Source organism: Micromonospora sp. NPDC048905 (assembly GCF_040649655.1).
Classification (GTDB): Bacteria; Actinomycetota; Actinomycetes; order Mycobacteriales; family Micromonosporaceae; genus Micromonospora.
Map to the genome: position 1 here is coordinate 330250 of NZ_JBEZFV010000006.1, position 56752 is coordinate 387001.

At 71.0% G+C, this 56752-nt stretch carries 52 protein-coding genes, 3 tRNA genes and 1 pseudogene (1 of these 56 cut by a window edge); 26 read left to right on the plus strand and 30 right to left on the minus strand.

Annotated elements, in window-relative coordinates:
- On the minus strand, positions 1-1968 hold a 1968-nt coding region (locus tag AB0C01_RS18485; RefSeq protein ID WP_357571679.1), incomplete at its 3' end, for a hypothetical protein.
- A gap of 161 nt (positions 1969-2129) precedes the next feature.
- Between AB0C01_RS18485 and AB0C01_RS18490 the strand changes: the two genes are divergently transcribed.
- The 5 genes from AB0C01_RS18490 to amcA all read left to right on the plus strand — a co-directional run bounded on the left by AB0C01_RS18490 (position 2130) and on the right by amcA (position 6828).
- Positions 2130-2483 (plus strand): sterol carrier family protein, encoded by a 354-nt coding sequence (locus AB0C01_RS18490; protein WP_357243539.1) that lies wholly within the window; start codon positions 2130-2132, stop codon positions 2481-2483.
- A gap of 166 nt (positions 2484-2649) precedes the next feature.
- Entirely contained in the window at positions 2650-4188 is a 1539-nt protein-coding gene (purF, locus tag AB0C01_RS18495) for an amidophosphoribosyltransferase (RefSeq protein WP_357243542.1), read from the plus strand.
- A 59-nt stretch (positions 4189-4247) separates the two neighbouring features.
- A complete protein-coding gene (gene purM, locus AB0C01_RS18500; RefSeq protein ID WP_357243545.1) occupies positions 4248-5402 on the plus strand; it encodes a phosphoribosylformylglycinamidine cyclo-ligase in 1155 nt (384 codons plus the stop codon).
- Between the two features lie 126 nt (positions 5403-5528).
- Entirely contained in the window at positions 5529-6632 is a 1104-nt protein-coding gene (amcB, locus tag AB0C01_RS18505) for a cyclophane-forming radical SAM peptide maturase AmcB (protein ID WP_357571750.1), read from the plus strand.
- Positions 6601-6828 (plus strand): multiple cyclophane-containing RiPP AmcA, encoded by a 228-nt coding sequence (gene amcA / locus AB0C01_RS18510; protein WP_357243548.1) that lies wholly within the window; start codon positions 6601-6603, stop codon positions 6826-6828. The genes amcB and amcA overlap by 32 nt, the downstream gene beginning before the upstream one ends.
- Positions 6829-6964: 136 nt before the next feature.
- On the opposite strand, the gene AB0C01_RS18515 is transcribed toward amcA, so the two are convergent.
- Positions 6965-7180: a DUF3073 domain-containing protein gene (locus AB0C01_RS18515; RefSeq protein ID WP_357243551.1), complete on the minus strand. Its 216-nt coding sequence runs from the start codon at positions 7178-7180 to the stop codon at positions 6965-6967.
- Positions 7181-7481: 301 nt separating this feature from the next.
- Positions 7482-8564 (minus strand): Glu/Leu/Phe/Val dehydrogenase, encoded by a 1083-nt coding sequence (locus AB0C01_RS18520; protein WP_357243554.1) that lies wholly within the window; start codon positions 8562-8564, stop codon positions 7482-7484.
- Positions 8565-8756: 192 nt separating this feature from the next.
- Between AB0C01_RS18520 and AB0C01_RS18525 the strand changes: the two genes are divergently transcribed.
- Positions 8757-9596 (plus strand): hypothetical protein, encoded by an 840-nt coding sequence (locus AB0C01_RS18525; RefSeq protein WP_357243557.1) that lies wholly within the window; start codon positions 8757-8759, stop codon positions 9594-9596.
- Between the two features lie 250 nt (positions 9597-9846).
- A complete protein-coding gene (locus tag AB0C01_RS18530; protein ID WP_007073996.1) occupies positions 9847-10056 on the plus strand; it encodes a BldC family transcriptional regulator in 210 nt (69 codons plus the stop codon).
- A 103-nt stretch (positions 10057-10159) separates the two neighbouring features.
- On the opposite strand, the gene AB0C01_RS18535 is transcribed toward AB0C01_RS18530, so the two are convergent.
- Positions 10160-10555 (minus strand): PPOX class F420-dependent oxidoreductase, encoded by a 396-nt coding sequence (locus AB0C01_RS18535; protein ID WP_357243560.1) that lies wholly within the window; start codon positions 10553-10555, stop codon positions 10160-10162.
- 54 nt (positions 10556-10609) lie between these two features.
- On the opposite strand from AB0C01_RS18535, the gene AB0C01_RS18540 reads away from it, so the two are divergent.
- Complete coding sequence (locus tag AB0C01_RS18540; protein WP_357571680.1) at positions 10610-11389, plus strand: class I SAM-dependent methyltransferase; 780 nt, start codon at positions 10610-10612, stop codon at positions 11387-11389.
- A gap of 43 nt (positions 11390-11432) precedes the next feature.
- Here AB0C01_RS18540 and AB0C01_RS18545 read toward each other — a convergent pair whose 3' ends face one another.
- Positions 11433-11720, minus strand: a complete 288-nt coding sequence (locus tag AB0C01_RS18545; RefSeq protein WP_357243566.1) for a hypothetical protein — start codon at positions 11718-11720, stop codon at positions 11433-11435.
- Positions 11721-11896: 176 nt separating this feature from the next.
- Here AB0C01_RS18545 and AB0C01_RS18550 point away from each other — a divergent pair, with 176 nt between their 5' ends.
- Positions 11897-12754 (plus strand): 3-hydroxyacyl-CoA dehydrogenase family protein, encoded by an 858-nt coding sequence (locus AB0C01_RS18550; RefSeq protein WP_357243569.1) that lies wholly within the window; start codon positions 11897-11899, stop codon positions 12752-12754.
- Positions 12751-13503 (plus strand): enoyl-CoA hydratase/isomerase family protein, encoded by a 753-nt coding sequence (locus tag AB0C01_RS18555; protein WP_357243573.1) that lies wholly within the window; start codon positions 12751-12753, stop codon positions 13501-13503. Before AB0C01_RS18550 ends, AB0C01_RS18555 begins: the two co-directional genes overlap by 4 nt.
- A gap of 65 nt (positions 13504-13568) precedes the next feature.
- Here AB0C01_RS18555 and AB0C01_RS18560 read toward each other — a convergent pair whose 3' ends face one another.
- Positions 13569-14912, minus strand: a complete 1344-nt coding sequence (locus AB0C01_RS18560; RefSeq protein WP_357243576.1) for an ABC transporter substrate-binding protein — start codon at positions 14910-14912, stop codon at positions 13569-13571.
- A 156-nt stretch (positions 14913-15068) separates the two neighbouring features.
- Here AB0C01_RS18560 and AB0C01_RS18565 point away from each other — a divergent pair, with 156 nt between their 5' ends.
- Positions 15069-15458, plus strand: a complete 390-nt coding sequence (locus tag AB0C01_RS18565) for a hypothetical protein (RefSeq protein WP_357243579.1) — start codon at positions 15069-15071, stop codon at positions 15456-15458.
- Positions 15459-15511: 53 nt separating this feature from the next.
- On the opposite strand, the gene AB0C01_RS18570 is transcribed toward AB0C01_RS18565, so the two are convergent.
- Positions 15512-15952 (minus strand): hypothetical protein, encoded by a 441-nt coding sequence (locus AB0C01_RS18570; RefSeq protein WP_357571681.1) that lies wholly within the window; start codon positions 15950-15952, stop codon positions 15512-15514.
- A gap of 126 nt (positions 15953-16078) precedes the next feature.
- Here AB0C01_RS18570 and AB0C01_RS18575 point away from each other — a divergent pair, with 126 nt between their 5' ends.
- Entirely contained in the window at positions 16079-16786 is a 708-nt protein-coding gene (locus AB0C01_RS18575) for a DUF2786 domain-containing protein (RefSeq protein WP_357243585.1), read from the plus strand.
- 61 nt (positions 16787-16847) lie between these two features.
- Here AB0C01_RS18575 and AB0C01_RS18580 read toward each other — a convergent pair whose 3' ends face one another.
- Positions 16848-17375, minus strand: a complete 528-nt coding sequence (locus AB0C01_RS18580; protein WP_357571682.1) for an SRPBCC family protein — start codon at positions 17373-17375, stop codon at positions 16848-16850.
- A gap of 166 nt (positions 17376-17541) precedes the next feature.
- On the opposite strand from AB0C01_RS18580, the gene AB0C01_RS18585 reads away from it, so the two are divergent.
- Positions 17542-18576 (plus strand): hypothetical protein, encoded by a 1035-nt coding sequence (locus AB0C01_RS18585; protein ID WP_357571683.1) that lies wholly within the window; start codon positions 17542-17544, stop codon positions 18574-18576.
- A 204-nt stretch (positions 18577-18780) separates the two neighbouring features.
- Here AB0C01_RS18585 and AB0C01_RS18590 read toward each other — a convergent pair.
- From AB0C01_RS18590 to AB0C01_RS18625, 8 genes are all read right to left on the minus strand, one after another.
- Positions 18781-18854, minus strand: a tRNA-Phe gene (locus tag AB0C01_RS18590).
- A 99-nt stretch (positions 18855-18953) separates the two neighbouring features.
- A tRNA-Asp gene (locus tag AB0C01_RS18595) sits at positions 18954-19027 on the minus strand.
- A 31-nt stretch (positions 19028-19058) separates the two neighbouring features.
- Positions 19059-19131: transfer RNA gene (locus AB0C01_RS18600), tRNA-Glu, on the minus strand.
- A 154-nt stretch (positions 19132-19285) separates the two neighbouring features.
- The gene (locus AB0C01_RS18605) at positions 19286-20065 is read right to left on the minus strand and encodes a polysaccharide deacetylase family protein (RefSeq protein ID WP_357571684.1); all 780 of its coding nucleotides are present in this window, start codon (positions 20063-20065) and stop codon (positions 19286-19288) included.
- Between the two features lie 73 nt (positions 20066-20138).
- Positions 20139-21083, minus strand: coding sequence for a MerR family transcriptional regulator (locus AB0C01_RS18610; protein WP_357571751.1), 945 nt, complete (start codon positions 21081-21083; stop codon positions 20139-20141).
- A complete protein-coding gene (gene idi, locus AB0C01_RS18615; protein WP_357243597.1) occupies positions 21073-21681 on the minus strand; it encodes an isopentenyl-diphosphate Delta-isomerase in 609 nt (202 codons plus the stop codon). The genes AB0C01_RS18610 and idi overlap by 11 nt, the downstream gene beginning before the upstream one ends.
- Entirely contained in the window at positions 21678-23159 is a 1482-nt protein-coding gene (gene crtI / locus AB0C01_RS18620; protein WP_357571685.1) for a phytoene desaturase family protein, read from the minus strand. The genes idi and crtI overlap by 4 nt, the downstream gene beginning before the upstream one ends.
- Before the next feature lie 28 nt (positions 23160-23187).
- On the minus strand, positions 23188-24330 hold the full coding sequence (locus tag AB0C01_RS18625; RefSeq protein ID WP_357243603.1) for a polyprenyl synthetase family protein: 1143 nt from the start codon (positions 24328-24330) through the stop codon (positions 23188-23190).
- 65 nt (positions 24331-24395) lie between these two features.
- On the opposite strand from AB0C01_RS18625, the gene AB0C01_RS18630 reads away from it, so the two are divergent.
- The gene (locus AB0C01_RS18630; protein WP_357571686.1) at positions 24396-25319 is read left to right on the plus strand and encodes a phytoene/squalene synthase family protein; all 924 of its coding nucleotides are present in this window, start codon (positions 24396-24398) and stop codon (positions 25317-25319) included.
- Positions 25316-26641 (plus strand): deoxyribodipyrimidine photo-lyase, encoded by a 1326-nt coding sequence (locus AB0C01_RS18635; protein ID WP_357571687.1) that lies wholly within the window; start codon positions 25316-25318, stop codon positions 26639-26641. Before AB0C01_RS18630 ends, AB0C01_RS18635 begins: the two co-directional genes overlap by 4 nt.
- Here AB0C01_RS18635 and AB0C01_RS18640 read toward each other — a convergent pair whose 3' ends face one another.
- A complete protein-coding gene (locus AB0C01_RS18640; protein WP_357571688.1) occupies positions 26642-27718 on the minus strand; it encodes a serine hydrolase domain-containing protein in 1077 nt (358 codons plus the stop codon).
- Between the two features lie 91 nt (positions 27719-27809).
- Here AB0C01_RS18640 and AB0C01_RS18645 point away from each other — a divergent pair, with 91 nt between their 5' ends.
- From AB0C01_RS18645 to AB0C01_RS18685, 9 genes are all read left to right on the plus strand, one after another.
- Complete coding sequence (locus AB0C01_RS18645; RefSeq protein WP_357571689.1) at positions 27810-29285, plus strand: FAD-dependent oxidoreductase; 1476 nt, start codon at positions 27810-27812, stop codon at positions 29283-29285.
- A gap of 496 nt (positions 29286-29781) precedes the next feature.
- Positions 29782-30147, plus strand: a complete 366-nt coding sequence (locus tag AB0C01_RS18650) for a hypothetical protein (protein ID WP_357571690.1) — start codon at positions 29782-29784, stop codon at positions 30145-30147.
- A 490-nt stretch (positions 30148-30637) separates the two neighbouring features.
- On the plus strand, positions 30638-31642 hold the full coding sequence (locus AB0C01_RS18655; protein ID WP_357243619.1) for a LacI family DNA-binding transcriptional regulator: 1005 nt from the start codon (positions 30638-30640) through the stop codon (positions 31640-31642).
- 333 nt (positions 31643-31975) lie between these two features.
- A complete protein-coding gene (locus AB0C01_RS18660) occupies positions 31976-33355 on the plus strand; it encodes an extracellular solute-binding protein (RefSeq protein WP_357571691.1) in 1380 nt (459 codons plus the stop codon).
- A gap of 87 nt (positions 33356-33442) precedes the next feature.
- Positions 33443-34399 carry a sugar ABC transporter permease gene (locus AB0C01_RS18665; RefSeq protein ID WP_357243626.1) on the plus strand — a complete coding sequence of 319 codons (957 nt, stop codon included), beginning with the start codon at positions 33443-33445 and terminating at the stop codon, positions 34397-34399.
- A gap of 11 nt (positions 34400-34410) precedes the next feature.
- Complete coding sequence (locus AB0C01_RS18670; protein ID WP_357243629.1) at positions 34411-35298, plus strand: carbohydrate ABC transporter permease; 888 nt, start codon at positions 34411-34413, stop codon at positions 35296-35298.
- Positions 35299-35438: 140 nt separating this feature from the next.
- A complete protein-coding gene (locus AB0C01_RS18675) occupies positions 35439-37061 on the plus strand; it encodes a glycoside hydrolase family 13 protein (RefSeq protein WP_357243632.1) in 1623 nt (540 codons plus the stop codon).
- Positions 37062-37202: 141 nt separating this feature from the next.
- On the plus strand, positions 37203-40181 hold the full coding sequence (locus tag AB0C01_RS18680; RefSeq protein WP_357571692.1) for a discoidin domain-containing protein: 2979 nt from the start codon (positions 37203-37205) through the stop codon (positions 40179-40181).
- Between the two features lie 187 nt (positions 40182-40368).
- A complete protein-coding gene (locus AB0C01_RS18685; RefSeq protein WP_357571693.1) occupies positions 40369-44058 on the plus strand; it encodes a discoidin domain-containing protein in 3690 nt (1229 codons plus the stop codon).
- Here AB0C01_RS18685 and AB0C01_RS18690 read toward each other — a convergent pair.
- A complete protein-coding gene (locus AB0C01_RS18690; RefSeq protein WP_357243641.1) occupies positions 44045-44860 on the minus strand; it encodes a crotonase/enoyl-CoA hydratase family protein in 816 nt (271 codons plus the stop codon). The genes AB0C01_RS18685 and AB0C01_RS18690 overlap by 14 nt on opposite strands.
- Before the next feature lie 185 nt (positions 44861-45045).
- On the opposite strand from AB0C01_RS18690, the gene AB0C01_RS18695 reads away from it, so the two are divergent.
- Positions 45046-45900 (plus strand): DUF2231 domain-containing protein, encoded by an 855-nt coding sequence (locus tag AB0C01_RS18695; RefSeq protein WP_357243644.1) that lies wholly within the window; start codon positions 45046-45048, stop codon positions 45898-45900.
- A gap of 443 nt (positions 45901-46343) precedes the next feature.
- On the opposite strand, the pseudogene AB0C01_RS18700 reads toward AB0C01_RS18695, so the two are convergent.
- The 12 genes and pseudogenes from AB0C01_RS18700 to AB0C01_RS18755 form a co-directional block, all read right to left on the minus strand.
- A pseudogene (locus AB0C01_RS18700) lies at positions 46344-47363 on the minus strand (LysM domain-containing protein); the annotation flags it as partial.
- A 14-nt stretch (positions 47364-47377) separates the two neighbouring features.
- On the minus strand, positions 47378-47824 hold the full coding sequence (locus AB0C01_RS18705; protein ID WP_357571694.1) for a pilus assembly protein TadG-related protein: 447 nt from the start codon (positions 47822-47824) through the stop codon (positions 47378-47380).
- Positions 47821-48288: a TadE/TadG family type IV pilus assembly protein gene (locus AB0C01_RS18710; protein WP_357571695.1), complete on the minus strand. Its 468-nt coding sequence runs from the start codon at positions 48286-48288 to the stop codon at positions 47821-47823. The genes AB0C01_RS18705 and AB0C01_RS18710 overlap by 4 nt, the downstream gene beginning before the upstream one ends.
- Complete coding sequence (locus tag AB0C01_RS18715; protein WP_357571696.1) at positions 48285-48731, minus strand: TadE/TadG family type IV pilus assembly protein; 447 nt, start codon at positions 48729-48731, stop codon at positions 48285-48287. The genes AB0C01_RS18710 and AB0C01_RS18715 overlap by 4 nt, the downstream gene beginning before the upstream one ends.
- A 5-nt stretch (positions 48732-48736) precedes the next feature.
- Positions 48737-48958 carry a hypothetical protein gene (locus tag AB0C01_RS18720; protein ID WP_357243656.1) on the minus strand — a complete coding sequence of 74 codons (222 nt, stop codon included), beginning with the start codon at positions 48956-48958 and terminating at the stop codon, positions 48737-48739.
- Positions 48959-48984: 26 nt separating this feature from the next.
- Positions 48985-49854, minus strand: coding sequence for a type II secretion system F family protein (locus tag AB0C01_RS18725; protein WP_357244098.1), 870 nt, complete (start codon positions 49852-49854; stop codon positions 48985-48987).
- Positions 49854-50756: a type II secretion system F family protein gene (locus tag AB0C01_RS18730; RefSeq protein ID WP_357243659.1), complete on the minus strand. Its 903-nt coding sequence runs from the start codon at positions 50754-50756 to the stop codon at positions 49854-49856. Before AB0C01_RS18730 ends, AB0C01_RS18725 begins: the two co-directional genes overlap by 1 nt.
- A gap of 4 nt (positions 50757-50760) precedes the next feature.
- Complete coding sequence (locus tag AB0C01_RS18735; RefSeq protein ID WP_357243662.1) at positions 50761-52302, minus strand: ATPase, T2SS/T4P/T4SS family; 1542 nt, start codon at positions 52300-52302, stop codon at positions 50761-50763.
- Positions 52292-53092 (minus strand): ParA family protein, encoded by an 801-nt coding sequence (locus tag AB0C01_RS18740; protein ID WP_357243665.1) that lies wholly within the window; start codon positions 53090-53092, stop codon positions 52292-52294. Before AB0C01_RS18740 ends, AB0C01_RS18735 begins: the two co-directional genes overlap by 11 nt.
- Before the next feature lie 2 nt (positions 53093-53094).
- Positions 53095-53754: an SAF domain-containing protein gene (locus AB0C01_RS18745; protein ID WP_357243668.1), complete on the minus strand. Its 660-nt coding sequence runs from the start codon at positions 53752-53754 to the stop codon at positions 53095-53097.
- Entirely contained in the window at positions 53751-54716 is a 966-nt protein-coding gene (locus AB0C01_RS18750; protein ID WP_357571697.1) for a hypothetical protein, read from the minus strand. Before AB0C01_RS18750 ends, AB0C01_RS18745 begins: the two co-directional genes overlap by 4 nt.
- Positions 54710-55276, minus strand: a complete 567-nt coding sequence (locus AB0C01_RS18755) for a hypothetical protein (RefSeq protein ID WP_357243674.1) — start codon at positions 55274-55276, stop codon at positions 54710-54712. Before AB0C01_RS18755 ends, AB0C01_RS18750 begins: the two co-directional genes overlap by 7 nt.
- 850 nt (positions 55277-56126) lie before the next feature.
- Between AB0C01_RS18755 and AB0C01_RS18760 the strand changes: the two genes are divergently transcribed.
- Positions 56127-56752 carry the 5' portion of an A24 family peptidase gene (locus AB0C01_RS18760; protein WP_357244101.1) on the plus strand. Its footprint extends 55 nt past the window's final position, so the window shows 626 of its 681 coding nt (coding positions 1-626); the start codon lies at positions 56127-56129; its stop codon lies off the right edge, out of view.

Here is a 56752-nt window from a genome sequence, read left to right on the forward strand (position 1 = left end):
CGTACAGCCTCGGTCGTCGTAGCCGCCGCGCTGCTGCGGGGGCTCCTGGCCGTAGCTGCCGCCCTGGTCGTAGCCGCCGGCCGGTTGGCCGTAGCCGCCCTGCTCGTAGCCTCGGTCGTCGTAGCCGCCGCGCTGCTGCGGGGGCTCCTGGCCGTAGCTGCCGCCCTGGTCGTAGCCGCCGGCCGGTTGGCCGTAGCCGCCCGGCTCGTACCCGCCGGCCTGCTGGCCGCCGTACCTTCCGGTCGGCTCGGCGGCCCGACCGCCGCCGTACGGAGCCGGATCGGGCTGGCCGTACCCCTGCCCCTGCTCCGGCTGGTAGACGCCCGTGGCATACGGGTCGGCCGGTGCCGGGTACTGGGTGCTGTCGCCGGTGTACCGGCCGGTCGGCTCGTCGTACCGCTCGCCGTAGGCCGCTCCGCCTGCGGGAGCGGGCGGGTAGGCGGCGGTCCCCCCGGGCTGGGCCGGGTAGTCGCGACTGCCGTAGCCACCGCCGGAAGCCGGCGCGTTGCCGTAGCCGCCACCGGACGCGGGAGCATTGCCGTAGCCGCCACCGGAGGCGGGTGCGTTGCCGTAGCCGCCACCGGAGGCGGGTGCGTTGCCGTAACCAGCACCAGAACCCGGTGCCGCACCGTAGCCGTCAGCGGCACCATAGCCGCCCTCGGCACCTGCCGGGGAGCCGTAGCCGCCACCGGACGCGGGTGCGTTGCCGTAGCCGCCGGCCCCGTACCCGCCGGGCGCGGCCTCGTCGCCGTATCCGGCGCCGCCCCACCCCTGCTGCCCCGCGCCGCCGTACGCCTGCGCCGGAGCGCCGTACGGGTCCGGTGGAACGTCGTCGACCACCGGGCGGTGCATCATCGTCGGTGCCTCGCTCAGCGCCGCACCGCCGACCATGGTCGGGTCCGCGCCGCCGACGGGCCGGCCGCCGGCCATCCGGGCCTGGTCGTCGGGGCCGGGGTAACCGCCCCGTGCCGGCGGCACCACAGCGCCGCCACCAGCCGCAGCCGGGGCGTCGTCGTCGCCGCCGTTCTCCTTGCGCTTCATCCAGAGCAGGACGATCGTTCCCACGCCGGCGGCCACCAACAGACCACCGAGCAGAATGATCAGGTACGAGCCCGCGCCGTTGCCGCCTTCCTCGGTCTTCGAGGCGTTCGCCGGCGGGCCCGCGCTGGCGTCGTCGGCGGCCTGGTCGCCCGCGCCCTCATCGGCCGGCTCCTCGGAGGGAGTGACCTCGGCGGTGGTGGACGGCGTGGGGGTGGGTGTCCCCTCGACCTTGATGGCGAGGCTGATCCGTTGCCCGGTGATGGCCTGTCCGGCAGAGGCGGTCAGTGTCTTGCGGGCCTGCACGTTGTCGAAGGTGGCACCCAGGTCGATCCGACCCGGCGCGATCGGCTTCTCCGTGGTGCCGGTGAAGCGGAAGTTGCCGCTACCGTCGCTCGTGGTGTCGAAGCGCTTGCCGGTGCTGTCCAGCAGCATGACCACCGCGTTCGGCACTGCCTTGCTGTCGGCCTGGACGACCACCTTGCCGGAGACCGACTGCACGGTCGGCGTCTGCGGCGGCGGCGGCGCGGCGGCCGCCTTGACGGTGACCCGGAGCGTGCGGGAACCACCGTCTCCCGACACCGTGATCTTCGCCGAGGCGCCGTTGGCCGCAGGCGCGTCGCCCGCTGCCGTCAGGGTCAGCGTCACTGGTTTCGGGTCGGCCGAGTCGAAGTTGATCGGCCCGCAGCCCCCGCAGGTGACGCCATCGGGCAGGTCGGTGATGTCGATGTCCGCGGACTTCTCGTCCGGGTCCGGTCGGACGAGCACGTTGACGGTGCTGCTCTTGCCCGCGTCGATCGTGGCCGAGTTGTCAGCTGTGCTGATCTTGGCGGCCATTGCTGGTGTGGCGGGGACGGCGAGCAGAGCGCCGGCAACCAGCGCTACGACCACACCGGCCCGCTGCTTCCAGGCACGTCGGTGTGTTGACACGTCCACCGCCTTCCGGGCTGACTTCCCTCTGACCGGCGGGGCGCCGGGCCGGGGATCATCACGGTTCGAATACGCCGTCGGCAACTATGCCTTGTCCAACTGGATTGGCGCGACCCAGGGCCAACGTCAGGTGGCTGGCCTTCGGGTCGTATCGTCCCTTCGTGTCCTCTCCGCACAGTAAGTCCGCTGCCGTTGCGGCCGCGTTGTCGGCGCTCGATGAGGGGCGTACACCCGAACGGCCGGTGTTCCGGGAGGCGGTCCGGTCGTTGTTGGCCATCCTCGCGGAGCGCGCCCCCGGCCGATCGGTGGAGGTGCGCGTACCACCATACGGTGCGATCCAGTGCGTACCCGGCCCTCGACACACCAGGGGAAACCCGTCAAACGTGGTCGAGATGGCTGCGGACACGTGGTTGGAGTTGGCCACCGGGCGGATCGGATGGGCGGAGGCGGTCACCGAGGGTCGCGTCCAGATGAGCGGCGTCCGGGCGGACCTCTCGGCCTATCTTCCCCTCTGATCGTCTGATGTCCTACTCACCGTGACGCTCAGCATGGGAAACGTGACTATCTGTGCCGATGGCGATTCGCGTACACTGTCAGGCGATGAGAGTGGTCCCGGCAGACGAGTGTGGATCCGCCCGTGATCCCGCCCAGCCGGTCCAGACCAGCATGAGGGAGCGGTAGGTGCCCCGAGGCGACGGCCGGCTGAGCCACGACCTTGACCCCCAACGACCTGGCCCCCAAGACGCCTGTGGTGTCTTCGGCGTCTGGGCGCCCGGCGAAGAGGTCGCCAACCTGACCTATTTCGGCCTCTACGCCCTGCAACACCGCGGCCAGGAGGCGGCGGGCATCGCGGTGAGCGATGGCTCCGGCGTGGTGGTCTACAAGGACCTCGGCCTGGTGGCCCAGGTCTTCGACGAGCCCACCCTGGCGAGCCTGCGCGGCCACCTGGCCATCGGGCACGCCCGATACTCCACGACCGGCGCGTCCAACTGGGAGAACGCCCAGCCGACGATCCGGTCCACCACCTCCGGTACGACCATCGCGCTGGCCCACAACGGCAACCTGGTCAACACCGCCGAGTTGGAGAAGGAGGTCGCCGAGCGCGGCCTCGTCGCGGACGGTTCGACGAACGACACCTCCCTGGTGACGATGCTGCTCGCCGGCCGACCGGATCTGTCGGTCGAGGCGGCCGCCCTGGAGGTGCTGCCGCAGCTGCGCGGCGCGTTCAGCTTCGTCTTCATGGACGAGTCGACCCTCTACGCGGCCCGCGATCCGCACGGCGTCCGCCCGCTGGTGCTCGGCCGCCTGGAGCGCGGGTGGGTGGTGGCCAGCGAGACGGCCGCCCTGGACATCGTCGGTGCGAGTGTGGTCCGTGAGGTTGAGCCGGGCGAGCTGATCGCGATCGACGAGAACGGGCTGCGCTCCACCCGGTTCGCCGCGCCCGAGCCGAAGGGCTGCCTCTTCGAGTACGTCTACATCGCCCGTCCGGACGCCACGATCGCCGGGCGCAACGTCCACGCGGCCCGGGTGCAGATCGGTCGACAGTTGGCCAAGGAGCACCCGGTCGAGGCCGACCTGGTGATCCCGGTGCCGGAGTCCGGCACCCCGGCCGCGATCGGCTACGCGGAGGCGTCCGGCATCACCTACGGCGCCGGCCTCATGAAGAACCCGTACGTGGGTCGCACCTTCATCCAGCCGTCGCAGACCCTGCGTCAGCTCGGCATCCGCCTCAAGCTCAACCCGCTGCGGGAGAACGTCCGGGGCAAGCGCTTGGTGGTCGTGGACGACTCGATCGTCCGGGGTAACACCCAGCGCGCCATCGTCCGGATGCTGCGTGAGGCGGGGGCGCTGGAGGTGCACGTCCGGATCTCCTCCCCGCCCGTCAGTTGGCCGTGCTTCTACGGCATCGACTTCGCCACCCGGGCGGAGCTGCTGGCCAACGGGTTGGACAACGACGGCATCCGGCGCTCCATCGGCGCCGACACGCTGGGTTACGTTTCCCTTCCCGGCCTGATCGCCGCAACCGAGCAGCCGAAGACCCGGCTGTGTCGGGCATGTTTCGATGGGGAGTACCCGATCGAGTTGCCGGCCGGCAACCTGATCGGCAAGCACGTGCTCGAAGGGGTGGGTCGACGGGTCACGAACTCGGCGCCGGAAGCCCCGCACACAAACGGCTCGTCCGTCGCCACTCCGGGTGGCGTTACCGCAAACCGCCCGTAGCACCAACCGGCGCGGCCCGGCCACCGTCGGCGCGGCACCGAGAACCAAAGGGGAGAACCGTGACGCACGTGTCCGAGCGCAACGGCGCAGGAAGCAGCCCGACCGGCGCCGGCGGCGACCGACAGCCCTGGACTGCCGGCACCAGCCGGCAGGCCCGCAAACGCTCGGTTTCGTACGCCGACGCCGGAGTTTCCATCGACGCGGGCGACCGCGCGGTGGAACTGCTCAAGTCGAAGGTGCGCCAGACCCGCCGCCCTGAGGTGATGGGTGACCTCGGTGGGTTCGCCGGCCTGTTCCGGCTGGACACGAAGAAGTACAAGAGCCCGATCCTGGCGTCCTCCACCGACGGGGTGGGCACCAAGCTGGTTATCGCCCAGCAGATGGACATCCACGACACCGTCGGCATCGACCTGGTCGCGATGGTCGTCGACGACCTGGTGGCCTGTGGTGCCGAGCCGCTGTTCCTGCTCGACTACATCGCCACCGGCGAGGTCGTGCCGGACAAGGTCGCCGAGATCGGCGCGGGCATCGCCGACGGTTGCCGCTACGCCGGCTGCGCGCTGCTGGGCGGGGAGACCGCCGAGCACCCCGGCGTGCTCCGCCCGGACGAGTACGACATCTCCGCGACCGGTGTCGGCGTGGTCGAGGAAGCCGACATCCTCAGCCCGGAGCGGGTCGAGGTGGGCGACGCGGTGATCGCCATGCGCTCCTCCGGCCTGCACTCCAACGGCTACTCGCTGGTCCGGCACGTGCTGCTCGGTGCGGCCCGGATGCGACTCGACATCGTGATCGACGACTTCGGTCGGCAGCGGACCCTCGGCGAGGAGCTGCTCACCCCGACCAAGATCTACGCCAAGGACTGCCTCAAGCTGATCGCCGAGGCGGAGGTGCGGGCGCTGTCCCACATCACCGGCGGCGGCATCCCCGGCAACCTGGTCCGGGTGCTGCCGGAGCACGTCGACGCGGTGGTCAACCGGTCCACGTGGAAGCCGCAGCCGATCTTCGACCTGATCCAGTCGAAGGGTCGCATCGACGACCACGACATGGAGTCGACCTTCAACATGGGTGTCGGCATGTTCGCGATCGTGTCGGCGGAGGATGCTGACCGCGCGTTGGCCACGCTCACCGGCCGTGGGGTCGAGGCGTGGCAGGCCGGCGAGATCATCGAGGGCACCGGCAACGTGCAGATGGTCGGTCAGCACACCCGCGGCTGATCACGCGCTGGTGATCGTACGGGCACCTGATCAGGGCTTCACCCGAGTGGCCAATGCCGCCTAGCCTGAAGGGCTCAGGCTTGGCGGAGGAGGGCGATGGCTGCTCGGGGACAGTCGTTCAGCGGGATGCGCGGTCTGGCGGCCGTCCCGTCGTACGTCGTCATGCAGCCGACCACCCTCTGCAACCTCGACTGCACGTACTGCTACCTGCCGTTTCGGGCCGCCGACCGGCGGATGCCGGTGACGGTGGCCGCAGCGGTCGCGGCGGCGGTCAACCCCTGGGCGGCGGCGGGCCGGTTCTCGGTGGTCTGGCACGGCGGTGAGCCGCTGGCGGCCGGCCGGGAGCACCTGGCCGACCTGATGGCACCGTTCGGGCCCGACGTCGAACATCACGTGCAGACCAACGCCACCCTGATCGACGACGACTGGTGTGACTTCTTCACCAGGCACGAGATGCGGGTGAGCGTGAGCGTCGACGGTCCCCGGTCGCGCAACGGTGACCGGGTCAACCGGGGCGGCCAGCCGGCGTACGACCGGATCCTGCGGGGCGTCGACGCGCTGCGTCGGCACGGCCTGCCGTTCTCCGCGCTGGCGGTGGTGTCCCGGCCGGAGCCGGGGCTCGCCACCGAGCTGTACGACTACTTCCTCGACCTGGGTTGCGACGTGTTGGGCGTCAACATCGAGGAGACCGAGGGGGTCAACACCCGCGACAACAGCCACGACCCGGCTGCGGTGACCGGCTTCTGGGCCGAGTTGGTCGCGGCCTGGCGTCGGGATCCCCGGATCCACCTGCGCGAGATCGAGTGGTCGCTGCGCTACGCCGCGGCCGTGCTCGACAACTCGGCGGACGGGGTGCTGCCCCGCCACCTGGACCCGATCCCGACGATCGGTCACGACGGCTCGGTGATCGTGCTGTCCCCGGAGTTGGCCGGCTTCAGCGACCCTCGCTACGGCGACTTCAGCAGCGGCAACGTGCTGCGGACCCCGCTGGCGGAGATCATCGCCGGTGCCGCGGCGACGCCGTGGGTCGGCGAGTTCCTGGCCGGGGTGGAGGCCTGCCGGGTGTCCTGCCCGTACTTCGGTTTCTGCGGGGGTGGCCACGCCGCCAACCGTTACTTCGAGCTGGGGCGTTTTGACGGTACGGAGACCGAGCACTGCCGCAACAGCAAGATCCGCCTATTGGAGGGAGTGTTGGAGCATGCCCGAGACCACCAGTCACCGGCGCCCTGAGCGCGAAGCGGACGACGGCGTCACCGAACGGGTGCGGGAGGCGGGTCCCGCGCTCGTCGCGCTGTTGCAGGAGGCCGAAGACGCGCGGAGGCTGCGCTCGGAGGTTTCGGGAAGCGACGGCGCCAGCGCGGTCTGCGCCTGGAACCACTTCGAGAACATCCCGACGTTCTACAACTGGAACAATCGCCCACGCTGAGGTGAGCCACGATCGGGGGCCTGTCGGGCGACCGGAGTCACTCCGGTCGGGTCAGGCCCCTGATCGTCGGCTACTACACCTGCACGGAACGTGCGTGAGCACGCGGACTTACCGCGTGCTCAGTTGCGTCGAGAGGTCAGCGGGTCGGACGGACCCAGGGATCCGGGTCGTCGTCCGCGTGATCCTCATCATCGTCGTCGACGGACTCTTTCGAGTTGTCGTCGAAGTGGTGCTCAGACTTACCAGCACCCGCCAGTTCGCGCTGCAAGGCGGTGAGGTCGGTGTTCGGGGAGTGGTACTTCAACTCCCGGGCCACCTTCGTCTGCTTGGCCTTAGCACGGCCGCGCCCCATGGCTCGACCCCCTCGCACAGAATGCGGGGCAGCCCGAAGGCGGGCCCCGATGACGTCAGGCATCTCTCGTGGCTCTTACGGTACATGGGGATGCCACCGTTCGGCACCTCGGGTTACCGTCAGCCGGCTCTGCGCGTCGCGTCGATCCGGCCGTCACCCAGTGTACCGGGTAAGGAGCGGATCGGTTAGCACCCGTGACACCGGACAAACCGCATCAAAGTTGACCCGACGTCAGCTTACCCAGGCGAGCCGGCCCGGGAGGCCCGGAGGCGGATCCCGTCGATCCGGCCTCCGGGAACGCTCAGCGCAGGTGGATCCCGCGCAGCCGGCCGATGTCCGCCATCCGCCGCTCCGCCAGCCGGTCCGCGGCCACCGCCGGCGGCACGCCCTCGGCGTCAGCCAGGCGCAGGATCTCGCGCGTGGTGTCGTAGATCCGGGTCGCCCGCAGCTTCGCCCGCTCGAAGTTGAAGCCCTCGATCTCGTCGGCCACCTGGATGACGCCGCCCGCGTTGACGACGTAGTCCGGGGTGTAGAGGATGCCCCGGTCGGCGAGCAGCTTCTCGATGCCCGGGTGGGCGAGCTGGTTGTTCGCCGCGCCGGCCACCACCTTGGCGCGCAGCGCCGGCACGCTCTCGTCGTTCAGGGCGCCGCCCAGCGCACAGGGCGCGTACACGTCGATGTCCGCGGCGGCCAGCGCGCTGACGTCGTCCAGAAGGGTGACCTGCGGGTGGTTGGTACGCACCCACGCCAGCGCCTTCGGGTTGACGTCGGTGGCGACCACCTCGGCGCCGTCTTCGAGCAGGTGCCCGGTGAGGTACTTGCCGACCTTGCCCAACCCGGCCACCCCGACCCGCCGGCCCCGCAGGCTCGGAGTGCCCCAGACGTGCTCGGCGGCCGCCCGCATGCCCTGGAAGACACCCCAGGCAGTGAGGATCGACGAGTCGCCGGCACCACCGTGCTCCACGCTGCGCCCGGTCACGTAGCGGGTCTCCCGGGCCACGACGTCCATGTCCGCCACGTACGTGCCGACGTCACAGGCGGTGTAGTAGCGACCGCCCAGCGACTCCACGAAGCGTCCGTACGCGCGCAGCAGCGCCTCGCTCTTGATCTGCTCCGGGTCACCCCAGATGACGGCCTTGCCGCCGCCCAGGTCCAGCCCGGCGAGCGCGTTCTTGTACGCCATCCCGCGCGACAGGTCGAGCACGTCGGCGAGGGCGTCGTCCTCGCTGTCGTACGGGTAGAAGCGGGTGCCGCCGAGCGCCGGCCCCAGCGCGGTGGAGTAGATCCCGATGATCGCCTTCAGGCCGCTCTGCTTGTCCTGGCAGAACACGACCTGTTCGTGACCTGTCGATACCGGGTCGTCGGTGCTCGCGAATACACCCATTGTTGGCTCCTGGAGTGGTGTGCGCCCTTGTGGGACGCGGACCGGGTGGACGCCGGCGGGATGCTGCCGGTGTGATCGAGCCTAGTATCGGCCGCCCTGCGAGCGCTCGACGCGCCGCCGCCGTCCCACGTTGCGGCGCGCGTGGTCCGGCTGCTGACCGCGTACGGGTGCGGTTCGTGGGAGGATCGCGCCGTGCCGTCGCTCTTCGCTTCTTACCTGCGCGTGTACGAACCGCTGACCGCCTTCGACCGAGACCGGCAGAGCTACTGGCGTCGCTATGTCTCCGAGGGGCGGGCGGTGGCTCCGGTCGAGGGTCCCGGCCGGCAGCGGACGGCGGTGATCGAGGCGCTGGGCGCTGGCTGGACCCGACTGCCGGACCTGCCGGAGGAGGCGTACGTCCTGGAGACGGACGACAGTCTGCTGGTCTGCCCCTGGAACCTGCGGATCCGGGTCGCTGAGGCGGCGCTCAGCGCCCGGGACGGGGTGCCCCCGGTGCTCGCCGACGCCTTCGTGCCGCCGGTGCTGGCCGGGCAGGCCAGGGCGGTGATCGACGACTGGCGCAGTGGTGCCCGGGTGCTGGAGCACGGGGTGCCCCGGGTGCACGAGCAGATCGCCACGTGGGGCGTGCCGCTGCGCTGGTTCGTGCTCTTCGAGCCGGCCGAGCGGGACCTGGTCACCCAGCCCGGTCGCCGGGCGCTGCGCTACCGCACGGAGATCTCCAAGGCCCGCCGTCGGTCGTCCCGGGCGCTGTCCGTCCTGCGCAAGTCGGTGGGCGAGGCGCCGATCACCGAGGCGGTGGAGGAGGCGGCTCGTTGGCTGGAGGAGTTCCATCCTCGGTCGGTGGTCGAACTGGACTACGGCGGCCTGGTCGACCTGCTTCCCGACGAGACTCTCGCGGCGGACGACTCGCCCGAGCTGGTCGCCGAGGGCCTGGCGGGGCTGTCGCGGGGTGAGGCGGAGGAGGCGTCCGCCGCGTACGACAAACTGGTGGCCCGGTGGCGTGCGGTGCAGCTGCTGGAGCGGTGCAACTAGGGCAAATGCCCGTAGGAGCGCTCCCAAGGTGAAGTGTGCTCGTAGTCGACGCATCACGAACCGTGATCATGAGTCCCATTAAGATAGATTCTGCCGTGTAAAAGTCGTAAAAATCGGGCATGGTTCATCCGTCCGTCTAGGGACCTTCATCCGTTCGGCCCATGTCGGACATCGGGGACTAGCCGGACCATGGGAGACGCGTCGGCCGGCGGGACCCCGGCCGATGTCTATACATGTGGAGGAGTGACCGATGGCATCGCGAACGCACGAACCAGAGCCGCTACTCACGCCGGCCGAGGTGGCGTCGATGTTCCGTGTCGACCCGAAGACGGTGACCCGGTGGGCCAAGGCGGGCAAGCTCAGCGCCATCCGCACTCTGGGTGGCCACCGTCGATACCGCGAGTCGGAGGTCAGGGCGTTGCTGCAGGGTCAGATCCCGCAGCAACGGCAGGGCGACTGAGCGGCTCCAGTTTTTCCGGTCAGGGGCGGTGGATCTCGATCCACCGCCCCTTTCCATGGCCGGGGCCAGGTATGACCGACCTCAGCGCCGCCCGAGGCCGGCGTCACCCTCGGCGCGGGTCCTCGGTCAGCGTCAGGCGGATGCCGACCGTGCCGCCCTCGCCGCGGCGCAAGCGGCTGCCCAGCAGGCTCAGCCGGCCGATCAGCCGGTACTTGTGCTTGAGCAGATCACGAACCCGACCGGTGTCACCGCCGCCGTAGATCGTGGCGTGAGCTGACACCTCCGCCCCGTGTGGACGCCCCCGCACGTCACAGGGCGCCACGGTCACCTTGCCGTTGTTGCGGATCCGTTTGACCTTGCCCGAGTCGGCCCCGGTCCAGACCGCCAGCGCCTCACCGTCGCGGACCGCCCAGACCGGGGTCGGCACCGCCCGACCATCCTTGCGGAAGGTCGTGAGCAGCAGATACTTCTCGGCGGACAGCCGGTCCAGCGTCGTCACGCCGCCAGGATACGGCCGCCACCGGCCGCCGAGTGGACAGATAGCGTGAACGCCGTGACGGGCGAGCCTCAAATCGGTGACGTGATCGGCGAACTGCTGCGGGACACGCTTGCCGTGGCCACCGGGGTGGGTCCGCGACCGCTTGTCGGCGGCCGACTACCCCGGCCGGTCATCGAGATCATCGAGCGGGACGACGGTCTGATCAACGGCGCCCCGGCCGCGCACTACCTGGACGGGCCGCAGGAGTGGCAGCCGTACGACCACCGGGCCGTGGACCGGGTACGCGGCGAGACGCTCGACATCGGCACCGGCGCCGGCCGGATCGCGCTACTGCTCCAGGAGCGCGGGGTACCGGTCACCGGGCTGGACACCTCCGCGGGTGCGCTGGCGGTCAGCCGGCGTCGTGGCGTCCGACGGCTGGTGCACGGCACCGTCGACACCCACGTCGCCGACGGACGGCGGTACGACACGTTCCTGCTGCTCGGCAACAACCTCGGGCTGTTCGAGGGGCGGGAGCACGCTCCCAAGTTCCTGGCCGCGCTCGCCGCGCTGGCCCGACCGGGTGCGCAGATCATCGCGCACGGCACCGACCCGTACGGCACCCGCGACCCGCTGCACACCAGCTACCACGAGCGCAACCGCCGGCGGGGCCGGCTCGGCGGTCAACTCCGGCTCCGGCTGCGCTACCGCGAGCTGAGCACCGAATGGTTCGACTACCTGGTTTGTTCGGCCGACGAGTTCGCCGCGCTGGTGCACGGCACCGGCTGGCGGCTGACCGACGTGGATGATCGGGACGCCCCCTACTACCTGGCCACCCTGCGCCTCGCCGAATGAGCGACGGCCCCTGCGCCGGCGGGCGCAGGGGCCGTCGTACCGCTCAGACCTGGACGGTCGGGGGGAGCTGCTCGGGCGGGAGGCCGCCGTCGCCGTCGACCACCTCGTCCGGTTGGCCGTCCTCGTCGATGTCGACCATGGTGATGTCCACCTTGCCGTCACCGTCGGTGTCGAACTGGAACAGGTCGGCCTTGCCGTCGCCGTCGGTGTCCACCACCCACACATCGGTCTTGCCGTCGTTGTTGGTGTCCGCGCGCAGCAGCTCGACCCGCTCGTCGCCCCGGGTCTCCACGATCGCGGAGTCGGTGACGCTCTCCGGTGCCTGGCTCATGTCGACTGGTCCTTCCCTCGATTGACGGGCCGTCATTACCCGATCCCGCGCTCCCCCAAGCATGGGCCGGATCGTCGAGCTGTCTAGGGTCGCAACATGAGCGAGCGGAGCAGGCGAAACACCCAGCTCGGTGTGGCGGGGACCCCGCGCGCCGGCCGGCGGGACAGGGAGGCGTGATGAGCGGACGTTTCGTGGTCGTCGGTGCCGGCACGATGGGGCTCGGCATCGCGTACGTGGCGGCCGGGGCCGGGCACACGGTCGAACTGGTCGAGGTGGACCCGGAGCGGGGCAGGGCCGCGCAGAACCGGCTCGCCGAGCTGTGGGAACGGGCCGTGCAACGCGGAAAGCTGAGCGCCGACGAGGCCGCCACGCACCGGCAGCGGGTCACGCTGCGGCCGGCGCTCGCCGAGGTCGCCCCGGCCCCCGAGGTGATCGTGGAGGCGGTGCCGGAGCGGCTGGACCTGAAGCGGGCGGTGCTGCGCGACGCCGCGGCGCTGCGCCCGGCGCTGCTGGCCAGCAACACCTCAAGCATCGCCATCGGTGACCTGGCCGCCGGGTTGGACGCGCCCGAGCGCTTCCTCGGCCTGCACTTCTTCAACCCGGTCTGGGCCATGGCCCTCCTGGAGATCGTGGTCGGCCCGGCCACCGCCGAGGAGACCACCGCCGCGGCCGTCGCGCTCGCCGGCCGGTTGGGCAAGGACCCCGTCGTCGTACGCGACCTGCCCGGCTTCGCCACCTCCCGACTCGGGGTCACCCTCGGGCTGGAGGCGATCCGGATGGTCGCCGACGGGGTGGCCAGCCCCGCCGACATCGACAAGGCGATGGTGCTCGGCTACCGGCACCCGATCGGCCCGTTGGAGCTCACCGACCTGGTCGGCCTCGACGTACGGCTGGACATCGCCCGCACCCTCCAGGCCGCGTACGGGGACCGCTTCGCGCCGCCGCCACTGCTCGTGGAGATGGTGGACGAGGGGCGGCTGGGCAAGAAGTCGGGGCACGGCTTCTACGAGTGGAACGGCGGGGTCAAGCAGTGAGCGCGACGAGCGGGCTGCGAATCGAGGAGCGGCCGGACCGGCTGGTGGTGACCCTGGATCGGCCGGAGAAGCGCAACGCCATCGACGCTGACCTGATCGCCGAGCTGCACCAGGTCTGCGCCGAGTTGGAAGCGCGGCCCCGGCTGCTGCTGCTCACCGGTGGGACGGCGGGCATCTTCGCCGGTGGCGCCGACATCGCCCAGCTCCGGGAGCGGGGTCGCACGGACGCCCTGGCCGCGATCAATTCCGCCGCCTTCGCGCGGATCCGGGCGTTGCCGATGCCCACGGTGGCCGCCGTCGACGGCCCGGCGCTGGGCGGTGGCGCCGAACTGGCGTACGCCTGCGATCTGCGGGTGTGCACGGCGCGCGCGGTCTTCGGTCAGCCGGAGGTGCGGTTGGGGATCCTGGCCGGCGCGGGCGCGACTCACCGGCTGCCGGCGTTGATCGGTGAGGGCCGGGCCAAGGAGCTGCTCTTCACCGGCCGGCGGGTGGACGCCGCGGAGGCGCTGCGCATCGGCCTGGTGAACCAGGTGGTGGACGAGCCCGACGAGCTGCTCACGGTGGCGCACGCGGTGCTGGACGAGATCGCCCTGGGCTCCCCGCTGGCGCTGCGGCTGACCAAGCTGGCGGTGGACGCGCCGGCCGCCGCGCACCCTCACCTCGACCTGGTCAGTCAGGCGGTGCTCTTCGAGGACGAGGAGAAGCACCGGCGGATGACCGAGTTCCTGGAGCGCCGTCGGCCGCGGTGATTCCCGCAAACGAAACGGCCGCACCGACGCTCGCATCGGTGCGGCCGTTCTCGCCTGTGGTGGTGTTACTGCCGGATCTGCACTCCGCTGTCGGCCAGCGAACGGATCACCGAGGCCGACTCACCGAAGCCGATGATCAGTACGGCGTCCGCGCCGAAGTCCTTGATCTCCTTGGCGCCGCCGGAGAAGTCCACCGGGGGAGCCTTGGCGTCGGCGGGCGGCTCGTAGGTGAGCAGCTTGAGGCGGTCGCTGGTGATGCCGGCCTTGTCCAGCTCGTCACGCACGGTGCCCTGCAGGCCCTCACCGTAGGAGTCCTTGCGGGCGACGATGACGATCTTCTGCGATCCGTCGCGGAGGATGACGTCGGCCAGCGCCCGACCCTGGAGGCTGTCCGGCGGCGCCGTGCGGAAGTAGAGGCCCCCGTCGTCCACGTCGGTCAGGCTGCTGTCGGTGTTGGAGGGGGAGAAGAGGATCTTCCCGGCCTGCACCACGTCCGGCAGCACCGCCCGGGAGATGCCCGAACCGCCCGCGCCGATGATCACGCTGACGCCCTCGGTCACGTGCCTGGCCACAGTCGCCTTGGCCACCGCCGGGTTGGTGCCGTCGTCGCCGTCCACCCACGTCACCGGCTTGCCCAGTGCGCCACCTGCGGCGTTGATCTCGCGGATCGCCAGCGCGGCGCCGGCCGCCATCGGCGGGTAGGCGATCGACAGGTCACCGGTCTTCGGCAGCAGGCCGCCCAGGATCAGCGGCTGCTGGTCGGGGTCCACGGTCGGCCGCTGCTTCTTCGGCTTCGGCGGCGTCTTGGTGCTCGCCGCCGATTCGATACCCGCGCCGACGAACTCGGTCTTGCCGTCGTTGATCTGCTGCCCGTCGAAGGTCAGGGTCGCGTAGCTCGCGGTGGCCGGCTCACCCTTGTCGGTGAAGCCCGCCCGCGTCAGCGAGACACCGCGGTACTCGACGTCCTGCCCGTTACGGGCCATGGCGAGGCACGTCGCCGGGTCCTCGCAGCGCTGCCCGTCGTTGGTCACGGCGACGATCTGCTTCGCGATGGCAGCCGGGTCGGTGCTTCCGGCCAGCTGAGCGGCGAGTACGGCGACGACCACCGCGTCGTACGTCTCGGCGGAGTACACATAGTCCGTCAGCGCCGGATTGACGGTCTTCAGCCGACTCTTGAAGTCCTCGGGCAGCGGTACGAGTGGCGTGGTGCCCTTCATTCCGTCGACCAGACTCGCTCGTTCCTTCAACTCCGCTGGGTAGGAGTTGAGCATGTTGCCGTCCGTGCCGTAGAGGCGCACCTGTTGGGCGCTTGACTCCTTGGCCTTGTCATCCCCGCAAGCGCTTGTGGCGAGCAGGATCGTCGCGCAGGCAGCCAGTGAGGCTACCCGCGAGCGGCGTGATACGAACATGGTCGTCCTTCCTCCGGCGAAGGTCCGCTGCGCACATTAGCGTGCCGAGGCCATCGGCGGGACCGTGGAGGTGGCGTAAAGCGCAGGTAGCTCGCGTTGAACACGGACAGTGACGGTCGTCGGGATCACTTGACCGCCAGTCCTACTGTGCGCTGCGTGACGGACCTACCACAGCAGACGTTCGACGACGCGACCGCCGTGCTCCGCTCGGCGCTGACCGGAGATGGAGACGCGGTGGTGGGAGCATTCGACGCGGTCGTCGACCGGGCCGGCCTGAGCGGCGCGTACGGGGTGGCCTGGTGCCTGGCCGCGACGATGGTCGGCGACGCGCCAGCCGCCAGCGGGGCGGCGCTCGACTTCCCGGGAATCGATCAGGCTGACTACGACACCCGCTGGGTGGCCCGCTTCGTCAGCGCGTACGCCAATCGGGACGAACCGACCGGAGAGGCGCTGTTCGGTGCGGCGGCGGCCGACGGGCTGCTCCCGGACTGCCTGCTCACCCTGGCCGGCTCGACGATCGCCACCCTGCGCAGCCGCGCCGGGTGACCGCCGTGGGGTCGCGACGTCCGGCGGAACGGACGCCGCGCCCGCACGGTCGCTCAGAACGCGTGGTAGGCGATCAGCGGCTCGTACTCGTACCGCAGGTTCTCGAAGCGGACCTGGAAGTTGACCCCGTCCCGGACGTTCGTCGCCACCGTGGTCCAGTCCGAGTTGGCCGGGAGGTAGGTCCAGTAGTTGCAGCCACTGGTCTTGTCGACGAAGATCACGCACGCCTCGGTGGCGTACACGCTCGCGTTGCGGACGTTGATGTCGCGACAGCGGGTCGTGGTGCGGAACTGGCCGGCCTGGCCGCCGTAGCGGCCGGTCTGGAAGAAGGACCGGACCGCCCCGCCGTAACAGGTGGCGAGCGGGGCGAAGGCGTTCGGCCCGGCGGTGACAGGTGCGACCGATCCGGTCGGTTCGGCCTGTGCGGGCGCGCTGGCGAAGAGCAGTGCGGTGGCCGTGGCGACGGCGAACAGTCGAGCGGTTGGGGATGGCATGCGTTCCTCCGGAAACGGTTGACTGACCGTCCGTATTGGACTGATCATCGATCAGTGACGATGATAACGATCGATTGATCGTGGCGCGGCCCCGGTGGCATCCGACTCGTGTGATAGCTCTTAGTCATGTCCGAGGCCATGCTGAGCAAGGTGCGTAAGCTGCTCGCCCAGGCCGAGGACCCGGCCTGCACACCCGCCGAGGCGGAGGCGTTCACCGCCAAGGCGACCGAGCTGATCGCCCGCTACGGCGTGGACCGAGCGCTGCTCGCCGCCCGTGACCCGACCACCGACCCGGTCGGCGACCGGGTCCTGGACATCGTCGCCCCCTACGCCCGCGACAAGGTCGGCCTGCTCGCCGCGGTCGCCGAACCACTGCGCTGCCGCTGCGTACGACGCCGGCAGGGCAACGGCTTCGCGCTGCACCTGTTCGGCTTCGCCAGTGATCTGGAACGGGTGGACCTGCTCTTCACCTCACTGCTCGTGCAGGCGGCGCACGGCCTGGCCGCCACCGCGGTGCCGGCCGACGATCATCCCGCCGCCTTCCGCCGATCCTGGCTGGCCGGTTTCGCGGAGGTGATCGGAGGCCGGCTCTGGGCGGCGGAAACGGCGGCGGCCAGCGAGTCGGGGGTCCCGTCGGTGGCGCTGGTGCTGGCCGACCGCTCCGACCGGGTGCAGCGGCGGCTCGCCGAGCAGTACCCGCGACTGCGCACCGCACCGCCACGCAGGTTGGGCGGCACCGGCTTCGGGTCGGGGGCGGAGGCCGGTCGCCACGCGGACCTGGGTGGTCGGGACCTCGGCGGCGCCACCACGCCGGCCCGGCAACTCGGCCACTGAAGGCCGTGTGAAGGCTCGGTCCCCGATGGCCGTGGGGGTGGTGGGCTGGTGGCGCGGACGGTCAGGCGGGGGTGGTGGGCTGGTGGCGTGACACCGTCGCGACGTAGCGGGTGAGCAACTCGTGCCAGCCGGCCGTGAGCGCCTCGCGATATCCCTCGGCAGCCTCGCCATGCCGGTCGAAGTGTCGGTGCTCCAGCTCGACCCGGGTGCGCTCCGGCCCCTCGCTGTGGAACAGCACCTCGACCTCGCTCGCGCGGGCCGGGTCCGGCACCGGCGCCCGGTCGGGGCCGATCTGCCAGACGAAGACCAACCGGCGCGGCGGGTCCCAGGTGAGCACCCGACCCCAGTCGGAGCGGAAGCCGTACGGGCCGATCTCGTAGAGCATGCCGCCAGCCCGCGGCTCCATGCCCAGCTCGGCCAGCGCGTCCGGGCCGGACCAGGTGTATTCGGTGACCCACCAGTCGGTCAGCTCGTCGGCGAAGACCGCGAACGCGCGCTCGGCGGAACTCGGGACATGCAGGCGGCACCGTAAGGAGAACTGGTCGACGTCATGCCGGATGTCGGCCGGATCAGTCATTTCCTGTCCCATAGGCCCGGACCATACCGGCTGATGCCCGCGTGTGCAGCTTCGTGCGATGCCCGGTTCCGGACATGTCGTCGGTCGATGCCCCACGGACGGGATGCCCGGCCGGAAAGCGGGTAACCGCGCCGAACGGCCCGGACGACCGGGCCGGTGTGCAGGCGGGCGGGAGAGCATGGGCGAGAGCGCGCAGCAGCGGGAGCCGGACCGGGTCGACCCGGACGTCCTGCTCGACATTCCGAAGGTCTCCGTCGACTCGATCCGGGTGGCGGTCGACGGCCTGGACGCCGACCTGTCGCTGCGGGCCCGGGTGGCCAACCTGATCCAGGTCGACGCCGGCGTACGTGTGCGCCTGAACAGCGGTGAACTGGACATCAACGGGGTGCACGCCGAGGCGCAGCTGCGGGTGCGGTTGGAGCAGTTGACCACGATTCTCGGACGAGCACTCGACACCCTCGATCACAACCCGCAGATCATCGAGGCGCTCGCTCGGACGGCTGGCACCACCCTCGACGGCGTGGACCGCGCCGCACAGCAGGCAGCGCACGGGGCCGGGGCGGTCGAGACGTCGGTGCGCCGCTCCGACGGCGTACTCGGCGGGCCGGGCCAGCAGGGGGGCACTGCCGGCACCGTCGTCGGCCCGGTCCGGGAGGGCGCCGGTCGGGTGGACGCCGATCAGTCGGGCGGCGACCGAGTGCACGGCGACCGGCCGGACGCGGGTCGGCCGGGCTCGGGAGCACCTGCGGGGAACCCTGAGCCGCACGCTGGTGGTCCGGGACCCCGCGCTGGGGGACCCGGGTCCCCAACCGGTGGCCCTCGGCCCGGGGATCACGTACGACCGGAGTCCGGCGGAATGCCGGGCCACTACCCGATCGGCCGGCGACACGGGGAGCGGCACCACCCGGAAGGGCAGCGGCCGGCAGGTTCGGATGACGGGAAGCGACCGTCCGGGGCGGGTCGGGGCACCGAGGCGGAGTCGTCGACCGGGCAGGCGCGCAACCGACCCGGTCAGTCGCACGCCGCCGGCCCGAGACCGTCCGGAGCCGGTGACGGCGGTGGTGGTCCTCTGGGTGGGGCGCAGGCCGCGGCGCAGAGCGCTGCGCAGCTCGCCGAGCAGGCGGGGGAGACGCTGCGACAGGCCGGGCGCAGCGTGTGGGAGGCGATCCAGACCGGTGTGGCGCAGCACCGCCAGCAGGGCCGAGACGGCTGACGGCGGTGTGCTCCGCCCCCGCCACCGAGCCGTGATCGACTCGATTTTGGCAATCTCGCGGTTTTCTGCGGACTCGGATGCCCCGATTTCCCGGAAGTCGAGTGGATCACATCCGGCGGGCCGCCGAGAAAAGGTGCCGGAACAGCAAGATCCCCACCTGCGTTTCCGCTGGTGGGGACCTCTGTAGCCCGGCGAAAGGCTATGTGGCCAGGGGCGGGGTCGAACCGCCGACCTTCCGATTTTCAGTCGGACGCTCGTACCAACTGAGCTACCTGGCCGTGTCGCTCGGACCATGTTACCCAACAACCGGACGAACCGGCGGTAGGGAGACATGCTCCGATACGCAGAACGCCGCGCGAGGCGCGGCGTCAGCGCTGCGGTCCTGACGGGACTTGAACCCGCGACCTCCGCCTTGACAGGGCGGCGAGCACTCCAACTGCTCCACAGGACCTAGCTTGTGTTGCTCCGGCTTGCGCCGGTCGTGCCCCCAACGGGATTCGAACCCGTGCTACCGCCTTGAAAGGGCGGCGTCCTGGGCCGCTAGACGATGAGGGCGGCCCCGCCATCATTGCACATTTGCAACTTCAAGCGGACTTGCTCCCATCCGGCCCCGCCGGAGGCTTGGAAAGCATACGTGATGCCTGGTCGGTGAACAAAATCGGTATCGGCAGGGGTTCGGATCGGGCCATAACAGCAGGTCAAAGGTGGTCTAGCGGAGTCGGGCGATGCCGAAGCGCTGCTTCAGGTCCGCGATCAGGTGGGGGCAGGCGGCGAGCGTCGCAGCCCGATTGCCGCCCCCGTCGTGCAGCAGCACGATGGCGCCGGGGCGGGCGGCGGCGTGGACGCGCTTGCCGATCGTGGCGGCGTTCGGCTTGTCCCAGTCCTGGGGGTCGACCGACCAGTGCAGGGGGCGCATGCCGAGATCCTTCGCCGCCCCGAGCACCTCCGCCGTCCACCTGCCGCCCGGTTGCCGGTAGAAGGGCACCTTCGCCCCGGGAACCGCGGCACGGATGGCGTTGTTCGTGCGTTCCAGGTCGGCCTTCATCTCGGCGACCGGTCGCCGAGCCAGGTCGAGGTCGTGCCGCCAACTGTGGTTGCAGAGTTGGTGTCCCTCGCGGACGATCCGACGGACCAACTCCGGGTGACGCTGCACCTCACGACCGACGACGCAGAAGGTGGCCGTCACGCCGGAGGCCTTCAGTTGGTCGAGCACCTTGGGTGTCCAGGCCGGGCTGGGTCCGTCATCGAAGGTCAGGACCACCGGGCGCGCGCCGGTGTTGCGCCGCAGGCCGGCGGGGAGCTTGGCCGGCAACGGTCGCAACGGGGGCTTGGGCGGCTTGGCGACGGTCGGGTGCGGCGACGCCGGGGGCGTGGGCGATGTCACCGGCTGCGGTGCGCCGGCGGCTGCGATGGTGCGGTCCGGCTGGGCGCATCCGGACAAGACCAGCGCCATGGCGAGGACGGACGCCAGAACGGCGCGGGCTTGCATCTGCTCGCTCCCGGGGGTCGGGGTGGGCGGACCCCCGACGGTAGTTCACGCCGCGATATGGGCGACAGTGCGGTCAGTCACGCCTTGACTGGTCCAGCGAGTCCCGAACCGCGACGGCGAGCGAGACGGCCTCGGCCAGGTCGATGGGCCGCACCACCCCCGCCGGCACCGTGTCGGCTCGCCAACCGGGCCCGGCGGCGAGCACCAGCAACGGGCGGCGCGGTGCCGCCAGCAGCGCGCTGAGCTGACCCGGGTCGGCGGTGGCCCGGGTGTGCGACCAGAGCACCACAGCGGCCGGCCCGGTCCGGTTGACCGCCTCCAGGAGGGCGGCGACCGGCACCCGGGCGCCCAGCGTCCGGTAGCTGGCCCCGGCCTCGGCGAGAGCGGCGGCCAACGCCTCCAGCGGCAGGGTGTGCTGCTCCTCGTCCGCGCAGGAGAGCAGGATGCGGGCCGGTCCGGTGGGAACCTTGGCCCGACTGGCCGCCGCGAACGACTCCGAGATGCAGCGGGACAGCAGGTGTTCCACCTCGATGAGGCCGGCGTTGGCGGCGTGGCGTTCGCCGATGCCGGCGAGGACCGGGCGCAGCAGGCCGTCCCAGGTGGCGACGACACCGCCAGCCGCCAGGGCGTGCGCGATCGTCTCGCTGATCGCCGCCGCGTCCAGCCGCATGGCGGCGCGGGCCAACCCACGGGCTGCCGGGCCGGCGCGGCCCACCGGGATGGTTCCGCCGCCGTCCCGGCCCGCTCGATGGATCCGGCTTGGGGCGACGGTGTCGGTGGGCACCGGTTCCGGTGCCTGGCGAGCCCAGCGGGCCGCCTCGGCGGGGCTCACCCCCTCGGCGGTGAGCCGTCGCATGATCTCGAGGCGGGCCAGGTCGGTGGGCGTGTACCGGCGGTGGTGGCCGGGGATGTGCTCGCTGGGCCCGAGCCCGTAGCGCTGATGCCAGGTGCGCAGGGTGGTCACCGCCACCCCCAGCCGGCGTGCGACCGCGCCCGCGCTCAGCGCCTCATCGACCACCCGACCGCTCCGCCGTGTCATCCGCCGACGATCCGGGCGGGGGCACGACCGGAGCGGGTGCGCCCGAGGGGCGCAGTAGCCGGCTCACCACCCCGCCCAGCCAGGGCGCGTACGACCGGGGGTCGCGATCCAGGTCGGCTTCGAGGGCGGCGGGGTCGGCCCACCGCAGCTCGGCAACCTCGTCCGGGTCCGGCAGTAGGGGGGCCGCGGGCAGGAAATCGCCCCGCAGCACGTGGTCGTACTCGAATTCGACCCGACCGGTGGCGGGGTCCTCGGCGTAGTAGACGTAGACGCCGACCTCGGTCAACTCGACCGGGCCCGCGCCCAACTCCTCGCGCAGGCGCCGATTGGCCGCCTCGGCGAGTGACTCGCCCGGCTGGGGGTGGCCGCAGCAGGAGTTGGCCCAGCGCAGCGGGAAACGGGTCTTGACGGCAGCCCGGCGTTGGAGCAGCACCTGACCGTCCGGGTCCACCAACAGCACCGAGAAGGCCCGGTGTAGTTGCCCCGGGGGCTGGTGTGCGGCTGCGACGGTCAACTCGCCGTGGGCCTTGCCGGTCTCGTCGACGAGCTCGACCAGGTGTTCCTCTCGACTCTTCATCGAATCTCCCCACTGATTCGGCCGGCGGCGAGCTTGCCGGAGATGAGCACCATCGGTACGCCCACCCCGGGCTGGGTGCCGGAGCCGACGAAGACCACGTTCGGCAGGTCGCGGTGCAGGTTCGACGGGCGGAACGGGCCGGTCTGGAAGAGGGTGTGCGCGGCGGCGAACGGGGTGCCCGCGGCCATCCCCTGCTCCTCCCACTCGGCGGGGGTGATGGCCCGCAGCACCTCGACGCCGGCACCGAAACCGACGTAACCGCGTTCCTCCAGGGTGCCGATCAGTTGGTCGCTGTAGCGCTGGGTCAGGTCGCCGCGCCAGTCGAACGGGGCCCGGTGCAGGTTGGGCACCGGGGCGAGCACGTAGTAGGTGTGCCGGTCCGGTGGGGCCACCGACGGGTCGGTCCGACTCGGGTTGGTCACCAACAGCGACGGGTCGGTCATCAGCTCGCCCCGCCGGATGACCTCATCGAAGGTGCCCTTCCACGCGCGTCCAAAATGGATGTTGTGATGGGCGATCTTCGCATAGCCCTGCCGGGAGCCGACGTGCAGAACCACGCAGGACGGCGAGTAGGTGAGCCGGCGCCGTGGCGCGGCGGGGAGCAGGTCCCGGTAGGCGACCGGCAGGTCGGGGTTGAGCACCACCACGTCCGCCCGCACCAGCTCGCCGTCGGCGGTGAGCACACCCGTGGCACGGCCGTTCGCGGTCTCCACCCGGGTCACCGTGGTGTCGTACCGGATCTGCACGCCGTGCTTCTCGGCGGCGCCCGCCATGGCTTTGGAGACCGCGTGGATGCCGCCGCGTGGGAAGTAGACCCCCGCCACCGAGTCGAGGTACGCGATGACCGCGTAGATGGCGAGCGCGTCGTGCGGTGCGAGGCCGGCGTACATGGCCTGGAAGGAGAAGATCCGCTGGGTACGCGGGTCCCGGAAGAACTGGTTGATCTTCGTCTGAAGTCGCCGGAAGGCCCCGCCGCCGAGCAGTTTGAGCAGGTTGCCGGTGATCAGGTCGGTCGGCGCGTCCAGGTTGCGCTCGATGAAGTCGGTCCGCTCCAGCCGCCACAGCTCGCGGGCGTACTCGACGAAGCGCAGATAACCGTCGGCCTCGCGCGGCCCGCAGACCCGGGAGATCTCGGCGGCCATCCGGGTGGTGTCGGTGAGTACGTCCAGGGTCGAGCCGTCCGGGTAGTACGCCCGGTAGGCAGGGTCGAGCGGGGTCAGGTCGAGCCAGTCGTGCAACTCCTCGCCGACCGCGCCGAGCGCCTCGGCGATCAGGTCGGGCATGGTGAGCACGGTCGGGCCGGTGTCGAACTCGTAGCCGTCCACGCCGAGGCGTCCGGCCCGCCCGCCGGGCACCGGCTCACGCTCCAGCACGGTCACCTGTCGACCGCTGCCGGCCAGGTGCAGCGCGCAGGCGAGCCCGCCCAGCCCGGCGCCGACGACCACCACCCGGTCCGTCCGTCCTGTCACCGTCCGCACGTGACCACCTCCTTGCTCAAGTCGCTCATCAGGCCCGCCGGTTGGCGGCGGCGGTGGCCAGACCGGTCAGCGCGGTCCGCGCCGTCCGGTCCACGGGTGCGGCGTCGAGCGTGGCCAGCGCGTCGCTCACCCGCTCGGCGATCATCCGCTCCACCCGCGCCACCGCGCCGGTCTCGGCCACCAGTTCGGCGAGCCGGTCGACCGGTTCGTCGCCAGCCCGCTCCAACGCGCTCAGCTGGGCCGGCGTGGCCAACTCCCGAGCCAGCATGAGCAGCGCGGTCGGCTTACCGGTGCGCAGGTCGTCACCGGCCGGCTTACCGGTGGCGGCCGGATCGCCGTAGACGCCGAGCAGGTCGTCGCGGAGCTGGAACGCCTCGCCGACGGCGAGGCCGTAGCGGGTGTACGCGGAGACCAGTGGGTCGTTCGCGGGCACCCCGGCCAGGCAGGCACCGAAGAGCAGTGGGCGCTGGACGGTGTAGCTGGCGGTCTTGTAACGAGCCACCCGCAGCGCCCGATCGACCGACCAGCTGGCCGGATCGTTCTCGCCGAGCACGTCGAGGTATTGCCCGGCGACCGTCTCCACCCGCATCTGGTCGTAGCAGCGGCGCACCTCGAACAGTCGGGCCGGTGGCACGGTGGCGTGGGCCAGCAACTGGTCGGCCCAGACCATGCAGAGGTCGCCGATGAGCACGGCGACGGCCTCGCCGAACCGCCCGGGATCACCGCGGTGGCCGGCCTGGACGTGCTGGTCGGCGAGGGCGACGTGTGCGGTGGGCCGGCCGCGACGGGTGGTGGAGGCGTCCATCACGTCGTCGTGCACCAGGGCGAAGGTGTGCAGCAACTCCAGCGCGGCCAGCGCGGGCAGCACGGGTGACAGGGCCTCGTCGCCGCCGACCGCCCCGCGCCAGCCCCAGTAGGCGAACGTGGGCCGGATCCGCTTGCCGCCCACCAGGACGGCCTCTCGCGCGGAGGCGGCGAAGGCGCCCATCGAGGCGTCGATCTCGCTCAGGGAGTCGACCTCGGTGGCGAGGAAGGCCGTCAGGGTCTCCTCGACGGCCGTGACCAGCTCATGGGTGTACGCGGCCAGAACGGCCTGGACCGGGTCGTCCCGGTCGACCGGCTCTGCCGCCGCCACACGAGTCGCATTGCCCGCAACTGCGTCGTTGGCCATGCGGCTGAGCGTACCCTAGGCTACGAGTTGCGTCGATTGGTGCGTCGATAAATGAGGGAGGGCCGGTGGAAACAGATCTCACCGCTGCCTATGACCGGTGTCGTGAGCTGCACAGACGTCACGGCCGCACCTACTATCTCGCCACCCGACTGCTGCCCGCATGGAAACGGCGACATGTGCACGCCCTCTACGGGTTCACCCGCTACGCCGACGAGATCGTCGATCGCACCGAGGACCTGCCGCCGGCCGAGCGGGCCGCCCGCCTGGACGACTGGGCCAGCCAGTTCATGGCTGGCCTGCGTGGCGCCGCCGTCGACGACCCGCTGTTGCCGGCCGTGCTGCACACGATCGCCGTCTTCGATCTCGACCGGGACGACTTTGCGTCGTTTCTGAAGAGCATGGCGATGGATCTGACCGTCACCGCGTACCCGACCTACGACCACCTGCTCGACTACATGGAGGGCTCGGCGGCGGTGATCGGCACCATGATGCTGCCGATCCTGGGCACCTCCGACCCGGTGGCGGCACGGGAGCCGGCGCGACAGCTCGGCTTCGCCTTCCAACTCACCAACTTCATCCGGGACGTCGCGGAGGACCTCGACCGGGGGCGCACCTACCTGCCGGACGAGGACCTGGCGAAGTTCGGCGTCACCCGCGACGAGCTGGCCGAGGCCCGGGCCCGGGGCCGCGGCACGCCCCGGACCCGTGAGCTGATCGAGTACGAGGTGACCCGCGCCCAGGCGCACTACGCGGCCGCCGCGCCGGGCATCACCATGCTGGAGCCGGCCTCGCAGGCCTGCATGCGCACCGCGTACGCCCTGTACGGCGGCATCCTCGACGAGGTCGCCGCGCTGGACTACGACGTCTTCGCCGGGCGCGCCCTGGTGCCGCAACGGCGACGGATGGCGGTGGCCGCGCGCGCACTGCTCACCGCGACCGGTACGCCGGTCACCATCCCCGGGCCGACGGTCCACCCGGAGGCCCGGTGACCGTCGGCACCGCGATCGTGCTCCTCACCCGCGACCTGCGGGTGCACGACCACCCGGCGCTGGCCACCACCTGCGCGGCCTTCGACCGGGTGGTGCCGCTGTACGTGCTCGACCCGGAGTTGGCCGACCTGTCGGCCAACCGCACCCGGTTCCTGCACCAGGCCCTCGCCGACCTGCGCGCCGAGCTGCGCGAGCGCGGCGGCGACCTGGTGGTACGCCACGGTGACCCGGTCGCCGAGACGATCCGGCTGGCCCGTGAGGTCGATGCCTCGGCCGTCGCGCTCTCCGCCGACGTCAGCCACCACGCCCGACGCCGGGAGCGGCGACTGCGCGCGGAGTGCGAGCGGCACCGGCTGCACCTCCGACTGTTTCCCGGACTGACCGTGGTCGAGCCGGGCGCCCTACGGCCCGGTGGTGGCGGCGACCACTACCGGGTGTTCAGCCCCTACCACCGCGCCTGGGCGGCCAGCCGGTGGCGCGAGGAGTTGGCCGCGCCGCGCCGGATCGCCCTGCCCGACCGAGTGAGCGTGGGCCGACTGCCGGCGCTGCCGGCCGGTGACTCGCCGGACGCGGCGGTCGGCGGCGAGCGGGTCGCCCAGGCACGGCTCACCGACTGGCTGCCGGACCTGGACCGGTACGGCGACCAGCACGACGACATGGCCGGCGACGACACCTCCCGACTCAGCCCGTACCTGCGCTTCGGCTGCGTGTCCCCGCTGGCGGTGGCTAACCGCGCCGGGGACCGGTCCGGGCCGTTCGTTCGGCAGATCTGCTGGCGGGACTTCTACTACCAGGTCACCGCCGCCTTTCCGGAGATCTCGACCGCGGCGTACCGGCGGGGTGCCACCGAGCAGTGGCGCTACGACGACGACGCGTTGGCGGCCTGGACCGAGGGACGGACCGGGATGCCGATCGTCGACGCCGGAATGCGGCAGATGCGCGCGCAGGGCTGGATGCACAACCGGGCCCGGTTGATCACCGCCGGCTACCTGACCAAGCACCTCGGGCAGGACTGGCGTGCGGGGGTGAGGGTGTTCTTCCGCTGGCTGCTGGACGGGGACGTGGCAAACAACTCCGGCAACTGGCAGTGGGTCGCCGGCACCGGCAACGACACCAAGCCCTACCGGGGGTTCAACCCCGTCCGGCAGGCCGAGCGGTACGACCCGGACGGCGACTACGTGCGCCGGTGGGTGCCGGAGCTGGCGACGGTGCAGGGCAAGGCCATCCACCAACCGTGGCGCCTGCCCGAGGCGCTGCGCCAGACGCTCGACTATCCGCCGCCGCTCTCGGTGCCGGGCACCGACCCGGTCTGGCTGCGCTGATCAGAGGCAGGAGTGCAACACCTCGGCCAGTTCGTCGACCCGGTCGTGCTCGGCGAGGTGCGCCGTGGCGTACGCGAGGACGTAACCGCGCTGCGGGTCGGCCCACGCGCTGCTGCCGCCGATGCCGCCCATGCCCCAACTGCCGTCCGGCTCCCACTGCATGCCGAGGGTCCAGTGGGCCTGGCGGTCCAGCACCAGGTCCGGCCCGTCGTACTGCACCCCGGTCGCCTCCGCCACCAGTTCCGGGCTGAACAGGCGGACGCCGTCCAGGACGCCGCCGGCCAGCAGGCCGGCGTAGAGCCGGGCCAGGCCGGCCGCGGTGGCGTGCAGGTTGACCGCGGGCATCTCGGCGCTACGCCACAGCGGGCTGTTCAGCACGGCCACGTCCAGTCCACCGGCCGGGTTGCCCAGCGCCCGCGCCCGTAGCGAGCCCGGCTCGCCGAGCTTCCGACCCGGCCACCCCGGGTCGCCGTAGCGCATCTCGGCGCAGCGCCGCTGGTCCGTCTCGGCCAGCCCGAAACCAAGGTCGAGCCGCCACGCGCCAGCGATCTCCTCGGCCAGGAACCGGCCCACCGACCGCCCGTCGACGCGGCGAACCAGCTCGCCCACCAGGTGCCCGTACGTCCAGGCGTGCTCGCCGGCCACCGAGCCCGGCGGCCACTCGGGGTCGGCGGCGGCCAGGTCGCCGGCGAGCAGCGCCCAGTCGGCGATCGCGGCAGCGGGCCGGGGCACCGGAAAGGTCGGCAGCCCGGCGGTGTGCGACAGCACCTGACGCACGGTGGCGGGGGTACGGAACTCCGGCCAGTACCGCTCGACGGGCGAGTCGAGGTCGACCCGCTCCCGGTCGACGAGCATCAGCAGACAGAGCGCGGCCACCGGCTTGCCAACGGAGTAGACGTTGGCCAGCGTGTCCGTCCGCCACTGTTCACCGTCGGGTCCGGCGCCGGTGCGGAAACCGCCGACCAGGTCGACGACCGGCTGTCCGTCGTACCAGATGGTCAGGCCGGCACCGGTCTCCCGACCGGTGGTGAACAGGTCGTGGAAACAGTCCCGGACCGGAGCGAAGCGTGCGTGCATCCCGACACCGTAGGCGCCCCGGACCGGTGAGTGTGCCGACTTTTCGCCTACCCCGGTGGTCGCGGTGGTGTCGCTGGGGGATGCTGTTCCGGTGGCGGAGCCGGAGCTGGTGGATGTGGTCGTGGTGGGGCTCGGGGTCGGTGGCGAGGAGGTCGCCGGGCGACTCGCCGAGGCCGGCCTGAGTGTCGTCGGCATCGAGCGGGACCTGGTCGGTGGGGAGTGCCCGTACTGGGGCTGCATCCCGAGCAAGATGATGATCAGGGCAGCCAACGCGCTCGCCGAGGCGCGCCGGGTCGACGGGCTCGCCGGAACGGCGCAGGTCCAGCCGGACTGGGCGCCGGTGGCGAAGCGCATCCGGGAGGAGGCCACCGACACCTGGGACGACACGGTCGCGGCCGAGCGGTTCGTCGGCAAGGGCGGCCGGCTCGTACGCGGCAGCGGCCGGTTCGACGGTCCCGGTCGGGTCCGCGTCGGTGACCAGGTGTTCCAGGCCCGGCACGGGATCGTGTTGGGCACCGGCACCCGGCCCTCGGTGCCGCCGATCGACGGCCTCGCCGACACCCCGTACTGGACCAACCACCAGGCGATCGAGGCCGACCAACTGCCGGAGTCGCTGCTGGTGCTCGGCGGCGGCGCGATCGGCTTGGAGCTGGCGCAGGTCTTCGCCCGCTTCGGGGTGCGGGTCACCGTGGTGGAGGCACTCGACCGGGTGCTGGCCGTCGAGGAGCCGGAGGCGTCCGACGTCGCCGCCGCGGCGCTGCGCGCCGACGGCGTGGAGATCCACACCGGGGTACGCGCCGAGCGGGTCGAGCACGACGGCACCCGGTTCACCCTGCGCGGTGGCGGCGGCACGGAGTTCACCGCCGACCGGCTGCTGGTGGTCACCGGGCGCAAGGCGCACCTGGAAGAACTCGGGTTGGACGCGATCGGTGTGGACGCCAGCCAGCGGTACCTGCCGGTCGACGACCGTCTGCACGTCACCGATGAGGTCTGGGCGGTCGGCGACCTGACCGGCGAGGGCGCCTTCACCCACATCGCCATGTACCAGGCGGGGATCGTGATCGCCGACATCCTCGCCCGCGCTCGACAGACAGCGGCGGGGGCGGACGCCAGCGGCACCTCAAGCGTGGTCGGCGGCGCGATGGGGGCGTCCAGCGCGCTGGCCGCCAGCGGGTCGAGCGGGTCGGCCGGCACCGTTCCGCGAGCCGACTACCGTGCGCTGCCCCGGGTGACCTTCACCGATCCCGAGGTGGGCGCGGTCGGGCTCACCGAGCGGCAGGCCCGCGAGCGGGGCATCAACGTGCAGGTCGGTTTCACGAAGCTCGGCAGCTCGACCCGGGGGTGGATCCACCGGGTCGGCGACGACGGTTTCATCAAGCTCGTCGCGGACGCCGACCAGGGGGTGCTGATCGGGGCGACGTCGGTCGGTCCGGCCGGCGGCGAGGTGCTCTCCGCGCTGGTCGTGGCGGTGCACGCGGCGGTGCCGCTGAGTCAGCTCCGCCACATGATCTACGCATACCCGACCTTCCACCGGGCCATCGAGTCCGCGCTACACGACCTGTCCTGACGCCCGCCGTGCGCCGTGCGCCGTGCGCCTCGCGCCGTTCGCCCAAGATCCGAGCAACTTCCCGGATGTTGCTGCCTCCGGCCTGCGTGAGGCAGCAACATCCCTGATGTTGCTGCGAATCTTGGGCGCCGGCCTTGGCAGCCAGATGGGTCAGCCCGGAGTGGCGCAGTTGATGCGGGGGTGTACCCGGGCGCGTGCGGGTCGTGGAGTTGGGAGCCTTACCTGGACGCCGGGGTCGCACATCGACTCTCGGGCTTCCGCTGCGGCGGGGTGGATCTGTTGCTGGCGCCGGATCCGGCCCCGGTGCCAAAGTCGGTGAGTGGGTGGAAGGTCTAGGCCTGTCACGTCCTTGTTGCCTGCCGGGGTCATGCGTCGAACTTTGGCCCATCTTTAGATCTGCATCTGACGATGTGACTGATCACTGGCTGTTAGTAGTCTGCTGCGGACCGTCCGGTCGAATGTCTCTCTTGTTCAGCAATCGATGGGAGAACCAGGCGTGCAGAAGAAGAAGTTGTTCATCAGCAGCGCAGCGGCAATATCGATCAGTGGTCTTCTGCTGGTCGTTCCTCTGAGCGGGGCGAACGCGGCTGACACCAGTCCCGCCTCGAGTAAGAAGCCGTCCGGGATGACTGCACTGTCTCAAACGACAGGGACTTCCGTAACAGTGCTGGCCGGCGCGAACAACATCTCCTTCGCTACCTGCCCCGCTGGCACGATCATCACCGGAGGAGGCGGACAGACATCCGGGTTCGACATCTTCCTCACTGACTCGTTCGCGTCAGGCAACGGCTGGGCGGTACGAGGCTCCAACCGGGGAACGACGGCTCAAAACCTTACGGCCGTCGCCATCTGTCTCGGGTAGACCAGCTCGCAGATGAGCCCGTTACCCCCGGTGCCGGGGGTAACGGGCCCGCGGTCATCCCGGGCGTTGACAAAGCCCTGGGCTGGGATGGCGCAGGCACCCCGACTCACACAGTGGAGCACCATCAGTCGCCTGCCCCGACCCTGCAAAGCCGGTGGAGCGACCACGCCGACTACCTCGACCGATGCCCGGTGAGCGGTCCCCTACCGGGACACCAGCTCAACCCCCGCCGGCCGCCCACGAAGATCAACTAATTGGCCCCTGGTGTCTCGGTTCTTACCAACACCCCAGTAGGGGAGGGCGGCGTCGGGTCTTCACTTGTGGGGCCGCTGCTCGTGGCGCGCTCGGTGGCATCTGGCGTACGACCAGCTTGCGGGCCTCGTCGGCCGATGCCCCCCGTACGACGAACGGAAGATTGCGGCAGCCGGACAGCAAACGTCGGGCATTTTGCTGTTCATTTCTTTCATCGCGGTGACGTACGATTGCGACCGTGACCAAGCGGTTGACTGAAGTTGCCAAGAAGGCGGGCGTCAGCGAGGCCACCGTCAGTCGGGTGCTCAACGGCCGTGACGGGGTTTCCGAGGCGACCCGGACCGCCGTGCTGACAGCGCTCGACGTACTCGGTTACGAGCGGCCGACCAAGCTGCGTGGCGAACGCGCCCGGCTGGTCGGGCTGGTGCTGCCCGAATTGCAGAACCCGATCTTCCCGGCGTTGGCCGAGGTCGTCACCGGGACCCTCGCCCAGCGGGGCTACACCCCGGCTCTCTGCGCCCGGACCATCGGCGGGGTGTCCGAGATGGACTACGTGGAGATGCTCCTCGACCACCAGGTGTCCGGGGTGATCTTCGCCGGTGGCTCGTACGCGCTCGCCGACGCTCGACACGACCACTACCGTCGACTGACCGACCGGGGCCTTCCCGTCGTGCTCGTCAACGCGGGCGTGGACGAGCTGGGGTTCCCCCGGGTCTCCACCGACGACGCGGTCGCGGTCGAGCAGGCGTACGGGCACCTGCGTTCGCTCGGGCACGAACGGATCGGGATGGTCCTCGGCCCGGAGGGGCACGTGCCGTCCCGCCGCAAGCTGGACGCGATGATCCAGGCCGCGGGCTGGGACGAGGCCGACGCCGAGTGTGTCGAGCGGTCCAGCTTCTCGATGGAGGGTGCGCGGGTCGCCGCGACGAAACTGGTCGAGCGCGGCGTGACCGGCATCATCTGCGCCAGCGACGTACTGGCGTTGGGCACGATCCGTGCGGCCCGGCGGTTGGGGCGTTCGGTGCCGGCCGACGTGTCGGTGGTGGGCTTCGACGACTCCGCGTTCATGACGTGCACCGACCCGCCGCTGACCACGGTGCGGCAGCCGATCGAGACGATGGGGCAGGCTGCCGTGGACCTGCTGGTCACCCAGATCGAGGGTGCCGGCGTGCTGCACGACGAGTTGCTGTTCGAGCCCGAGCTGGTGGTCCGCGGCTCGACCGCTCCCGCGCCCGGTCGCTAGCGACCACTCCACCCGACGCTTCGGCCGTCGACCGCTCCCGGCGGTCGGCGGCCGTTTTCGTCGCTGCGAACGTCGCGCAGCATCGACCTGTCCGAATGGCCCTTCATAACGGGTCAAAGGCCGCCATATCCGGCTGCTTTCACGAGTTTGCCAACATCTGCCGTAATCACGTCGTGTCCTTTCGGAACAGGGTCGATACCTTGCCGAAATGAGTCCCCCTCGCTACAGTGACTCCACTCACACCTGGCTCCGACGCAGCTACTGGGCGTCAGGTCGTATCACCGCAGATCAGCGAAGGTCATTGGAGTCACCCGTTCCCGAAGGGATGGACAGATGTCCGTACCGCAATACCGAAAGGCTGCGGCGGTTGCGCTCGTGGCCGGCCTGGGGCTCAGCCTCACGGCGTGCTCCACGAAGAGCGACGACAAGGACACGACCGCCGGCGGCAAGGTCACCATCACGGTCGACTGCCAGCCGGTCGGCGCCCAGAAAGAGCTGTTGAAGAACTGGAACGACGACGTCGCCGAGTTCCAGCGGCAGAACCCGGACATCGTCGTCAAGAGCGTCAGCGTCGGGGAGCAGTGCAACAACCCGCCGGACTTCACCGCCCGCCTCGCCGGCGGCACCGTGACCGACGTGTTCTACGGCTACATGACCGACCTCCAGCAGGTGCTGGACTCGGGTCAGGCGATGGACATCACCCAGTACGCCAACAAGGACAACATCTCCACCTGGGACAGCGTCGACCCGGCGCTCAAGGAGGTCTTCACCGACGGCGGCAAGCTCTACGCCGTGCCGGTCAAGAACTACTCGATGGGTCTGGTCTACAACAAGGCCCTGTTCCAGCAGGCCGGGCTCGACGCCAACAACCCGCCGAAGACCTGGGCCGACGTCCGGGCCGCCGCCAAGAAGATCTCGGCACTCGGCAACGGCATCGCGGGCTACTCGGAGTACAGCGCCGGCAACACCGGCGGCTGGCACTTCACCTCCCTGCTCTACTCGCAGGGCGGCCGCATGCTGACCGAGGACGGCAAGAAGGCCGACTTCAACAACGCCCAGGGCAAGCAGGTCCTGCAGAACATCAAGGACATGCGCTACGGCGACAACAGCATGGGCGCCCGCCAGTTGCTGCAGTGGGGTGACCTGCTGACGAACGCCGGCGCGGGCAAGGTCGGCATGTTCATCGGCGCACCGGACGCCACCCAGGCGATCGTCAGCCAGTTCCAGGGCAAGTTCCAGGACTGGGCGATGAGCCCGCTGCCCGGCCAGGACGGCCCGGCGAAGGGGACGCTCGGTGGCGGCGAGGGCTACTTCTTCAAGAAGGACCTGACCCCCGAGCAGGTCAAGGCCGGCATGAAGTGGATCGCGTACCAGAAGCTCACGCCGGGCAAGGGTCAGTTCGACTACGTCCGGGCCAAGCCGCAGAACTACCCGGTGGGCCTGCCCCAGCCGCTGCTCTTCGCCAACGGCAGTGAGGCGCAGAAGCAGGAGCTGGAACTGCGCAAGGCGAACGCGAACGTCGACACGGCGAACTTCGCGCTCTTCGAGGCCACCCCGGTGCCGATCAAGGGTGAGCCGCGTAACGCACAGGCGGTCTACGCGGTGCTCGACGCTGCGATGTCCGGCGTGCTGACCAACCCGAACGCGAACATCGACGCGCTGCTCAAGACCGCCGAGCAGAAGGTCAACCAGCTCCTCGCCGCAGAGAGCTGACCGATCGTGTGGGGGCCGGGACGCCGACCCGGCCCCCACACCATCCGCCGCACCTCGTCGACGTCACCGACTCAACCAGGAGTTGCCTTGGCGATCACCACCGTCCCGGAGACCCCGAGGAAACCGGGCCGCCCGCCGTCGCCGTACTCGGCGAGGCCGCAGCGCACCAGCCTCGGCCGAAAGGTACGGGACAACCTCACCGGTCACGCGTTCCTGATCGGCGCGGTGCTCTGTTTCGTCGTCTTCTCCTGGTACCCGATGGTCCGCGGCGTCGTGATGAGCTTCCAGCGCACCCGGCGTGGCGAGACGACCTGGGTGGGCTGGGACAACTACACCCGCATCATCGCCGACCCCAGCTTCTGGACGGCCTGGCAGAACACCTTCTACTTCACGGTGCTCGCGCTCGTCGTCGGGTACGCGGTGCCGTTCTTCGTGGCGATCCTGCTCAACGAGTTCCGGCACGCCAAGGGTTACCTGCGGATCCTGGTCTACCTGCCGGTGATGCTGCCGCCCGCCTCGGCGCTGTTCCTGTTCAAGTTCTACGCGTACGACCCCAGCGAGGCCGGGCTCTTCAACGCGATCCTCAAGGCGCTGCACCTGCCCACCTCGCAGTGGATGCAGTCGCCGGAGATGACGATGCCGGCCATGGTGGTCGCGTCGACCTGGATGAACATGGGCGGCGCGGTGCTCATCTACCTGGCGTCGTTGCAGAACATCCCCGGGGAGCTGTACGAGGCAGCCGAACTCGACGGCGCCGGGATCTGGAAGCGCATCGTCCACGTGACGATCCCGCAGACCCGGCTGATCCTCGCGCTCCTGGCGATGTTGCAGATCGTCGCCACGATGCAGCTCTTCATCGAGCCACTGATCCTCGCCAACGGCGCGGGCGCGGAGGACTCCGCGACCTCGGTGGCGTACCTCATCTACCAGCACGGGTTCTTCCAGAACGACCTCAACGGCGCCGCTGCCCTGGGCGTGATCATGCTCGTGGTGCTGGCCGGCTTCTCCGCCGTGTACGTGCGGCTGACTGCGAAACAGGACTAGGACGGCGAGGAATGGCACAGGATTCCGGAACCCGGACCCTCATCTCCCACTCCCAGCTCAGCCGGGGGCGCGGCAAGGTCATCTACTGGACGCTGCTGGTCGTCGTGGTGGCGGGGTTCACGCTCGTCTTCCTCGGACCGCTCTACTGGATGGTCACCGGCGCGCTCAAGTCCGGCCAGGAGATCGCCCAGACCCCACCGACGCTGTTTCCGAAGGATCCGCAGCCGCAGAACTACATCGACGCGTGGAACAACCTGGCCCTCGCCAAGCTGCTGTTCAACACGTTCTACTACGCGATCGGCGCGGTGCTGTTCCAACTCGTCTTCGACGCGGCTGCCGCGTACTCGTTGTCCAAGCTGAGGCCGATCTTCGGCAACGTGATCCTCGCGCTGATGCTGGGGACGCTGATGATCCCGGCGATGGTCCTCATCGTCCCGCAGTACGTGACGGTGCTGGACCTGCCGATCCTGCACATCAACCTGCTCGACTCGCCGTTCGCCATCTGGCTGCCGATGGTCGCGAACGCGTTCAACATCTTCCTGTTGAAGCGCTTCTTCGACTCGATTCCCGAGGAGTTGATGGCGGCGGCCCTGATGGACGGGGCGTCGTCACTGCGCACCCTCTGGTCGATCATCCTGCCGCTGTCGCGTCCCATCCTCGGCGTCGTCTCGATCTTCGCCGTGACGGCGGTGTGGAAGGACTTCCTCTGGCCGAAACTGGTCATGCCGTCGCCGGAGACCCGGACGGTCAGCGTGGGCATCTACACCTTCGCCGGTGGCACGCCGATGAACGTGGTGATCGCCGCGTCGGTCATCGCCGCGATCCCGACTGTCATCATCTTCCTGATCTTCCAACGGAACATCATGTCCGGTCTGACCACGGGCAGCATCAAGGGATAGCCACCACCGCATCCTCCCGCGCGGCGAACAACGACCGTTCGCCCGCCACATATCCAGGTCCGGCTGACCCGCCGACGTACTGACGCAGAAAGCAGGTGCTCGTGTCCACAGCTGACAGAAGTCCGTGGTGGCGTGGAGCCGTGATCTACCAGGTGTATCCCCGGAGCTTCGCCGACGGTAACGGCGACGGCATCGGTGACATCGCCGGCATCCGGTCCCGGCTGAACCACCTGTCCGCGCTCGGCGTCGACGCGATCTGGTTCAGCCCCTGGTATCCCTCCCCGATGGCCGACGCCGGCTACGACGTGTCCGACTACCGCGACATCGACCCGGTCTTCGGCAGCCTGGCCGAGGCGGAGGCGTTGATCGCCGAGGCACACGAGCTGGGCATCCGGACCATCGTCGACGTGGTGCCGAACCACTGCTCCGACGCGCACCCCTGGTTCCAGGCGGCCCTCGCCGGTGGACCCGGCGCGCCGGAGCGCGACCTGTTCTGGTTCCGGCCCGGCCGGGGTCCCAACGGTGACCAGCGGCCCACCGACTGGATCGGCGAGTTCGGCGGCGAGACCTGGACCCGCACCACCAACCCGGACGGCACCCCCGGCGACTGGTACCTGCACCTGTTCGCCCCGCAGCAGCCGGACTTCAACTGGGACCACCCCCGGGTACGGGCGGAGTTCGAGGACATCCTGCGGTTCTGGTTCGACCGGGGCGTGGACGGCATCCGGATCGACTCGGCCGGGCTCCTGGTCAAGGACGGGGAGCTGCCCGAGGTCCGACCCGACCACCCGCACCCGTTCCACGATCTCGACGGGGTGCACGACATCTACCGGGGCTGGCGGCGGGTCGCCGACTCCTACCCGGGTGAGCGGGCGCTGATCGGTGAGGTGTGGCTGCCGGACCGGCAGCGGTTCGCCAACTACCTGCGCCCGGACGAGCTGCACGCCGCGTTCAACTTCGACTTCCTCGGCTGCGCGTGGGACGCCTCGGCGCTTCGCGAGAGCATCGACGGGACGCTGAGCGCACACGCGCCGGTCGGCGCACCGGCCACCTGGGTGCTCTCCAACCACGACGTCACCCGACACGTCACCCGCTACGGTCGGGCCGACACCCGGTTCAGTTTCGCCGCCAAGCGCGAGGGGACCCCCACCGACCTGGAGCTGGGCACCCGTCGGGCGCGCGCCGCCGCACTGCTCTCGCTGTCGCTGCCCGGTGCCGCCTACGTCTACCAGGGCGAGGAACTGGGCCTCTACGAGGTCGAGGACATCCCGTACGCGCTGCGGCAGGACCCGATGTGGGAACGGTCCGGCCGGATCGACCCGGGCCGGGACGGCTGCCGCGTACCGCTGCCGTGGGCCGGTGACCAGCCGCCGTTCGAGTTCAGCCCCGCCGGTGCCGCGACGCCCTGGCTGCCCCAGCCGGCCGACTGGAAGGACCGGACGGCCAGCGCCCAGACCGGCGACTCGACCTCGATGCTGGAGCTGTACCGGGCGGCGATCCAGGCCCGCAGGGCCGAACCGGCGCTCGGTGACGGCGAGCTGACCTGGCTGCCCGCCCCGGACGGGGTGCTCGCCTTCAGCCGCGGCCGTGGCTTCAGCTGTGTGGTCAACCTGTCCGCCGAGGCGGTGTCGATGCCAGTGCAGGGGGAGTTGCTGCTGGCCAGCGGACCGCTCGACGACGGGTTGCTGCCGTCCGACACCGCGGTCTGGCTGCGTACCGCCGAATCCACCGACGGGCCGCGCGGGGCGGACGGCCCGGCCTGACCTGACTCCGCTCGCCGTGGTGCCGGCGGCCCGTCCCGGCCGCCGGCACCACGCCACCAGGAAGGAGGTACGAGGGAGACGCGCGACACCGCACCGACACGGGGGGATCTGGCCTGCCTGACGAAAGGGAGAGCGCAGCTCATGGCCAACCACACCACCGGCACCCCGCACCACCTTCGACACCCGGCCCGGGCAGGGTTGGCCGCCATCGCCGCCACCCTGCTCGCCGCCACAACGGTGACCGCCCTCGCGGTCACCGGCACCGCGACTCCGGCCTCGGCGGCCGGGTTGTCCCCCTTCGACATCTCCGGCCGGGGCGCCACCGTCCCGTTTCTCGAGCAGGAGGCGGAGGAGGCCGCCCACAACGGCTCGAAGATCGGCCCGGACCGGCGCTACGGCACGCTGCCGTCCGAGGCGTCCGGCCGGGAGGCGGTCACCCTCGACGCCGTCGGTGAGTACGTCGAGTTCACCCTCACCGCGCCGGCCAACGCGGTCACCTTCCGGTACAGCCTGCCGGACAGCCCGTCCGGCACCGGCCGGGACGCCGCCATCGATCTGCGGGCCAACGGGTCGCTGCTGAAGTCGGTCCCGGTGACGTCCAGGTACGGCTGGTACTACGGCGGATACCCGTTCAACAACAACCCGGGTGACACCAACCCGCACCACTTCTACGACGAGACCCGGGCGATGTTCGGCAGCACCCAGCCGGCCGGCACGAAGATCCGGTTCCAGGTCTCCTCGACCGCCCAGTCGCCCTCGTTCACCATCGACCTGGCCGACTTCGAGCTGGTCGCCCCGGCGATCACCAAACCCTCCGGTGTGCTCGACGTGGTCACCGACTTCGGCGCGGACCCGAGCGGCGCGACCGACTCGACCGCGAAGTTCCAGGCGGCTGTCGACGCCGGTAAGGCCCAGGGCCGGGCGGTCTGGATTCCGACCGGCACCTTCACCCTCTGGGACCACGTGGTGGTCGACGGGGTGACCCTGCGCGGCGCCGGCCCCTGGTACTCGGTGCTCGGCGGCCGGCATCCCACGGACCGGAACCGGTCCGTCGGCATCTACGGCAAGTACGTCCCCGGTGGCGGCTACACCGGCCCGGTCCGCTCGCACGAGGCGAACGGGCCGAGCCGCAACGTGACGCTGCGGGACTTCGCCATCATCGGCGACATCCGCGAGCGGATCGACGACGACCAGGTCAACGCCCTGGGTGGGGCGATGACCAACTCGGTGGTCGACAACCTGTGGCTGGAGAACACCAAGGTCGGGGCGTGGATGGACGGCCCGATGGACAACTTCACGATCCGCAACAGTCGCATCCTGGACCAGACCGCGGACGGGGTGAACTTCCACACCGGCGTGACCAACTCGACGGTGACCAACACCTTCGTCCGGAACACCGGGGACGACGCGTTGGCGATGTGGGCGCAGAGCGTGCCGAACGTCAACAACTCCTTCACGCACAACACCATCGGCGTGACCCTGCTGGCGAACCACCTGGTCAGCTACGGCGGTCGGGACATCAAGATCACCGACAACGTGACTGCCGACTCGCTCACCAACGGCGGCGGCATCCACGTCGCGAACCGCTATCCGGGTGTGCAGGGCGACACCGCGGTCCGGGGCACCTGGACGGTCGCCCGGAACACGTTGATCCGCAACGGCAACTCGGACTACAACTGGAACTTCGGCGTCGGGGCGATCTGGTTCTCCGCACTGAACGAGTCGTTCCAGCAGGCCACCATCAACATCACCGACACCGACATCCTGGACAGCTCGTACGCGGCGCTGCACTGGATCGAGGGCCAGACCAGCGGCATCAACCTGAGCAACGTGCGGATCGACGGCGCCGGCACGTACGCGCTCCAGGTGCAGGCACCCAGCCAGGTGTCCTTCACGAACGTGCGGGCCACCAACATCGCGCAGAGCAACCCGATGCACAACTGCGTGGGCGGTGGCTTCCAGATCACCCAGGGCAGCGGCAACTCCGGCTGGTACACGTCGACTCCGTACTGCGGCCCGTGGCCGAACCCGCAGTGGGGCGGCGGACCCACCACGCCGCCGCCGACCACCCCGGGGCCCACCACCCCGGCACCCACCACCCCGGCGCCGACCACGCCGCCGCCGACCACCCCGGGGCCCACCACCCCGGCACCCACCACCCCGGCGCCGACCACGCCGCCGCCGCCCACCACGCCGCCGCCCACCAGCGGGGGGAACCTGGCGCTGAACCGGTCGGCGACCGCGACCAGCACCAACCAGAGCTACACGGCGACCAACGTGGTGGACGGCAACGCGGCCAGCTACTGGGAGAGCGCCAACAACGCCTTCCCGCAGTCGGTCACCGTCGACCTGGGCTCGGCCCGATCGGTCGACCGGGTGGTGCTCAAGCTACCCAGCGGTTGGGAGCAACGCACCGAGACGCTGTCGGTGCTCGGCTCCACCGACGGCTCGTCGTACGCCACCCTGGCGTCGTCCGCCGGTCGGGTGTTCGCCCCCGGCTCGGGTAACGCCGTGTCGATCGGTCTGCCCTCCGGTGACCGCCGCTACCTCCGGGTGACGGTCACCGGCAACACCGGCTGGCCGGCCGCGCAACTCTCCGAGGTCGAGGTGTACGGCGGCACCCAGACCACCCCGCCGCCCACCACGGCCCCGCCCACCACGGCCCCACCGACCACGGCCCCACCGACCACGCCGCCGCCCAGCGGCAACCTGGCGGCCGGGAGGTCGGTCACCGAGACCAGCCACTCCGACGTGTACGCCGCCGCCAACACCGTGGACGGCAACCCGAACACCTACTGGGAGAGCGCCAACAACGCCTTCCCGCAGTCGCTGACGGTGGACCTGGGCACCAACCGGACGGTGTCCCGGGTCGTGCTGAAACTCCCACCGTCGTCGGCCTGGCAGACGCGTACGCAGACGCTGTCGGTGCTCGGCTCCACGAACGGCTCGTCCTTCAGCACCCTGAAGGCGTCCGCCGGCTACACCTTCAACCCGGCCAGCGGCAACACGGTCACCGTGACCTTCACGGCGACCAGCCAGCGGTACCTGCGGCTGACCGTCACCGGCAACACCGGCTGGCCAGCGGGTCAGCTCAGTGAGTTCGAGGTCTATTCCAGCTAGCCCGGGTGCCCCCGTCCGATCCGGGCGGGGGCCACCCGATCCGGCGCTCCGGGGCGACGCGGCCCCGGCCCGCCGACCCCGTCCCACCCGCACCGTCCCCCACCTGTCGCGGAACGACGGGCGTACCCCTGCACCCGTCGCCGGGCAACGCACCCGCACCCACCCCCGAAAGAGGTGTAGCGACCCCATGTCCAGTAACGGCACCAGACGAGGCACGCCGCCGAGCGGCGCGCCCAATCCCGTCCCCCGCACCGCCCGCAGCCGGCGGCTCCTCGCCGGCGCACTCGCCGGGATGCTCCTCGCCACCGCCCCGGTCGTCACCCCCGCAGCGACCGCGGCACCGGCGGCCGACCCGTCCGCGGCCGCCGCGCGCATGGCGATGCTCGCCGGGCTCTCGGCCACCATGACCGCCAGCAGCTACAACCAGAACTACGTGGCGGGCAACGCCAACGACGGCAACGCCTCGACCTACTGGGAGAGCAACAACAACGCGTTCCCGCAGTGGATCCAGGCGGACCTGGGCGCCACGGTCAGCGTCGACCGGGTGGTGCTCAAGCTGCCGCCCGCGTCGGACTGGCAGACCCGCACCCAGACGCTGTCGGTGCTCGGCTCCACGAACGGCTCGTCCTTCACCACCCTGAAGGCGTCCGCCGGCTACACCTTCAACCCGAGCAGCGGCAACACCGCGACCGTCAGCTTCACCGCCGCCAGCACCCGCTACATACGGGTGCAGGTCACCGGCAACACCGGCTGGCCGGCCGCGCAGCTCTCCGAGGTCGAGGTGTACGGCGCCACCGGCAGCACCGACACCCAGGCTCCCAGCGCCCCCGGCAACCTGGCGTACACCCAGCCCGCCAGCGGGCAGATCCGGCTCACCTGGTCGGCGTCCTCCGACAACGTCGGGGTGACCGGCTACGACGTGTACGCGGGCGGCGCGCTGCGCGGCAGCGTCAACGGCTCGACGCTCACCTACACCGACAGCCAGTCCGACAGCGCCACCGTCTCGTACTACGTGCGGGCCAAGGACGCCGCCGGCAACCAGTCGTCGAACAGCAACACGGTGACCCGGACCGGCACCGGCAACCCGCCGACCGGGAGCAACCTGGCGATCGGCAAGCCGATCTCCGCCTCCGGGTACGTGCACACGTTCGTGGCCACCAACGCCAACGACAACAACGTGGCGACCTACTGGGAGGGCAACGGCAACCCGAGCACGTTGACCGTGCAGCTCGGCGCGAACGCCAGCCTCAGCCAGGTCGTGGTGAAACTGAACCCGGACTCGGCCTGGGGTGCCCGTACGCAGAACATCGCGGTGCTCGGTCGGGACCAGGGCTCGTCGTCCTTCACCACTCTGGCCGGTGCGGCGAACTACAGCTTCAACCCGGGCAGCGGCAACACGGTGACCATCCCGGTCTCCGGTGCGGCGGCCGACGTCCGGCTCTCGATCGCCTCGAACACCGGCGCCCCGGCCGGACAGGTCGCCGAGTTCCAGGTCTTCGGCACCCCCGCGCCGAACCCCGACCTGACCGTGACCGGCATGTCGTTCAGCCCGTCGGCACCCGTGGAGACCAGCACCATCACGCTCTCCGCGACCGTGCGCAACGCGGGCTCGGCGGCCTCCGGCGCGACAGGAGTCAACTTCTACCTGGGCTCCACCCGGGTCGGCACCGCGTCGGTCGGTAGCCTCGCGGCCGGCGCCTCGACCACGGTCAGCGCCAGCATCGGCACCCGGGACGCGGGCAGCTACCCGCTCAGCGCGAAGGTCGACGAGTCGAACACCGTCGTCGAGTCCGACGACACCAACAACAGTTACTCAAACCCCAGCCCGCTGGTGGTCAGCGCGGTCGCCACGTCGGACCTGGTCGCCTCGTCGGTGGCCTGGTCGCCGGGCAACCCGTCGGCCGGCAACACGGTCACCTTCTCGGTGTCGGTGCGCAACGCCGGCACTGTGGCGTCCGCGTCCGGCTCGCACGGCATCACGCTCACCGTGCTCAACGAGTCCGGCACCGTGGTCCGTACCCTGACCGGCTCGTACTCCGGTGTGATCAACGCCGGCGCCACGGTCGGCCCGGTCAACCTGGGCACCTGGACCGCCGCGAACGGCAAGTACACCGTCCGGGTGGTGCTCGCGGCCGACGGCAACGAGCTGCCGGTCAAGCAGGCCAACAACACCAGCGACCGTCCGCTCTTCGTCGGTCGCGGCGCCAACATGCCGTACGACATGTACGAGGCCGAGGACGGTGCGGTCGGCGGCGGCGCCAGCGTCGTCGGGCCGAACCGGGAGGTCGGCGACCTGGCCGGCGAGGCGTCCGGTCGGCGTGCGGTGACCCTCAACTCGACCGGCAGCTACGTCGAGTTCACCACCCGGGCCAGCACCAACACGCTTGTCACCCGCTTCTCCATCCCGGACGCCCCGGGCGGCGGTGGGATCAACTCCACGCTGAACGTCTACGTCAACGGCACGTTCCACAAGGCCATCGACCTGACGTCCCGGTACGCCTGGCTCTACGGCAACGAGACCAGCCCGGGCAACTCGCCGAGCGCGGGCGGGCCGCGGCACATCTACGACGAAGCCAACGTCATGCTCAACTCGACGGTCCCGGCCGGCAGCAAGATCCGCCTCCAGAAGGACTCGGCCAACACCACCAACTACGCGATCGACTTCATCAACACCGAGCAGGTGTCGCCGATCGCCAACCCGGACCCGACCCGCTACACCACGCCGGGCGGCTTCACCCACCAGGACGTGCAGAACGCCCTGGACCGGGTGCGGATGGACACCACCGGCAACCTGATCGGGGTGTACCTGCCGGCCGGTAACTACTCCACCTCGTCGAAGTTCCAGGTGTACGGCAAGGCGGTCCAGGTGACCGGTGCCGGCCCCTGGTACACCCGGTTCAACGCCCCGTCGGGCCAGGACAACACCGACATCGGCTTCCGGGCCGAGAACTCGGCGGCGAACTCGTCCTTCAAGAACTTCGCCTACTTCGGCAACTACACCTCGCGGATCGACGGTCCGGGCAAGGTGTTCGACTTCTCCAACGTGTCGAACATCGTGATCGACAACATCTGGAACGAGCACATGGTGTGCCTCTACTGGGGCGCGAACACCGACTACATGACGATCAAGAACTCCCGGATCCGCAACATGTTCGCCGACGGCATCAACATGACCAACGGGAGCACCAACAACCTGGTCAGCAACAACGACGCCCGGGCCACCGGTGACGACAGCTTCGCGCTGTTCTCGGCGATCGACGCGGGCGGCGCCGACATGAGGGACAACGTCTACGAGAACCTGACCTCGACCCTCACCTGGCGGGCCGCCGGTGTGGCCGTCTACGGCGGCTACGGCAACACGTTCCGCAACATCTACATCGCGGACACGTTGGTCTACTCCGGCATCACCATCAGCTCGCTCGACTTCGGCTACCCGATGAACGGCTTCGGTGCCAGCCCGCCGACCCGGTTCGAGAACATCTCGATCGTGCGGGCCGGCGGGCACTTCTGGGGCTCGCAGACCTTCCCGGCCATCTGGGTCTTCTCCGCCTCGAAGGTGTTCCAGGGCATCCGGGTCAGCGATGTCGACATCGTCGATCCGACCTACAGCGGCATCATGTTCCAGACCAACTACGTCGGCGGGCAGCCGCAGAACCCGATCACCGACACGGTCTTCACGAACGTCTCGATCAGCGGGGCGCGCAAGAGTGGTGACGCCTACGACGCCAAGTCCGGCTTCGCCATCTGGGCCAACCCGATGCCGGAGGCCGGGCAGGGGCCGGCCGTCGGGTCGGTCACCTTCAACAACCTGCGGCTGAGCAACAACGCGGTGGACATCCAGAACCCCACGACGACCTTCACCATCAACCGCAACTGATCCAGCCGGCACCGGATGCCGCCGGGAGGTTCACCCCTCCCGGCGGCATCGTGCCGTGCCGACCCTCGCCGGCCGCGAACCGGGCCGCGCCGCTGGCCGCGTCCGTGGCCAGCGAATCCATCCCGTACGCCAGCTCGGTCGCCAGCGCCTCCGGCTCGGGCCGTCCGGCACCGGCCAGGACCGCCGCCCGGTCGTTGCGCAGGCAGGTCTGCGGGTGCCGGGCGATCGCCGCCGCCAGCTCCTCGGCCGCGGCCCGCGCCTGGCCGGGTGGCACCAACCGGTTGACCAACCCCATCGAGTACGCCTCATCCGCCGGCACCGGGCGGCCGGTGAGGATCAGATCCATGGCCCGGCTCTCGCCGATCAACCGGGGCAACCGCACGGTGCCACCGTCGATCAACGGCACCCCCCAGCGGCGGCAGAACACCCCGAGCGTCGCGTCGGACTCGGCGACCCGCAGGTCGCACCAGAGCGCCAACTCGAGCCCACCCGCCACCGCGTACCCGGAGATCGCCGCGATCACCGGTTTGCTGAGCGTCATCCGCGTCGGACCCATCGGGCCGTCCCCCTCCGGCTCGACCCGGTTGCCGCTCGGCGTGCCGAGGGCCTTCAGGTCGGCGCCGGCGCAGAACGTGCCACCGGCCCCCCAGAGCACAGCCACCGACGCGTCCGGATCGGCGTCGAAGGCCCGGAACGCGTCGGCGAGCGCCCGAGCCGTAGGACCGTCGACGGCGTTCCGAACGTCCGGGCGATCCAGCACCACAGTGCAAACCGCCCCAACCCGCGTCACCCGCACACCCATCCCGCCAGCATGCCCGCCCCACCCCCACCCCACAATCCCCGTCGATCTTGCACTTTCGGTCGCCGGTTCGCGGCCTGTGTCCCGAGTTGTCGGGGCAGAAAGTGCAAGATCGGCGGCGTGGGCGGGGCGGCAGGTTTGTCGTCGCCGACCGGTTTGCGACGGCGATCGCCGGGAAGTCGGTACTCGTGCGAGCACTTTTGACGAAAGTTGAGCAGGAATCCCGGCTGGACCGCGCGGGTGACCGGTTGCAGAAGGTCGTCCTGGGAACGCTGCGTCCGCGGCGGCTGCGGGACCTGCTGCACGGGGTGACGCTCGGGCATCCACTGCACCCGGCGATGGTGCAGGTGCCGGTCGGCGCGTGGATCAGCGCCGCCGTGCTGGACCTCATGCCCGGACAACGTCGACCCGCCACCGTGCTCGTCGGCCTGGGCACGGTCAGCGCGGTGCCGGCGGCGGTCGCCGGACTGAACGACTGGGCGGCACTCGCCCGGGACCAGCGCCGGGTCGGCCTCGTGCACGCCGCCGCCAACACCGTCGGCCTGACGCTGTACGCCGGCTCGCTGGCCGCGCGGCTGTCCGGTCGGCACGGCATCGGCCGCGCGCTCGGTTTCCTCGGGCTCTCGACCGTGAGCCTCGGGGCGTACATCGGGGGTCACCTCGCGTACAAGCAGGGGGCGCAGGTCAACCAGAGCGTCTCCGAGCTGCATCGGATGACCGACGGCTGGCACTCGCTCGCCGACATGGCGACGTTGCCGCAGCGCACCCTGATCACCCGAGAGGTGGACGACGACATCTCGGTGATCCTCTACCGGCACGGTGACGAGGTGACCGTGATGTTGGAGCGTTGCCCGCACCAGAGCGGGCCGCTCGGCGAGGGCGAGGTGCAGGAGATCGACGGCCACGCCTGCGTGGTCTGCCCGTGGCACGGCAGCGCGTTCCGGCTCAACGGTGGCGAGGTCATGCAGGGTCCCTCCGGCAACGACCAGCAGATCCTGCCCACCCGGATCCAGAACGGCGTGCTCCAGACCCGCCTGCCCTGACCGCGTCTCCAGACCCGCCCGCCGGGACGTCAGCTGCGTCGGTGTCGACCGACCGACGGCCCCTCCGGCATCGAGTCCAGGCCGTGCCCACCGTCGAACAACCCGCCGTCAGCCCCGTCGCCAGCCCAACCGTCGTCGCCACCCCAGGCGGACGCACCGGTGTGCGCCGTTCCGCTGCCCGGAGGTGCGATCCCGCTGCCGTACGGCGCGGTACCGCCGCCGCGAGACGCCATGCCACCACCACCGGTCGGCGCCGTGCCGCCGTCGCGTGTGGCTGGCGCTTCGAGGGCCGCCGCCGCCCGGCTGGCGGCCCAGGCGGCACCACTTCCCGCCGCCCCACCACCGGTCCGTCCCGCGCTGCTGCTCGTGCTCCCGCCGATGCTCCGGGCCGTACCGCCCCGGGGCGTGCGGGCCGCGGCCAGACGGGGGGCCGCTCCGGCGGCGGCCGGGCGGCGGCGCAGCCCCAGGACCGCGCCGATCTGTGCGCCGACAATGCTGGCCACCGCCAGTACGGCCGAGACGGCGAGAGGTCGGTTCACCCGGTCCTCGGTGCCGGCTCGGGCTGCCCCGACAGTCATCGCGGGTGGCTGGCCCGCCGACTCCGTACCGCTGGATGGTGGCGGGGCCGGCTGCTCCGGTGCGGCCCGTTCGGGCGCCGGCCGGGGCGCGGGCGGCTTCGGTGCCGCCGGCCGGTCGACGAGCCGTCCGGTGGCGTGCTTCCGGTTGCCCTGGTCGGCGGCCTCCGCGGGCAGCCGGAGCAGCTGACCAGGGCGGATGCGGTCCGGGTCGTCGAGCTTGTTCAGCTTGGCGAGCTGTCGGTAGTCGCCGAACTCGTCCAGGTAACGGTCAGCCACCTCGCCGAGGTAGTCGCCCCGCGCGACCCGGTACACGGGCGCGGCCTCGTGGTTGACGCTCGTGCCACCGGGAGCGGCGGCCCGGCCCGCCAGCCCGCCCTGCGCCAGCGGGGCCGCCGTGTCGGGCGTCGCGCCCACCCGGGTCGGGGCGGCCAGGGTGGCGGCGGCCGGTGCGTTGGTGCTCGCGTACGCCGGAGCGCCGTAGACCGCCGCGGCGCTGGCGGCGGCCGGACTGGCCGCGAGGATCAGCGCGACCGAGCCGACAAGCGCGGCGGCGGCCTTCTGCTGGCGACTCATCCCGGGCAGCTTCGGCGCCGGGCGGCGCAGGGTCTGCGCCCCCAACTCCACGAGGACGGAGAAGGCGAACGTGGCCCAGCCGAACCAGCCGGCCACCGCCAGTGCCCGCAGGAAGAGTTGGCCGTCGTCCCTGCTGGTCAGCGCGGTGCCGATCTCGGCGACGGTGGGAAGGTGATCAGGCAGGGGATTGCCGGCGAAGGCCAGCAGTGCGATCGGCGCGCCAACCAGCAGCGCACACAGCACGGCCAGTGCGCCGAGGCCGGTGAGGACGCGTCCGGTCCGCCGTGCGACGGACCCAGCCGATACGGGCATGGCTGCCTTCCTTCCTACGGTGCTGCTGCGGTGATGGCGCGCGCGGTCGCATCGCCGGTGACGGTGACCGTCTTGTCCTGGACGAAGGGCCCGATCATCGTGCGGTCGTAGGTGATCGTGACGGTGACCCGGATCAGGGTCTCCCCGGCGACCTCGGGGAAGCTCACGGTGTGGCCGCTGGTGCCCTCGGCGGCCTCCAGGTAGTTGGTGACCGCCACGAGCGCCGCCTCCCTGTCGATCCGCGTCGGCCGGCCGTCGATCGCGGCCCCCCGGTCGATGGCCTGACCGCCGGCGCGGGCGGCCTCGGCGGCCAGGTTCTCGGCACGTTGCAGGCTGCGTAGCTGGCCGGCGCCGTCGAAGGAGAGACCCACGATGGCCAGTACGCCGATCATCGCCACCGCCAGGAAGATGCTCACCCGGCCGTGGTCGCCGGCGAGGGGGCGGCGGACGTCCGCGGTCATTCCCGACTCCGGTAGCGGTCAAGTGGCGAGGTGAACGTCGCGCTGACCTGCTTCTCGCCCGGCATTCCGGGCAGGACATCGAGTGAGATGTCCCGGAGCGACACCAGGCAGACCACCGTCACCGTCACCGTCGCGTCCGTACCGGCCGTGCTGCTGAAGGCATCGTCGAAGTTTCTCGATTGGCCAGCCACCGTGGCGGTGAGTTCCGGGTTCAGTTCGTTGGCGCAGGCCAACCCGCGCCAGTCCAGCTGATCCTGGACGGCCTTCAGCGCCGCTGCTCGGGCCGTGGTCGAGTCCCGGGAGATCGAGGCGGCCCGGGCGGCATCGTGGGCCGCGGCCTCGATCGCCTCCGCCGCCACCGCCGTACGTCCGGCGACGCCGGCCAGCACCATCAGCGCGATGAACGCGGGGGCGAGCACCGCCACCTCGATGGAGACCGAGCCCCGCTCGGCGGTGCGGCTCATGGCTCGGTCAACCTCTCCACCGTTCCGTGGGCGCTCTGCCGCACCGCGAAGTCCACGCCCGGCACCACCGACAGGGACCGGCCGCTCACCGTGCAGGTGACCTCGGCCTCGTCGACGATCACGCAGGTCAGGTCGGTGCTGTCCCAGCCCACCAGCCAGCCGCCGGCGGCCTCGAGGAAGCGGGTCGCGCTGTCCACGCCGGCACCGTTGGGCGCCTGGTACGGCCGTTGCGCGTTGACACCGCTCTGTGCGGCGTGCAAGGCGGTCGAACGGGCGAGGAAGACGGCCGCGATCTGGACCGAGGCGAAGAGCAACACCAGGATCAGCGGCATCATCACGGCCAGCTCCACCGGATTCGCGCCCCGCTCCCGGTCGCCGCCGGCGAGGCGGCGCCGGGTGGCGCTGACCGCCCGGCGCCACCTGGGAAACAGGGCTCGGCGCATCCCGGCTACTCGCCTTCGCCGCCGGTGCCTGCGCCCGGGGGTTCCGGGATGTCGTTCATCCAGTTTTCGGCCTTGGTCAGGGCCAACGCGGTGACGGCGATGGCGACGGCGACCAGGCCGGCGATGATCACCGCAGTGGGCACCGGGCTGTCACCGCGCTCACCGTGGCGGCGCAGCTCGGCCAGGCGCGTCGTCAGCACGACGTGCAGGTAGCTGAGGATGGACATGGCGGAACTCCTTCAGGGGGAGGGCTTCAGAGACGGGCGACGAACGGGTAGAGGACGAAGCCGAGCAACACGAAGACGAGCAGCGCGCCCGGGATGTCGAGTCGGCTGGTCACCCCCTCGGCGTGCGCGAGGTTGTCGGTGCGGATCTGGTCGCGGAGCGAGTCGGCCCGGCTGCGCAGGGTCTCGTGCACCTGTGCGCCCTCGCTGCCGGAGGAGCGCATGATCGCGCCGACGTCACCCAGCTCCGGAATGCCGATCTTGTCGGCGAGGTCGCGCAACTCGTCCCAGGGCGCGTGCATCTGCATCTGGGCGATCCGCAGCGACTCCTGGAGCCGGTCGAACACCCAGCCGTCGCAGACCGCCGCGGCGCGCTCCAACGACTGCACCGGCCCGTGCGCGGCGGAGAGCTGCAACGCCACCAGGTCGAGGTAGGTGCAGACGGCGGCGCGGAACTCGGCCCGCGCGGCCTCGGCCTTGGTCAGTACGGCCCGGTGCGCCAGCAGCCCGCCGATCAGTGCCAGGCCGAGGCTGCCGAGCACCGGTACGACGAGCGGAAACGAGACGCCGAGCACCAGCAGCGCCACCCCGAGCAGGGTCGGCGTGGCCAGCCCGACAAGTGCGGAGAGCAGCACCGACAGCGCGTACTGCTCGGGGGTCTGGCCGATCAGGGCGAGCTGCCGGTGCGGCGGTCGCAGCCAGCGGGCCAAGCCGGTCAACGAGTCCAGTCGCCGGGAGGCGGGTGTGGCGAGCCGGCCGGTGCCCGGTGGCTGGTGCAGCCGACGCAGCGCCGGCCCCAGCGCCGGGGTCGCCGGCACCAACTCCCGGACCACCAGGAACACGCCCAACCCGACGCCGGCACCACCGCAGACGGCCATGGTGAGCTGCCAGTTCAGCATCATGCGATCACCTCGGCGGGGTCGGGCGCCGGCAGGAACCGGGACGGCCGCTGTGGCTGGCTCATCGACCGCACCCACGCCAACAGGCCGACGAAGGCGGCGCCCAGGGCGGCCATCACCACCTGACCCACCGGTGTGCCGTACGGCTTGATGTACTCGGCGTTGAGCAGCCCGTACGCCAGGGTGGCCAGGGTCATGGCGGTGAGGAAGCGGACCGCGAACCGGGGTTGGGTCCGCTTGGCCTCGATCTCTCGGCGGGTGGCCACCTCCGCGGATGCCGCGCCGGCGATGGAGCCCAGCACGTCACCCAGCCGTTCGCCCCGGTCCGACAGGTGCAGGATCAGCGCCGCGACCACCTGGTCACCGACCGGGTCGGCGATCTCGTCGGCGAACGCCAGCAACGCCGATCGGGCCAGCCAGCCGGCCTGTAGGCGGGCGGCGAGCAGCCGTACCTCTTCCTCGATGCCGGGTGGCACGCTGCCGATCGTGCCGATGATCGACTGTTGGAGGCCCTGCCCGGTGCCGGAGACGTCCTTGAGTCGACGGGTCCACTCGCCCACCGCCTCGATCCGGGCGATCGCCCTCTGCTCGGCCCTGCCCACCCCGAACAGCCACGGGGTGCCGGGCACCGCCACCGCCACCAGCAGGCCCACCACCGGCAGCCCGGTCAGCAGGAACGCCAGTGCGCCGGCACCCAGCGCGGCGACCAGCAGCGCCTGGTAGGCCCGCTGCTCGGTCGGCGTGGCGCCCGGTCCGCGCCACAGTCGAGACAGACCCGGCCCGGCTCCCGGACGAGGTCCGGGTGGCCGGCGGGTGCCGACGAGCGCGACCACGGCCAACAGCAGCCCGGCCACACAGGCCGCCCCGGAGACCACGGCGATCAACTCGACGCTGGCCAGCATCAGGTCACCGCCGGGCCAGTCGGGTCTGCCGGGGCCGTCGCCAGGCACCGGCGCCGGCCTCGACCCACCGGGTCAGCAACCGCGCGTCGTAACCCACCCGCAGCAACTGGTCGCGGACCCGTTCCGGCAGGTGCCGGGGGACCGCCCGACCGTCCGGGCCGGGACCGAACACCGTGGTGGTGGTGATCCGACCGGCTTCGCCGGCCCCGATCACCTCCTCCACATGGGAGACGAACCGGTGTTTCCGTCCGCCGATGGCGGTCTCGTCCTCGATGGTGACGTAGACGATCAGGTCGAGGGCGTTGCCGGCCATCCGGCGGGCCTGGTCGACTGTCATCTCGCGGCCGTGTGCCAACGCCAGCTCGACGATCCGTTCGCCCACCCCGGCGGCCGTACGGGCGTGGATGGTGCACATCGAGCCCCGGCTGGTGGTCATCGCCTGGAGCATCGGCACGATCTCCCGGGACCGCACCTCACCGACGATGATCCGCAGCACGCCCATCCGCAGCGACAGGGGGATCAGGTCGGCGATCGTCACCTCACCGGCCGGACGGCCGTCGAAGCCGCGCTCGCCGTGCCCCTCCCGGGCCTCGAAGCTCATCACCGCCCGGTGCCGCTCCCGGCGGCGGGCCGGCAGCAGTTCGCGGCTCTCCTCCAGCAGCACGTACGGCTCGTCCGGCGGGATCTCGTTCATCAACGCCCGGATGATCGTGGTCTTACCGGCACCGGCCAACCCGGCGACCATGATGTTCAACCCGGCGCGCATCGCCGCGCGCAGGAAGTCGCGCAGCAGCGGGTCGATCATCTCGTCGAGGTCGCCACGGGTGCCCGCGATGTCGTCGAGGCTCACGTCCAGTGTGTTGTGCTTGCGGATCACCGCGTACGGGCGGTGGCTGACCAGGAACACCGCCGCCAGCCGGCTGCCGTCGGGCAGTTGCAGGTCGAGGGTGGGCTTCACGGTGGACAGCGACCGCTCGGTCGCGCCCGCCCGGCGGGCCGCCGCTTGGAGGATCTCCACGAGTTCGGCGTCGCTGTCGGCGATCGGCTCGGCCCAGTCCACCCCACCGCCGTGCCTGGTGATGCGCACCTGGTCGCAGCCGAGGATGTGCACCTCCTCGATGGTGTCGTCGACCAGCAGCGTCTGTAGCCGACCGAGCCCCACCAGTTCGGCGGTCACCTGGTCGAGCAGCAGGCGCTCCTCGCCGGCAGCCATCGGGGTGCCGGCCCGGCGGACGAAGTCCGCGTACTGGGCGACCACCGTGACGGCCAGCCGGGCCCGTTCGGTGTCCTCCTCGTCGGCGGTGAACTCCCGGCCGCGCTGCCACAGGGTGAGCCGTTCGGTGAGTTCCCGGCGCAACTCCCGGACCACCTGGAAGTCCATCCGGGGTCGCGGCGTCGATGCCGTTGGCGCTGCGGCCGTGGGCACCGGCTGCGGCGTCGGCGCGGACTGTTGGTGCCGGCCGTTCGGCCCGGCCAGCGGCGGCTCGGTGGAGGTCACGCCCGGCGGCTGTTGACGAGGATCCGCGGAGACCGGCTCAAACCGCATCTGGAACCCCCTGCTGCACGGGCCACGCCAGCCGGGCCTGCCGCCGCTCCAGGAGCGCGCCGATCGGCACCTCCAACGCGGCGGCCGCGCGCATCAGCGGCCGTCCGGTCCGCACGGTCCCGCCCAGGGTGAGCACCCCGGCGGTACGCGGATCGTGGGGCAGCCGCGCGACGACCGGCAGTTTCAGGGCTCGGCTGATCTCGGCTCGCCCGTGTCCGCCGCCGACCAGCAGCAGCCGCAGGGTGCCGGGTGGAACCCGGTGCTCGGCGAAGTCCCGTTCGATCGCGGTGACCACCGCCCGGGTGCCGGAGAGGTCCGGCAGGTGCGCCCGGGTCACCAGCAGCACCACCGAGGCCGCCCGCAGCACCGGCCACGGGGGTGCGGCCACGTGCAGCCGGCCGCAGTCGACGAGCACGTCGTAGCCGGGGATGCCGCGATCGAGGGCGTTGAAGTAGTCGGCGAACCGCTGCCAGAGCGGGGTGACGCTGCCGCCCTGGGCCGGGTCGACGAGGCCGGGCAGCAGCAGTCGCTCCCGGTGGGGTGCGTCCAGGTCGACCAGTTGCGACCAGAACGCGGTCTCCAGGTTGCCGTCGCGCAGTTCCCCGACGGCCAGTTCGCCGATGCCGCGAGGGCCGTCCAACTGGCCGCCGAGATAGCCGGCGAGGATCGACCCGCCAGCCGGGTCGCACTCGGCGAGGACCAGCCGTCGGTGCCACGCCAGTGTGCAGGCCAGCGCGGACGTCGTGACGCCGGGCGAACCCTTCGCGGACACCAGCGCGATGATCGCCATGCTCAGGCCGCTTCGGTCAGCACGACGGCGACGCGCGACTGCGCGGTGAGAGCCACCACCGCGGGCACGTCCCGGGTGGGCAGCGCCAGGTACAGCACCTTGTCGTTGTTGGCCGGACTGACCATGTCGATCACGATGGCCGGGAACCTGGTGCCGGCGGCGGCCGGGTCCCCGTTGGCGCCGCGGTCCGGGGTGCTGATCAGCAGCACCTTGTCCCCGGGGTGCAGTTGCCGGGCCGGCACCTGGGCGGTCTTCAGGCCGAGCGCGATCTGCTGCTGGTCGGGACCGAGCAGCGGATCGTCGGTGACGTGCCCCAGGGTGAGCAGGGTGCCCGGGACCAGCTTCACCGCGGCCCGTTTGCCGACCACCTCGTCGAGCCGGCCGGCGGGCACCGGACGCAACCCCTGACCGCCAGCTACCTGCACGGTGATCAGGTCGGCGGCGCTGACCTCCCGACCCACCTCCACCGGCCGGGCGACCGCGAGATAGCTGCCGGTGGCCCGGACCGAGGTGACCGCGAACGCCGCGCCCAGCCCACCCAGGGCGATCAGGAGTACGGCGAGACCGAGCAACCCCGGGCGGACCCGACGCTGCCGGACCACCTTGGGCGGGCTGACCGGTGCGTCGACCGACCCCGTTCCGTTGTGCGTCGCGAGACTCATCGGGTCACCACCTGGAGTTCGTTGATCTGGATCTGCACGACGCCGCTGTTCCGGGTCACCCGGATCTCTCCGCTCTGCCCACCGCCGTTCCAGGTCACCTTCCAGTGCGTGGTGGCGGTGACGTCGTATTTACCGGCCTTCTGGTAGCCCTTGTCGTAGCCGCAGGTCGGGGAGGTGCGGCCGGCAAGGTTCTTGTCCGTTGCGACGTACGGGGTGGCGGCGTCGGGGCAGGACACGCGATCGCCGTTGCCCATGTCCCAGACGATCTCGCTAACCTCCGCCGTGATTTCGACGGTCACGTCCCGATCGGTCTCGTCGGCGTGGAGCGGGCCGAAGTGGCCGGGGTCCTTGTTGTCGGACCACATCCAGACCGGCAGGCCGACCAGGCCGGGGCCGTTGTCCTTGCGGGGTGCGACAGCCAGCGGCGCCCGCTTCAGCGTGATCTTCGCCAGGGCGCGTCGGGCCAACTCCGCCGGGTTCGGGGGCGCGCCGAAGCCGGGCGGCGCCTCCCGCAACACCACGGTGACGTTGCCGACGTCCGTGCCGTCGTTGCAGGTCTGCACGTACCAGTGCTGGCCCTCGGGTGCCTCGTTCTGCGGCTCGGCCAGCTCGTAGTAGCAGCCGTCGCCGCTGTTGAACCAGCCTTTGAGATCGTCGTAGCAGGGCACGGTCCGCCCGTCCCACTTGCAGACGCCGTCACCGTCACCGCCACCGTCGTCTTCGTCATCGCCGCCGCCGTTGTTGCCGCCGCCGCCCGGCTTGCCGGGTTCGTCGTCCCAGACGCTGCAGTCGGGCTGGTCGGGCGGGCAACTGGCCCCCGGACCGGCGCGCCGAGCTGCGGCTGCCGGCAGGGTCGTGCCGGCCACCAGGAGGAGCGCGAGCCCGATCCCGGCGAGGGTCCGCCGAGCCGCCGAGACCCCGGGAGTACGCGTCGGAGCGTCCGCTCCGGCCCGGGTCAGCATGGCTGGTCCCGGTGCAGCGTGCCGGAGTTGATCAGCCAACGGCCGTCGGGATACCGCGTCGCGGTGGCGGTGGAGAGGTGCCGGCCGCCGCCGCTGCCCGGGACGACGCGCTTGTCCTTGGCGTAGACCAGCCGGTAGCCGGTCAGGTCCAGGCAGTCCTGGATCTCGACGGTGGCCGGGTTCGCGTCCAGACTGACGGCGGTCACGGTCGGGTCCGACTTCAACGTCCCGGTACGCACAGCACCGTGCTCCTTAGCGTCTCGAATGGACAATTGCACCCGGGTCAGAAGTGGATCAGCGAGAAAACGGGACAGTTCCGGCGCACGCGGATCACTGCGTCCACTCGCCGTCCGCGAGGCCGCCAAATAACCGGAGTACGCGTCAAGCGCCGCCTTTTCCGCAGCGCGTCGGTCGACGTCGGGAGCCACCGGTTGCCCGTCGTCCTGGGCTGCCGCCGGCCATTCGGCGGCCTCCCGCCCACTGGCGCAGGCGGTGACCGGCACCGCCGCCACGACCGCCAGCAGGCAGATCGCCGCTCGTCTGAGCTGCCGTCCGCGCACCGTCGAGCCTCCTCGTGGTCGCCCGGCGGGGTGAAGGATCACCGCCGCAGGGCATGCGGAAGCGCGCCCGGATCAGCACATCCCGGAACGATCATTGCGCCTCTGCATTCACCGTTACGGATCTTCTACAAATGCAGGTCCCATGCCGTCGGGTGGTTAAGGTGAGGCTTGCGTCACACCCAAGGGGCGAGCATAGGCTGACGTTCGCCGATGCAACAGAGGCAATTCAAGCGAATACTCTGAGTGATGAAGGGTGGTGGTGGCGGGTGTCCGTGCCGCGTCCCGCGCAATGGCCCGGCGGAAGGTCGTCCATGACCCGGCGTCGGCGGACCGCCTGGGGCCAGCGGCGTCTCGTCGGCGGTCCCGGGAGTGGGACATCGCGGCCTCATCCCGGCATCCGGGCGGAGTTGTCGACCGGTCGACGATCCGCCGCGTCCGGCGGAGCGCCCGGCCCCGATCTCGCCGGAGGCACCCGCCGATGGTCGGCGGGGGAGGTCGCTTTCTGCGCCATCCGCCACACCGTAGCGATCGTCCAGTCACTATCCGTGTGCGCCGTCCCGGCGGTGCATCGGGGCTCCTTGGCGGTGACATGGCACTGACCGGCCCCCCTGCCGCCCTCCCTGGTCGGGGAAACCCACCCGATCGGAGCCCGGCGCCCCGGTCGTCCGGTGGCCCGACCGCACCCGCCCGCCCGCCGGCAGCCGCACCCGGGAAAAGCACGACGACATCCGGCGGCTCGGCGCACACGACCTCCTCGTCCCCGGGGCGTCGGACCCCTTCGACGGCACGCGCAGCCGTGGCTCACGTCCGGGTCCCGACCGTGCTCGCGTTCCTCACGGTCGGCCCGCTGATGCGGATGGCCGCGCTGCGCTACGCCGTACCCCCGGGTCTGCCGAACCGGACCGGCTGCGACGCCTGCGGCGCGGCGGTCGGCCTGACCCGGCCCTGGCCCGCGCTGGGTCCGGCGGCCCGGTGCGGTCGCTGCCGCGCACGTGTCGGCCCACCGCCGGGAACGGTCGAGCTGGCCGGGCTCGCCGCGGTGCTGCTGCTGGCCCTGGTCGGCCCATCGGGCGGGGCGCTGCCGGCGCTGGCCTGGTGGTTCGGCTGGACGATCCCGGCGGTCTTCGTCGACCTGGCCGTGCACCGCCTGCCGGATCGGCTCACCCTGCCGGCGGCGGCCGGGACGTGGTTGCTGCTCGGCGTCGCCGCCGCCCTTGCCGGCGAGCCGGGGCCGTGGCTGCGGGCTGCCGTCGGCGGCACGGGGCTGGCGCTGTTCTTCGCCACCACCACGTTGCTGCTGGGCAACCGCGGCTTCGGGCTGGGAGACGCCAAGCTGGCGCTCGGTGTGGGAGCGCTGCTCGGCTGGTACGGCTGGCCGGTGCTGCTGCTCGGGCTGCTGCTCGCCTTCGGGTTGTCCGCGCTGGTGAGTGTGGGCCTGCTGGCCGCGCGCCGAGTCAACTGGAGCACACACCTGCC

Excerpts from the sequence above, each read along its gene's own strand:
- amcB (WP_357571750.1), top strand. The coding sequence starts at position 5,529 with ATGCGCGGTCTGGCGGCCGTCCCGTCGTACGTCGTCATGCAGCCGACC.
- amcA (WP_357243548.1), top strand. The coding sequence starts at position 6,601 with ATGCCCGAGACCACCAGTCACCGGCGCCCTGAGCGCGAAGCGGACGAC.
- AB0C01_RS18515 (WP_357243551.1), bottom strand. The coding sequence starts at position 7,180 with ATGGGGCGCGGCCGTGCTAAGGCCAAGCAGACGAAGGTGGCCCGGGAG.
- AB0C01_RS18520 (WP_357243554.1), bottom strand. The coding sequence starts at position 8,564 with ATGGGTGTATTCGCGAGCACCGACGACCCGGTATCGACAGGTCACGAA.
- AB0C01_RS18530 (WP_007073996.1), top strand. The coding sequence starts at position 9,847 with ATGGCATCGCGAACGCACGAACCAGAGCCGCTACTCACGCCGGCCGAG.
- AB0C01_RS18545 (WP_357243566.1), bottom strand. The coding sequence starts at position 11,720 with ATGAGCCAGGCACCGGAGAGCGTCACCGACTCCGCGATCGTGGAGACC.
- AB0C01_RS18550 (WP_357243569.1), top strand. The coding sequence starts at position 11,897 with ATGAGCGGACGTTTCGTGGTCGTCGGTGCCGGCACGATGGGGCTCGGC.
- AB0C01_RS18560 (WP_357243576.1), bottom strand. The coding sequence starts at position 14,912 with ATGTTCGTATCACGCCGCTCGCGGGTAGCCTCACTGGCTGCCTGCGCG.
- AB0C01_RS18570 (WP_357571681.1), bottom strand. The coding sequence starts at position 15,952 with ATGCCATCCCCAACCGCTCGACTGTTCGCCGTCGCCACGGCCACCGCA.
- AB0C01_RS18575 (WP_357243585.1), top strand. The coding sequence starts at position 16,079 with ATGTCCGAGGCCATGCTGAGCAAGGTGCGTAAGCTGCTCGCCCAGGCC.
- AB0C01_RS18580 (WP_357571682.1), bottom strand. The coding sequence starts at position 17,375 with ATGGGACAGGAAATGACTGATCCGGCCGACATCCGGCATGACGTCGAC.
- AB0C01_RS18585 (WP_357571683.1), top strand. The coding sequence starts at position 17,542 with ATGGGCGAGAGCGCGCAGCAGCGGGAGCCGGACCGGGTCGACCCGGAC.
- AB0C01_RS18605 (WP_357571684.1), bottom strand. The coding sequence starts at position 20,065 with ATGCAAGCCCGCGCCGTTCTGGCGTCCGTCCTCGCCATGGCGCTGGTC.
- idi (WP_357243597.1), bottom strand. The coding sequence starts at position 21,681 with ATGAAGAGTCGAGAGGAACACCTGGTCGAGCTCGTCGACGAGACCGGC.
- AB0C01_RS18625 (WP_357243603.1), bottom strand. The coding sequence starts at position 24,330 with ATGGCCAACGACGCAGTTGCGGGCAATGCGACTCGTGTGGCGGCGGCA.
- AB0C01_RS18640 (WP_357571688.1), bottom strand. The coding sequence starts at position 27,718 with ATGCACGCACGCTTCGCTCCGGTCCGGGACTGTTTCCACGACCTGTTC.
- AB0C01_RS18660 (WP_357571691.1), top strand. The coding sequence starts at position 31,976 with ATGTCCGTACCGCAATACCGAAAGGCTGCGGCGGTTGCGCTCGTGGCC.
- AB0C01_RS18670 (WP_357243629.1), top strand. The coding sequence starts at position 34,411 with ATGGCACAGGATTCCGGAACCCGGACCCTCATCTCCCACTCCCAGCTC.
- AB0C01_RS18680 (WP_357571692.1), top strand. The coding sequence starts at position 37,203 with ATGGCCAACCACACCACCGGCACCCCGCACCACCTTCGACACCCGGCC.
- AB0C01_RS18685 (WP_357571693.1), top strand. The coding sequence starts at position 40,369 with ATGTCCAGTAACGGCACCAGACGAGGCACGCCGCCGAGCGGCGCGCCC.
- AB0C01_RS18690 (WP_357243641.1), bottom strand. The coding sequence starts at position 44,860 with ATGGGTGTGCGGGTGACGCGGGTTGGGGCGGTTTGCACTGTGGTGCTG.
- AB0C01_RS18705 (WP_357571694.1), bottom strand. The coding sequence starts at position 47,824 with ATGACCGCGGACGTCCGCCGCCCCCTCGCCGGCGACCACGGCCGGGTG.
- AB0C01_RS18710 (WP_357571695.1), bottom strand. The coding sequence starts at position 48,288 with ATGAGCCGCACCGCCGAGCGGGGCTCGGTCTCCATCGAGGTGGCGGTG.
- AB0C01_RS18715 (WP_357571696.1), bottom strand. The coding sequence starts at position 48,731 with ATGCGCCGAGCCCTGTTTCCCAGGTGGCGCCGGGCGGTCAGCGCCACC.
- AB0C01_RS18720 (WP_357243656.1), bottom strand. The coding sequence starts at position 48,958 with ATGTCCATCCTCAGCTACCTGCACGTCGTGCTGACGACGCGCCTGGCC.
- AB0C01_RS18725 (WP_357244098.1), bottom strand. The coding sequence starts at position 49,854 with ATGCTGAACTGGCAGCTCACCATGGCCGTCTGCGGTGGTGCCGGCGTC.
- AB0C01_RS18730 (WP_357243659.1), bottom strand. The coding sequence starts at position 50,756 with ATGCTGGCCAGCGTCGAGTTGATCGCCGTGGTCTCCGGGGCGGCCTGT.
- AB0C01_RS18735 (WP_357243662.1), bottom strand. The coding sequence starts at position 52,302 with ATGCGGTTTGAGCCGGTCTCCGCGGATCCTCGTCAACAGCCGCCGGGC.
- AB0C01_RS18740 (WP_357243665.1), bottom strand. The coding sequence starts at position 53,092 with ATGGCGATCATCGCGCTGGTGTCCGCGAAGGGTTCGCCCGGCGTCACG.
- AB0C01_RS18745 (WP_357243668.1), bottom strand. The coding sequence starts at position 53,754 with ATGAGTCTCGCGACGCACAACGGAACGGGGTCGGTCGACGCACCGGTC.
- AB0C01_RS18750 (WP_357571697.1), bottom strand. The coding sequence starts at position 54,716 with ATGCTGACCCGGGCCGGAGCGGACGCTCCGACGCGTACTCCCGGGGTC.